This is a genomic window from Collinsella sp. AM10-26, assembly GCF_003472525.1.
Lineage (GTDB): Bacteria > Actinomycetota > Coriobacteriia > Coriobacteriales > Coriobacteriaceae > Collinsella.
This window is the reverse complement of sequence record NZ_QRMC01000011.1, coordinates 1-41,414: the sequence shown is the minus strand read 5'-3', so window position 1 is coordinate 41,414 and position 41,414 is coordinate 1. Positions and strand designations below refer to the sequence as shown.

Sequence of the window (41,414 nt, the reverse complement as noted above, 5' to 3'; positions counted from 1 at the left end):
CGCCCCCCCCCCCTTTTTTGCGTTAACGGGTTTTCGTCTCACATAGTAGCTGTGTTTTATAACCCTCGTTTGTCGCATCTTCTGTGAACGGGCTACAATAACTTAGTCTGTGCGATATGGAGGTGAACATGGCTGAAGCTGGTATCGGCGTTGATATCGTCGAGATTTCGCGCATGAAATCAATTCTTGAAAAGACGCCGTCGTTTGCTCGGCGTGTGTTTACCGAAGAAGAGCGTGCGTATTGCGATGCATCATCGCGTCCCGCTGCTCACTATGCGAGCCGCTTTGCTTCGCGCGAGGCGGTGCTTAAAGCTCTTGGCACGGGTTTTAGTCAAGGCGTGGGTCGCAAGGATGTTTCGGTGACGCGTGATAAACTTGGCAAACCGAAGGCGCTGCTTTCGGGCCGTGCACTCGAGATCGCTCAAGAGTTGGGTGTCGTTGAGGTCGCTCTTTCCATTACGCTTACAGGAGACTTAGCCGTTGCGAATGCCATCGCGATTACCGATGCCGCTCGACCTAAGCCAAAAGAGGAAAAGGTGAGCACCAAGAAACGCGTTGCGCAGACATTTAAAGCGGCTCGCTCTGTTTTAGATGAGCTTGAGCAGCTGCAGAATTCAGCATTGACGGAGCACCTGGGCGATGCTTCGCAAGATACGCTAGGAGCATAGATGAAACCGGTTTTGAGTACCGAAGAAGTCGTTCGTCTCGAGGATATCATCGAACGCGAGGGGACTTCGAAGGCCGAGCTTATGGAGCTAGCGGGTGAGTTTGCCGCCAACGAGGTCATGAAGCTCAATCCCGATCGGGTTCTCTTTCTGGTCGGTTTTGGTAATAATGGAGGCGACGGTTGGGTTGCCGCCGATATCCTGAACCATAAGGGTGTGGACGTAGATATCGTTTCTCCGGTTGAGCCGGATGAGATTCCTGCTGCTCTGGCACGTCATGTTGCTCGTCGTACTGCCGGCCGCGATGTGCACGTTTGCGTCGGCCCCTCGCGTGACGAACTCGAGGTTTTGATCGATAAGGCCGATGTTGTTGTCGATGCCATTTTTGGTACCGGTTTCCACGGGAATCTGCGTGCGCCGTTCTCCATTTGGATTCCTACGGTCAATGAATGCGCCGATTGTGTCGTATCCATTGATGTCCCCTCGGGCTTGAATGCCGAGACGGGCGTTGTTGATGACGACTGCATTCGTGCCGAGCGTACGGTGACGATGATTGCGCCCAAGATTGGTCTGTATAGCGCTGATGGCCCTGAGTATACTGGAGATTTGATCTGCGGCAATCTTTACGACCGTCTTGACGAGGTCATCGATGATGTCGACCACGCCGCCGAGATTGTCGAGCCCGGTGATTTAGTTGATTTCTTTGCTCCACTGCCTACGAATATCGATAAGTATTCCCGTGGCTCTGTGCTTATTGTCGCCGGATCTGCGCAATATCCTGGTGCTGCCATTATGGCGGCTAAGTCTGCAGCTCGCGCGGGTGCTGGTTACGTGGCAGTCGCGGCTCCTGACGCCTGCGCCAATCTTATTCGCATGGCACTTCCTTCGATTCCCGTCTTTGCTATTCCGTCTGATTCCCGCGGCTCCTTTGGCGCCGCTGCACGCATGACGGTGTGCGAGATCGCAAAGAAGTACAGCTGCGTGCTGTGCGGTCCCGGTATGACGACGTCTGCCGGCGCTATGCAGGTGGTTTCGGGCTTGCTTGAGCTTGATGTGCCGCTTATTTTGGACGCCGATGCACTCAACTGCCTTGCTAAGATTGCCATTGACGGTATTGATAGTAACCCCGAGATGTATCGTCGCGAGCAGCCGTTGGTTATGACACCGCACTATCGTGAGCTTTCGCGTCTGGTTGCCGGTGACGAGGTGAACGACCTTGGTACCGCGATTGCGGCCGCGCAGAAGGTTGTCTGGGCTGCAGGCTCCGACAATCTGGTGGTCATTGCCAAGGGGCCGACGACGGCTATCTGTGGCGTTGAGCGCGTGCTGCTGCCGCTCTCGGGTCCGGCTTCTCTGGCAACTGCCGGTTCGGGTGATGTTCTCGCGGGTATTTTGGCCGGCACGCTTGCCACCATGCGCGACGAGATGGATCGTTGGGAGTTGCTGTATTCTTACGCCGTCGCACTTCACAGCTACGCCGGTTTTGCCGCGGCGACGGAGTATGGTGAGAAGAGCGTTATCGCGACCGATCTTATCGACTTGATCGGTCCTGCCATGGAGCTGGCGGCAAAGGATGCGCTCGAAGATCTGGGAATCATGGACGAAGGGTCGGATGACTAATCATGAATAAAGCCGATTTGACGCGCTGGTCCTGGGTTGAGATTGACCGCGGGGCGCTTCGCCGCAACACGAGGGCTTACAAGAACCTGCTCGATCCACGTCAGCGACTGTGCTGCGTGGTCAAGGCCGATGCCTATGGCCATGGTGCCGTTGAGTGCGCCAAAATCATGTACTCGGCCGGAGCCGACATGTTTGCCGTGGCGACGGTCAGCGAGGGTGTTGAGCTACGTCGGGGCGGAATTACCAAGCCCATCCTGATCTTGAGCGAGCCGCCTATCGAGGCTATCCCCACCCTGCTTGAGTTTGACATTATGCCTTCGGTCTATACGTCCGATTTCGCCCTTGCCTATGGCGAGTGCGCTGTCGCGGCAGGCAAGGTGGGCAAGTACCATCTAGCCATTGAGACGGGCATGAACCGCATCGGTGTTCACTACACGCAGGTGCTCGACTTTGTTCGTGGTATTAGCTTCCATCGCGGTATCCAGTGTGATGGCGTCTTTACGCACTTCGCCACGGCCGATGAACCTTCGGGTTGGGACTACAAACTGCAGTGCCAACGCTTTACCGAGGCCGTTCAGGCCATTAAGGACGCGGGTTTTGAGTGCGGTATCGTGCACTGTGCCAACACGCCGTCCTCGATGCTCGATCCCTCGATGCATTTTGATATGATTCGCGCCGGCGTTGGCTTGTATGGCATGCAACCATGCGAGCTGAGTGGTCGCGTGATGCAGCTCGATCCTGTTATGAGCGTGCATGCGCGCGTGACACGCGTGGCGCATCCCGCGATGGGCGAGGGCGTGGGCTACGGCTTTACCTACCGCGTCCCGCGCACGCGCGTTCAGATCTGCACCCTTCCGATCGGTTATGCCGATGGCCTTTCGCGTACGCTTTCCAATCGTATGGACGTGCTGTATCGCGGCGAGCGTGTGCGTCAGGTGGGTAATATCTGCATGGACCAGTTTATGGTCGCCATTCAGTCCAACCCGGCGCATGAGATTCCCGAGGCCGAGTATGGCGACGAGATGATCATTGTCGGCCGCGATGGCGATGCCGAGATCACCATGGACGAGATGGCCCGACTGCGCGGCACGATTAACTACGAGGTCGCCTGCGGCTTTGGCATGCGTCTCGACAAGATCTACGTGTAGGAGCCGCCATGGGCGTCATGCACATCCCCGGACATAGTCACCAGGCGCCGCGCGAGGTTGCGCTCGAGGAGATTGAGGCTGTTTTAGGCGACTGCCATCTCTGCCAGCTCTATCAGTCGCGCCGTAACATCGTGTTTGGCGTGGGAAACCCCCACGCCCGCGTCATGTTTATCGGCGAGGCGCCGGGGCGTAACGAGGATCTGCAAGGCGAACCGTTTGTGGGGGCGGCGGGCGAAGATCTCAACGGCATCCTGTCGCTGGCTGGCCTCAAGCGCGAAGACGTCTACATTGCCAACGTGCTTAAGTGTCGCCCACCGGGAAATCGCAACCCTCGGCCCGAGGAAGTGCTGGCCTGCTCACCGTTTTTGCGTGAGCAGATTCGAAGCATTTGGCCTGATATCATCGTGACGCTCGGTAACCCCGCGACGCACTTTGTGCTTAAGACCGAGATCGGCATCACCAAGCTGCGCGGCAGGTTCCATCAGATGGGGCATTTTGTGGTGATGCCCACTTTCCATCCGGCAGCAGCGCTACGCAATCCGGCGTGGCAGGAGCTGCTGGAGGAAGACTTTAAGATGCTGGGCGACTATCTGGAGCGGCATCCCGCGCCAGAGGGTGCCTCGGAATAATAAGGAGCATATATGTCCCTGGAGCGCCTGGGGGTAGGTATTTATAAAACGGCTTGCTCTGCCGATACAGAGCATTTTGGCGAGCTGGTTGCGCCGTGCCTGGCAGATGGTGATGTGCTGATCTTGACCGGCGGCCTCGGGGTGGGCAAAACCCACTTTACCAAGGGCGTTTCGCGTGGTCTGGGCGACGGCCATATGGTCACGAGCCCCACGTTCGCACTCATGGCCGTTCATGATCAGGGGCGTATTCCGCTGTTCCACTTTGACCTGTACCGTCTGGAGCATGCTTACGAGCTCGAGGATACGGGCATTTTCGATGTATTGGGCTATGAGGGTGCCTGTCTGTTGGAGTGGGGCGAACAGTTCCAGGACGAACTGACAGACGAGTATCTTTCGGTAACGCTTAAGCGTGATGAGAACGATAGCGACGTGCGAACGATAGCGCTCGAGGCGCACGGCGGGCGCGCAGCGGAGCTTTCCGATTTGATTGATAAGGCTGTACAAGATGAGCTTGCATAACGATTACGCGCTGGTGGTGGCGCTCGATACTTCGACCGATATGCTTGCCTGCGCGGCAAGCTGGATTGATGGGCAGACGGGCGAGGCGAAGCTGGTGAATGGCGACCATATGTGCCGTCGCCATGCCAATGTGGAGCTCGTGAATACCGTCGACAGCGTGCTTGCTCGGGCTGGCATGGACCGTACTGACGTGGGCAGTTACGTCGTCGGTCGCGGTCCGGGTTCGTTTACCGGCGTGCGTATCGGCATTTCCACCGCCAAGGGCTTGGCGCGCGGTGCCAACGTGCCGCTGTTGGGCGTGTCGACGCTCGATGCCTGCGCATGGACCGCGTGGAAGGCTGGTGTGCGTGGCAAGCTCGGCATTCTGGCCGATGCCATGCGCGGCGAGGTGTATCCGGCTTTGTACGTACTGAGCGACGAGGGCCCCGAGCGTCAGTTTGAGCGCGAGCACGTGGTCAAGGCTGCCGTGGCGCTTGATGAGTGGCGCCAAGCCGCGGACTGGGACCAGGTTCAGCTGACTGGCGACGGTCTCGTGCGCTATGGCAAGCTGCTGGGCGAGGCTGAGGCCGCTCGCTGCGTAGAGCGCGGCTTGTGGTGGCCTTCGGGCGAGGGCCTCCTCCTTGCGCATGCCGCGGGTGACGGCGACCCGGCCCGCGTCCTACCGATCTATACGCGCCTTTCTGACGCCGAGGAAAACGAGCGCAAACGCCTCGGTCTTGCCGAGAGCGCACAGAGCGAAATTACGGGCGTTGCCGATGAGCTCGCCGGTCGCCATCTGCAATTCCGCCCTATGGGTGCGGCGGACGCCGAGGGCGCGAGCACGCTAGAGGCTGCCTGCTTTGAAGGTGCCGGACACGAGGCGTGGACGCCGGGCGTGTTCCTGTCCGAACTGGGCGAGGACGTCGCTGCGCCGCGTAGTTGGTGGGTGGCACACGACGACGGCAAGCTACTGGGCCTTGCCGGCGGTATGGTCGTGGACGGTGATGTGCAGATTCTGGATGTCGCCGTCGACCCGGCACATCGCCGTGAGGGCATTGCCCGCAAGCTGCTGTCGCATGTGAGCTATGATGCCCAGATGCTCGGCTGCACCACGGCTTCGCTCGAGGTCGAGGACGGCAACGAGGGCGCCATGGCGCTCTATGCCGCCCTGGGCTTTACCGAAGCGGGGCGTCGCCGTGGCTACTACGGCGCCGGCAAGGATGCCATCGTCATGACGGCGCCGTTGCCTCTGGTGCTTCCGGTCGACAACGCCTCGCCCGAGCCAACGGCTGCCGAGCAGCGCGTATGGCCGCTGGCCGCGCCCGATCGCACTGTTGAGGAACGTGCCGAAATCGAGCGCCGTCGCCTGGTGCTTGCCATCGAGAGCTCCTGCGACGAGACGGCCGTGGCGATTATCGATGCAGATGGCAATATGCTGGCCAACCAGGTGTCGACGCAGATTGATTTTCATGCCCGCTTTGGCGGCGTGGTGCCCGAGATCGCCTCGCGCAAGCACGTTGAGGTGATTGTGAGTGTCGTAGATGCGGCGCTCGAGGATGCCGCGGCATCGCTTGGCCTTGAGGGCGGAGCGATTGCGCCAAGTGAGCTTGCCGCCGTGGGCGTGACGCAGGGTCCAGGCCTGGTGGGCGCCCTGGTGGTGGGCGTCGCCTTTGCCAAGGGCTTTGCATATGCTGCCGGCAAGCCGCTCGTGTGCGTCAATCATCTGGAGGGTCACCTGTTTGCCAACCTGTTGGCGCAGCCCGACCTCAAGCCGCCGTTTATCTTTACGCTTGTCTCGGGCGGTCACACCATGCTCGTGCACGTAAAGGCATGGGGCGACTATGAGGTACTTGGCGAGACGCTGGACGACGCTGTGGGCGAAGCCTTCGACAAGGTGGCAAAGGCACTGGGCCTGGGCTATCCCGGTGGCCCCATCATCTCCAAGCTTGCCGAGACGGGCGACCCCAAGGCGATTGATTTTCCCCGCGCGCTTAACAGCAGGGGAGACTACCGCTTCTCGCTTTCGGGCCTCAAGACGGCGGTGACGCTCTACATCGAGCAGGAGACCAAGGCCGGGCGCACGATTCACCTGCCCGATCTGGCTGCTTCGTTTGAGGCAGCTGTCTTTGACGTGCAGTACAAGAAGGCCAAGAACGCCCTGCATGCCACCGGGTGCAAGGAATATTGCATTGGCGGCGGCGTCTCGGCCAATCCGCATCTGCGCGAGATGATGATCAAGAAGCTTGGACGTCAGGGCATTCGTGTAACGGTGCCGCCCTTGTCCGCCTGCACCGATAACGCCGCCATGATCGCGGAGGTCGCTCGCCGTAAATTCGACCGAGGTGAGATCTCGCCGTTCGACGTCGACGCCGATCCGAACATGACGCTGTAGTCGTGCTCGTGCGGTCCCCGGCGCTGCCCGGGCGCCAGCGGCCACATATGAACTTTCCTGCTCGGACAGTCTTGCTCACGACGGAGGCCACATTAAGTGGCATCCTGTTCGTGCGGAACTCGCGATAAAGTTCATATGTGGCCGCTGGCGCCCGGGCAGTGCCGGGGACCTTTCTGTCCCGATGCGGCGTAGGGGTTCGTTTGGCGTCGACAGCGTCCGGCGAGGGTGACCTGCCAGTGTCGAATTTCCGGCGTTCTTGAGCTGAAAGAAAAAGATGGCATGCGGAGCTTTGCTCCGCATTTGGGATGGGAGCCCCTGAGAGCCGCGGGAGCCGGGCGGCGCACATGAACTTTATCGCGAGTTCCGCACGCAAAGGAAAGCACTTAATGTGCTTTCCGTCTTGCGCAGGACTGTAGAGCAGGAAAGTTCATGTGCGCCGGCCGGCTCCCGCGGCTCTCAGGGGTATCTCTCATGCAAAAACTTTTGTCTGGTAAAGTACGAGGTCAGTGGCGTTTTATACCGAGAATTTTCAAAATAGTTGAAAATTCATTACAAAATTGCGTTGACTTTAGGTAACTAAAGTTTCATACTGCTTTTCATCCACTGGGGGATGTGAACACGCACGGAACGTTCACATCATGATCGAAGAGGATTTCTTAGACATGTTCACGCATCAGCTAAACATTATCAGCGTAGTAATTATCTGATGCGGGTTAGCACATACAGCTAGCCCGTACGATAACGGGCGGCTGATGAAGATGAGGGCCGTCGAGCGCAACCGACGGCCCTCATTTTTTATGTCTAGGAAGTTCTTTTTAGAGGAGGAAATGTAATGAACGGAGTTTTGCTCATGGTTGTGGCCGCGGCGGTGCTCGTCTGCGGCTATCTGGGCTACGGCCGCTGGCTGGCCAACAAGTGGGGCGTCGACAAGGACGCCCTCACGCCGGCCAAGCGCATGAAGGACGGCAAGAGCTTCTCGCCCGTTTCCGCCTTCACCGCGTTCTCGCACCAGTTCAGCTCGATCTGCGGTGCCGGCCCTGTCACGGGCACGATTGTCGCCATGGCCTTTGGCTGGCTGCCCGTCGTGCTTTGGGTTCTCGTCGGCGGCATCTTCTTTGGCGCCGTCCACGACTTTGGCGCCCTGTACGCCTCGATGAAGAACAACGGCAAGTCCCTGGCTCAGCTCATCGAGAAGTACATCGGCAAGACCGGTCGTCGCCTGTTCCTGCTGTTCTGCTGGCTGTTCTGCATCATCGTCATCGCCGCTTTCACCGACATGGTCTGCAAGACGTTCATGTTCACCCCGGCCGTTGACGCTTCTGGTGCTGCTACCGGTGCCATCGACTTCACCAAGTCCTATGCCGCCGGCTGCGCTGGTACCATCTCCATCCTGTTCACCTTCGTCGCGATCGCCTTTGGTTGGGCTCAGAAGAAGTTCAACCTCACCGGCGCTGCCGAGTTCGTCACCGGCGTGGTGCTCATGGTTCTCATGTTTGCCGTCGGTATGCAGTTCCCGGTCTACCTGGATAAGTTCCAGTGGTTCGCCATCGTCATGGTCTACCTGGTCTTTGCCGGCGCCATGCCCATCCAGATGCTCAAGACCCCGCGTGACTACCTCACCTCGATCATGATGATCGTCATGATCGCCTGCGCTGTCCTCGGCATCGTCGTCCTGGGCGTCAACGGCCAGGCCACTATCACCGCTCCGGCCTTTACCGGCTTCTCTAGCGCTTCTGGCATGATGTTCCCGGTCCTGTTTGTCTCCGTTGCCTGCGGCGCTCTCTCTGGTTTCCACAGCCTCGTTTCTTCCGGTACCTCCTCCAAGCAGGTCGAGAAGGAGCAGGACGCCGTCAAGGTCGGTTACGGCGCCATGATCGTCGAGTCCTTCGTCGGCATCCTTGCCATCATCGTCGCCGGCATCATGTTCTCCGACATGAACACCGCCGGTACCGGCGCCCTCAACGCCGGCGTCGCTTCCACCCCGTTCCAGATCTTCGCCGCTGGCATCTCCCGCGGTATGCAGGCCTTCGGCGTTAACGGCACGCTCGCAACCGTCTTCATGACCATGAACGTCTCCGCACTGGCCCTGACCTCGCTCGACGCCGTCGCCCGCATCGCCCGCACCTCGTTCTCCGAGTTCTTTGCCCAGACCAACGACGCCCTTGCCATCGAGTCCAAGGCCGGCTACATGAAGGTTCTCGGCAACCCCTGGTTCGCCACGGTCGTCACCCTGCTCCCCGGTCTCGCCCTTGCCTTTGGTGGCTATGCCAACATCTGGCCGCTCTTTGGTGCTTCCAACCAGCTGCTCGGCGGTATGACCATGATCACCCTCGCCGTGTTCTGCAAGTGCACCGGCCGCAAGGGCTGGATGCTCTACGTGCCCGTCGCCTTCCTGCTCAGCTGCACCTTCACCTCGCTGGTCCAGAGCGCCATGGGCTGCATGACCGCCGTCCAGGCCTACGGCTTCTTCGGCACCATCCCGGCTACCGCCACCACGGCCGCCGTCTCCGTCGCCGCCACCAAGGGCCTGCAGCTCGTCTTCGCCGTCCTGCTGATGGTCCTGGGCCTCATCGTCGCCGTCAACTGCCTCAAGGAGTTCTTCGGCAAGGAGGCTGGCTCCATGCCTGACGAGGAGCCCGAGTGGTCCGAGATGGGCAAGGCCGAGTACGGTCGCGCCGCTGCCGCTGAGGCTCCTGCCGACGCCGAAGCCGCCAAGGCCTAGTCGGTCGGACGGGTTGGATCTCCCATCTATTTGACTCGGAAAAACCGGGTCCGCGACTGCGCGGGCTCGGTCTTTTTTCATGCAAAATCGAGTGACGCCCGAGTGTTCTCGCAGATGTTTTGCGTGGACAAGGGCGCGCGTTGTACCATATAGACGTATATGTGTACATATGAAAGGGGCCCCGTGGCCAAGACGGTATATTCCGATAATCAAAACAATGTCGATGCTTTGGCTGAGCGCCTGAGCAGCCAGACGTCGCTTTCTGCCGAGCGCGCCAAGCTGGTTGCCTACGACCTGCTCTGCCGCAAGGCGCTCAAGATCAAGTCGAGCGCGCTGGCGCAGATTTTCCGTTCCGTCGATAAGGAATGCAACACCAAGGCGATGCGCGACGAACTCATCGCGGCAAAGATCGTTACCAAGATCGAGGGCAGCGGCATTAACGGGCGCCCGGCGTTCTATACCATCAATGCCGAGATCCGCGATGCCCAGGAGCAGCCTGCCGAGGCTGCCGAAGAGGTCGTCGAGGACGTTGTCGAGGTGCCTGCTGAGGCGGCAATAGCTCCGCGTGAGCATGTCGATACCGATGAGTTGCTCGATGAGAACGTCGTGCGTGCCTTTACGGCCAAGGCGGGACGCGGCGGTTTTGGCGGGGGTGGCAAGCGCGATGCGCAGCGCCGCGCCCAGCAGGAGCGCTTCCGCCGCGCCGTTGCTCAAAAGGGTGAGACGGATGCCGAGGCTGTCGAGGAAAAGCCCGTCAGGATGCAGGAGTCGACTCGCACTCAAGAGCATGCTGAGATCCAGGAGCCCAAGCGTCGCCGCGGTGCGCATTTTAGGGCCGAGCAGCAGGATGTTGCGCTCGAGGCCGAAGAGACTGCCGAGGTTGCGGACGATTCCGAGAAGCCGGCCAAGAAGGCCTCAGACTCGTGTCGTCCCGGTCGCGGCTTTGCAGGTCGCGCGTATCCCGTAAAGCGCCAGGAGAAGGTTAATCAGGTTCCGGAGGTGCGGGCCGAGAAGGCCGTGAAGCCTGCCGAGGCGGAAGTTCGTGAACAGAAGCCTGTTGATGAGCAGGTTGCGTCCGATACGGAGACCCAGGGCCAGCAGTCTACTGATGGGCAGACGGAGCAGGGCGCGTCGAGCAAGCCTCGCCGCCGTCGCCATCGTGGGGGCCGCAGTTCCCATGCCGAGACTGCAACCGAGAAGATCACGCCGCAGGACGAGGATGTGAAGGCCAAGGTTTCTGCGGGGCAGCCAAAGCGCCGGCCAGCGAAGGAGAGCAAGTCCGATCGTCCGCAGAAGCAGGCGTCTATGCCGAAGCGCGAGTGCAATTCCCAAGGCGATTCTAAGCGCAAGTCTCAGAAGAAGCCGGAGTCTGCCGCAGTAGATACTGCTGCCCAGCAGCCCGAGTCGGCCGCCCACGGCGAGGTCTCGGCGTTTGCCCTTGCCCGCGTTTTGGGCAGGCAGCTGCTCAAAGTTGTCCCTACGCCTATGGCGCTCTCTAAGATCAAGGAGCAGCAGACACAGATCGTTAAGGTCGAGGGCAAGGACGGCAAAATGGCTCCGCAGCGCGCTCAGCACAACGAGATGTCCAACCGCAAGATTGCCGAGGAGATTGCGATCATCCAGGCTTGGATCGAGCAGAACCGAGGTGCCGATACGCCGGTTGCCTCGCGCCGCCAGCGTGCCTACCAGATCTTTAACGACGAGAAGGCCTTTGACGGTAAGCACGGTGAGCGCCTGATTAAGCGCATGGCCGAAAAGGGCATCAGCATGCAAGTGATTAAGGTTGCCCCCAACCGCCCCGTGCATTTTATGGGTTTCTTTACGCTGGGCGCCGACAAGCCGTTCATTATGGTCGAGAACTTGGACACCTATGACGAGATCGTCAAGCTCCTGCGCGGCCGCAAGCACGCCAAGCTCTTTGGCATCAAGGTGGGCGGCGTGATTTTTGGCGGCGGGTGCAAGGCGAGTGTCTCTCACGCGCTGGATGATTATCTGGCCGAGATCGGCTACCGCTTTAACTACGTCTACTACGTAGGCGATATCGATCGCGAGGGCGCGCGCATCGTCGAGCAGACTCGCAATGCCAATGTGGTTGAGATTCGCCTGCATGCCGGCATGTACCGCGCCATGCTCGCCGAGCATAAGCGTCGCGTGAAGGCCGGTGGCGAGTGCGAGCCCGCGGCTGCCAACCAGGGCGTGCCGCAGAACCTGGCGGCCACGATCAAAGACCTGCCCATGGTTACGCGCGTGCAGTTCCGCAACGTGCTGCGCGAAGGCGGGCGCATTCCGCAGGAGATCCTGATGACCGCAGACTATCGGGATGGCGACTCGGGAAGCTTCGACCGCATGCTGAACAATTAGTTCCGCCGGCCCCGGGAGAGCGGGGACACCGACTTAGGTTTCCTGCTCTACAGTCCTGCTCACGACGGAGGCCACATTAAGCGGCCTCCTGTTCGTGCGGAACTCGCGATAAACCTAAGTCGGTGTCCCCGCTCTCCCGGGGCCGGCGGCTACTTGGTTGTCGCAGACGGCTCGCTTTTCGGAACTGGGCTGATATTTTCTAGATGTAAGGCGCTCTTGGTTCTAATGGGCTTGGGGCGCCTGTATTTTGAGGGTGGATTTTTGGGACATGCCTGAAAATCTACCTTTTGCAACTTCTCGTTCTGTAGGAGAAGCTGTGACCGGCACTTTGGGAGCGTCCCTAAGTGCCGGTTTGGCTGGAAAGTCGAGATGCGGGGAGCCCGTTGCTGGTATGGGACGGAGGGATTCCGCGTCCGCCTTTTCGGCGGCCGCGTCCCGCTGCGTCGCTTCGCTCCTTGCGTGCTGCGCTGGAAAACGCTTCGCGTTTCCTCAGCTCCGCACCCTTGCGGGTTCGAATCCCTCCGTTTGCTCACAAGAAAGCGCCCTGGGCTGATGAAAGCTCAGGGCGCTCAGTTACCTTGGCTGGGACGGAGGGATTCGAACCCCCAACAGCCGGCACCAAAAACCGGAGTTCTACCGTTGAACTACGTCCCAATGTGTGGTGTTGCCCAAAAGCAACTCGTCTAGTTTACCTAATCTGCGAGGGCATCGCAAACGCCATCGAGCAGGCGTACGGCGAGCGTCTGCGCGTCGCTGGCCGTGAAGGTGCCGTTGTAGCGCGTCATGCCCGTGAGCTCAATGCGAATGCGAGCCGGCTTCTGCTGCGCGGCGACATTGGCGGTGCGGATGCGCTGGGCCAGGTTGTGGCACTCGGCGAGGGCAATCGTGGCGCGCGGTGCGGCGTCGGCGGGCAGCTCGTCGCTTGCGATTTCGAGCACCAGGTCAACGTCGGTTGGGACCTCGGAGTCGCAGAGCATCATGCCGCTGTTGTCGGTCGTTGCCGTGGCGATATTCCACATGCGCGACGCAACGCTGCGTGCGATGGGGTCCTCGCCGATAACGGCAATCTGAAAGCGCTCAAGCACATTGGCGGCACGGGCAAAACCGATACGCGACTCGGCCTCGGTGACCGAGGGCTTACCCTCCCACACATGGTGCAGGCGGTTGATGTAGGCGTAGGTGTCCTGGAAGGCCATGCCGTCGGCAAACAGACCGACATTTTCCTGGAACTGCTGCAGGGCGGCCTCGGTATGCGGGCCAAAGTAGCCGTCGTCCTCGCCGCAGGCAAAGCCCAAAACGTTCAGAGCGCGCTGCAGGGCCTGCACATCGGCGCCATGGAAATTGGGCATGCGCAGATAGAGGGTGCGGTCGCCCAGCTTATACGAGGCGTCTACCAGGGCGCTCCAGCAGGGGATATCGACGGCGCTGCCGGCGGCGAGGCCGCTATCGAGCCTAAAGGTGCCAACAGCCTGCTCGGTGGTGGTGCCAAAGCGCTTGTCGGCGACCTCGGCGTCGTCGATTGTATAGCCGAGCTGCAGAAGGCGGGACTGGACGTCCTCGACGGCTGCTCCCTGCATGCCCGTAGTAATAGGTTCCATGAACGAACCCCTTTCGGCGTACCATTCGTACTATTTGAGCGTGTGTCGGATAGACAACGCAAAGGGATGCATAAACATGCACTCAACAGTGTAGCAAGTTGTACCCAAATACGCTGCTGACAGGTTTTATAACCCCCGCTAGTTAAGGCGCTCCACAAAGAAATCTGCCATGGAGAGGAATAGCTCGCGTGCATGCGGGTCGAGCTCGACGCCTTCGATGGCGGCCTTGGCCTTAGCGGTCAGGTCCAGCGCGTAGGTGTGGGCGTAATCGATGGAGCCGGTCTCCTGGAAGATCTCCACGGCGCGTGCGAGCTGCGCGGGATCATCGGTGCCCGAGGAAAGAATCGCCTCGACCTCGTTGTGGTGGCGCTCATCAGAGAGGGCGTGTACGGCGACGAGCGTACGCTTGCCCTCGGTGATGTCGGTACGGAAGTCCTTATTGGCGGTTTCCTTGGTGCCAACAAGGTTGAGCAGGTCGTCCTGGATTTGGAAGGCAAGACCGGTGTGCAGGCCAAAGGTGCGCAGCGCCTCGATTTGCTCATCGCTGCCGCCGCCAATAATGGCTCCGGCGGCAAGTGGCGTCGCTCCGCTGTAAAACGCGGTCTTGTGCGTCGCCATGTCCAGGTAGTCATCAACCGAGATATCAAAGCGCTCATCACGGACCCAACCCAGGTCGAGCGCTTGGCCCTCGATGGTGCGGACGATCATCTCGGTAAGCTCGTGGAGCACGCGCACCTTCACGTCGGACTCCAGCGTGGGGTCGTCGAGAACCGTCTTGGTGACCATGGTGAGCGCTAGGTCGCCACAATTGATGGCAAGGCCCGTGCCCTCGGTAAGGTGCATGCAGGGCTTGCCTCGACGAAGCTGTCCGTTGTCGGCGATGTCGTCGTGGATCAGCGCGCCCGACTGGAAATGCTCGATGGCTGCCGCGGCGCTGCGGGCGCTCTCAAAGCTACCGCCCACTGCGGTTGCGGCGAGCATGCAGATAAGCGGGCGGTGGCGCTTGCCGGCGTTTGCCGTAAATGTCGAGAGCGGGGTATACAGGTAGCGCTCGATATCGGCGGAAGTCGCCTGTCCGTCAAAGAACGTGGCCAGATAGTCGTTAATCTGGTCAAAGTGCTGGGCTAAAAAGCTGGTAAACGGACTAAACACGGGCTCTCGCATTCTTTCTGAGGTTGCATCGTTGCATTATGCAGACAACATATTGCCACATTGGGGCGTCGAGCGCGGCGGTTGAAGACGATTGGGCCATGTGGCCGCGCATGTGGTAGGGGCTCGGCTAGATAAGCCCAAAGTGTTCGAGCGCGGTGACGACGCCGTCGTGGTCGATGCTGTCGGTTACATAGTTGGCCTTTTCCTTGAGGAAGTCCGGCGCGTTGCCCATGGCGATGCCAACGTCGACCGTCTCCATAAGGGCGATGTCATTGCTCGCGTCGCCAATACCATACACGGTGCCGTGGTCTGGCCCCAAGGCGTCAAGCACGGCCTCGATTCCGGCTCGTTTGGTGCACTCGCGAGGCGAGATTTCTGTGACCTCAAGCTCGAGCTCATTAAAGCAGAGCAGGGGTCCAAGCTCTTTATCCTGAGCGATGCGGTTGGCGAGTGGTGTGGACATAAGGATCTTATAGGCGTTGTAGTGCTTAAGTTGCGTGACGGCATCGCCAGAGGTGCGTGCGTATCCGGGCGCCTCGGGCGCGTCCGCACTCATGCGCACGACTCGATTAAGGCCTTCAAAGCGAATCTCTTCACCCGATTGCTCGAGATAGGGGGCGAGGCGTTGTAGCAGACCGGGGCTTATGGCTGCATTGCGCACGATGCGCCCCTCGAGTTCGGCGTAACCGCCCGCGAGACAGACGACGCCCGCCCACGGCAGGTCGAGCAGCTTGGGATGGATGCAGCTGAGGGCGCGCCCCGTGCAGATAAAAGCCTTGTTGCCGTTGGCGACAAACGCGCGAATTGCCTGCGCAACCGTTTCATTAGGATAGGGGGAAAGGTCTCGCTCGCCCTCGGGAAGCTCTTGGACAAGTTTGGGATCTTGCCAGGCGAGCGTACCGTCGATGTCAAAGAAGCAGATATCTCCATGATTTTTGGCGGCGTCGACAGCATGAGAAGGCGAGATGGCGGGCGCAAAACCTGGTTCGAGCCCCATAACCTGATCAAAGTGCTCTTTGACACGGGGAACCGAGACGCCGATGATCACCTGGGCTGTCTTGCCGGTGACGATGAGGCCCTTGGCGCCCACTGCGACAAAGGCCGCGTTGTCCGCCACGACAGAAGGGTCTACGACTTCGACGCGCAGCCGCGTGGCGCAGTTGGTTGCGCCCACGATATTGCCAACGCCACCTAAAAGCTGAATTACCCGCTCAGCGAGGACGTGATCTTGATCGGATTGAATACTGACCTCGCCATTGGGAGATTGCTCTTTGACAAAGCCGCTTCCCGTTAAACGATCGATTGCCGCGCGATTGGAGGCATGATCCTCGCGGCCCGGCGTCTTAAGGTCATAGACCAAGATGAGTGCTCGAAAACTAACAAAAAAGATGAGGCTAAAGGCAAGACCGATACCGAGCGCCAAAAGGTAGGAGCTGGCATGCATTCGCATGAGTGGGATGAAGTTGAAGGCCGTCATTTCCATGAGACCGCCCGAGAAGATGCCGACGATGCCAAAGAAGTTCATGGTCATGGCAAGGCAGGAGGATAGGACGGCGTAGAGCAAAAAGAGTCCAGGATAGGTGAACATAAAGAGAAACTCGAGCGGCTCGGTGACACCGCAGACCACCGAGGCGACGATGGCGGGCAAAAGGATGACCTTAAGGCCGGCGCGGCGTTCGGGTTTGGCGGTGAAATAGAATGCTGCCGCGATGGCGGGAAGGCCAAAGAGCTTGCCCCAGCCGGTGGCGGTAAAACCTGCCCAGGGCGCAAGTTCATTTAAAGGGCGCGTGCTATGGGAGAGAATGGGGAGCAGGTTGGTCCACGTGGCGTAAATACCGTCGTGAATGACCAGATTGTCGTAATAGATGGGCATATAGAGCAGGTGGTGCAGCCCCATGGGCTCGAGTGCTCGCTCCAAAAACACAAAGATGCCCACGCCGAAGGGGCCGACGCCCGCAAGTGCGTGGCGCAGCGTTTCGGTTACAGCGTATGCGAAGGGCACGATGGCGGCCGAGATGGCGGCAAGGGCAAACACGGCAAAAAAGCTGATGAGGTAGACCAGCGAGGAACCCGAGAAGGTGCCGAGCCAATCGGGAACCTTGGCATCGTAGAAGCGGTCATGGATGGCGACGACGGTTGCCGATACCGCCAGCGGGCCGATAATGCCGGTGTCGAGCGTCTTGATGCCGTCGATGACGGTGATACCGCTGGCGGGGGTCAAAGATGATGGGTACTTAAGCCCAAGGTTGTCTCCGCTCAGCTTAATGATCTCGCTCAAAAAGAAGCAATAGGCAAAATAGGCCACAAGCGCCTCGAGGCAGCAGCGTGCCGGTTGCTTTTGGGCAAGACCGATAGGCAACGCTACGGCAAAAAGGAGCGGGAGACGTTTAAAGACCGTCCACGAGCCGCGCTGGATGATGGTCCAGAAAACGTACCAAGGGGTTCCGTATACGGCGAGGTCACCGACGATGTCTACGGTCGTGGCGAGGGCGGAGATGCCGACCATGAGGCCTGATATAGAAAACAGCATGGCGGGCGCGAACATGGCTCCGCCAAAACGTTGGATTTTCTGCAGCATAATATGCCTTCCGGATGCAACATGCTGTGCGAGCAAGAACGTTTAAACAATGAACTCATTGTAGAGGACTGGCTGCTTGCCGCATTGACGGTTTTGATTCGAATCGATTGGAGCATCACGGGCGCCGTTGACAGTTAATAATCGGTGCTTTGCCGATAGACGGTTTAAACAACCCAAAGAAATGCTATCGTGCCTAGCCATACATATTAATTAGAGGTGAAACAATGCCAAAAGCGATATACGAAGGAATCTACCGAGAAATACGCTCGCGCATCATTAATGGGACCTATGCGTTTCAGGAGATGCTGCCAACCGAAGCTGAGTTGACCGCGGAGTTCGGATGTACTCGCAATACTGTCCGTCGCGCCTTGGGTATGCTGGCCGACGGGATGTTTGTGCAGCCCATACACGGCAAGGGCGTGCGCGTTATTTGGCTTAAGGGCGAAACCGACATGTTGGGCGCACTCGAAGAGGTTGAGTCGTTTGGCGAGTTCGCAAAACGCAACAATGCCGTCGCATCGACCGAGGTCAAGTCTTTTGAACATTTGATTTGCACGGAGCAACTTTCTCGTCGCCTGGGCTTTAAGGTGGGCGAGGAGCTGATTCGTGTAGTGCGTGTCCGAAGCCTCAACGGCAGTGCTCGCCAGGTGGACCACGGCTACTTTTTGGAGTCGATCGCCAAGGGCCTGACGCCCGAGGTCGCCGAGAAGTCTATCTACGACTATCTGGAGCACAAGCGCGGCATCAAAGTGATGGCGAGCCGCCGTACGGTGAGTGTCGAGCTCGCCAACGATGAGGACTGCAGCTACTTGGACCTTGGCAAATACAACTGTGTCGCCGTCATGGAGAGCCAGTCGTACACCTCGGACGGCATCTTGTTCGAGGTCACGCATGCCCGCACGCATCCCGAGATCTTCCACTACCGCGTCAACTCCAAGCGATAGCCGGCTAGCTCGCAGCCTGACGAGACTCATGCCCTCAAAGCGAAAACGCCCGGTCAAACCGACAATGCATCGGCTTGACCGGGCGTTTTCGCTGCATTCGATAATAAATAATTGTTTATACAAAACTTGTCAAGTATCAAGTCGAAATTACCGTTCACCGAAGTTTTTCTACCGCTCTAGTAATACTTGTTCAAACAACTAGCCAAATAGCGTATTGTACAAATCAGCAAAAGGGGCAAAGTCCCCGAGCCAATCTCCGAAGGCGGCGGCAAAGGGTGCCGCCACGGTGTGAAAGGGTGGATTGTAATGAAGAACGAAATGAGCAGAAGGCAGTTCCTGGGCTTTGCTGGTTCCGCGGCTGCGGTTCTTGGTCTGGGCCTCGTGGGCTGCGGTGGTTCTGCCGGCTCTGGCTCCTCTGCTTCTGGTGACGCTGCCGAGGTCTACTTCCTCCAGTTCAAGCCCGAGGTCGACAAGGAGTGGAAGGAGATCGCCAAGGCGTACAAGAAGGAGAAGGGCGTCGAGGTCAAGATCGTGACCGCCGCCTCCAACACCTACGAGGAGAAGCTCAAGTCCGAGATGTCCAAGAGCTCCGCTCCGACGCTGTTCCAGGTCAACGGCCCCACCGGTCTTAAGAACTGGAAGGATTACTGCGCCGATCTGTCCGACACCAAGCTCCGCGGCGAGCTCATCGACGACTCCCTGGCTCTGCAGTCCGACGGCAAGGATCTGGGTATCGACTGGGTTCAGGAGAGCTACGGCATCATCTACAACAAGGAGCTCCTCGAGAAGGCTGGCTACAAGGCCGAGGACATCAACTCCTTCGACAAGCTGAAGGCTTGCGCCGATGACATCCAGGCCCGCAAGGACGAGCTCGGCGTTGACGGTGCCTTCACTTCCGCCGGCATGGATGACTCCTCCAGCTGGCGCTACACCACCCACCTCGCCAACCTCCCGCTCTACTACGAGTTCGAGAAGGAGCACAACCAGGAGGACGACGAGATCAAGGGCGAGTATCTCGACAACTTTAAGCAGATCTTCGACCTGTACATCACCGACTCCACCTGCGATCCTTCGCAGCTCGCCTCCAAGACCGGTGACGACGCCACTAACGAGTTCGCAACCGGCAAGGCCGTCTTCTACCAGAACGGCTCTTGGGCCTACGCCGACCTCACCAAGGCCGGTATGACCGACGACCAGCTCGGCATGCTGCCGATCTACATCGGCGTCGACGGCGAGGAGAACCAGGGCCTGTGCTCCGGCGGCGAGAACTACTGGTGCGTCAGCTCCCAGGCTTCCGAGGATGCCCAGAAGGCCACCGAGGACTTCATGTATTGGTGCGTCACTTCTGACACCGCCACCAGCATCATCGCTGACAAGATGGGTCTGACCGCCCCGTTCAAGAGCGCTAAGGAGACCACCAACGTCTTCTCGCAGCAGGCCGTTGCTATGGCCAAGGATGGCAAGAAGACCGTTGCTTGGGACTTCGTTTACATCCCCTCTGAGGAGTGGAAGAAGAACCTCAAGCAGGCTCTCATCGCTTATGCTGCCGACAACACCAAGTGGGACGGCGTCAAGAATGCCTTCGTCGATGGCTGGAAGACCGAGAAGGCTGCTTCCGAGTAAGCAGTTGCTGCCCAAGCTATCTGATTAGCGACAGGGGGCGGGCAGACGTAGGTTTGCCCGCCCCCTGCATATTGAAAGGACCCTTCTATGGGCAAAGCACTCAAGCGCTGGTGGCCGCTCTTTATGCTGCCCACGTGCCTGGCGTTTATGATCGGGTTCGTGATTCCCTTTATCCAGGGTTTCTATCTCTCGTTCTGCCAGTTTATTACCATCAATAACGCGCACTTTGTCGGTATCGAGAACTACGTGCGCGCACTGACCGACCCGCAGTTCTCCACGTCGTTCTTCTTTACCGTGGCGTTTGCCTTCCTGTCGACGGTGCTCATCAACGTGATCGCGCTGGCCATTGCGCAGGCGCTCACCCGCAAGGCGCTCAAGGGCACCAACATCTTCCGTACGATTTTCTTTATGCCTAACCTGATCGGCGGCATTGTGCTGGGTTACATTTGGCAGATTCTGATCAACTGCCTGCTCTCCAACGTGGGTGCCCAGCTTATCGCCCTCAACTCCGCCGCTGGCTTCTGGGGCCTTATCATCCTGACCCTGTGGCAACAGGTCGGCTACATGATGATCATCTACATCGCCGGTCTGCAGTCCATCCCGTCTGACTACATCGAGGCCGCCAAGGTCGATGGCGCTACGGCATGGCAGACGTTTTGGAAGGTTAAGATCCCCAACCTGATGCCGACCATCACCATCTGCCTGTTCCTGTCCATCACCAACGGCTTTAAGCTGTTCGACCAGAACCTCGCCCTTACCGGTGGCGCCCCGGCGCACTCCACCGAGATGCTCGCCCTGAACATCTACAACACGTTCTATTCGCGTGCTGGCATCGCATGGCAGGGCATCGGTCAGGCCAAGGCAGTTATCTTCTGCATCCTGGTTGTCGCTATTTCTATGATCCAGCTTAAGGCCACGAGGTCCAAGGAGGTGCAGCAGTAATGAAACGCGATAAGGCTATCAACCGCGCGCTCTCGATCTTCTTTACGATCCTGTCGCTCGCATGGATCTACCCCGTGTTCATGATTGCGCTCAATTCCTTTAAGAAAGCGACCGCAATCAGCACCACCACGGCGTTCGATCTGCTCACGCCCGAGACGTTTAACGGCCTTGCAAACTACGTGCACGCCCTGAACGAGCAGGGCTTTGCCTCGGCATTTATGTATTCGCTCATCATCACGGTCACGTCGGTCGTGCTGATCTTGGTGTGCTGCTCCATGTGCGCTTGGTACGTGGTGCGCGTCAACAGCAAGATCTCGAACTTCTTCTATTACCTGTTCGTCTTCTCGATGGTCGTGCCCTTCCAGATGCTCATGTTCACGCTGTCCAACCTCGCGGACCGCATCGGCTTTAACACGCCGTTTAACATCTGCTTCATCTATCTGGGCTTTGGTGCGGGCCTGGCGGTCTTTATGTTCGCCGGCTTTGTCAAGAACATCCCGCTCGAGATTGAGGAAGCGGCCATGATCGACGGCTGCAACCCGGTCCAGGTGTTCTTTAAGATCGTTCTTCCCATCATGAAGCCCACCTATCTTTCGGTCGGCATCCTCGAGACCATGTGGGTCTGGAACGACTACCTGCTGCCCTACCTTACGCTCGACTCCACCAAGTACAAGACCATTCCTATCTTGATCCAGTACTTCCGTGGCGGCTATGGCCATGTCGAGCTTGGCCCCATGATGGCCTGCATCATGATGGTCGTCGTCCCCATCGTCATCATGTACATCTTCTGCCAGAAGTACATCATCGACGGTGTGGTGGCAGGTGCCGTCAAGGGCTGATGCCGTAACTGTTTTGCAAGTTTTGGCGGCGCCCCTCATCGCGGCGCCGCGTATCGAAAGGTAAAGACATGGCCGAGATCGTTCTCAAACATGTTCAGAAGGTGTATCCCAACAACGAGTCAAAAAAGAAGGGCTTCTTTGGCAAAAAGAAGAAGACCGAGGGGAAGAAGCACAACCTCAAGGTTACCGAGGACGGTGTGCTCGCTGTAGAGGACTTTAACCTCACTGTTCACGACCAGGAGTTCATCGTCCTCGTTGGCCCCTCTGGCTGCGGTAAGTCCACGACGATGCGCATGGTCGCCGGCCTGGAGGACATCACCTCGGGTGACGTGCTCATCGACGGCAAGCGCGTCAACGACGTCGCTCCCAAGGACCGCGACATCGCCATGGTGTTCCAGAGCTACGCTCTGTACCCCAACATGACGGTGTACGAGAACATGGCGTTTACGCTTGAGCTCAAGAAAGTCCCCAAGGACGAGATCGACCGCAAGGTCCGCTCCGCTGCCGAGATCCTGGGTATTACCGAGTACCTCGACCGTAAGCCCAAGGCGCTTTCGGGCGGTCAGCGTCAGCGCGTCGCCATCGGCCGCGCCATCGTGCGTGACCCCAAGGTCTTCCTGATGGACGAGCCGCTGTCCAACCTGGACGCCAAGCTGCGTAACCAGATGCGTGCCGAGCTCATTAAGCTGCGCCACGAGATCAAGGGTACGTTCATCTACGTTACCCACGACCAGACCGAGGCCATGACCCTCGGCGACCGCATCGTGGTCATGAAGGACGGCGTCGTCCAGCAGACCGCCACGCCGCAAGAGGTCTTCAACCACCCCGCGAACATTTTCGTCGCCGGCTTCATCGGCGTGCCGCAGATGAACTTCTTCGATGCCCAGCTGGTGCGCTCGGGCAACGGCTTCACCGTCAAGACCGAGGATATGAACGTGGCGCTCGCCCCCGAGACCTGCGCTCAGCTTGCTCTCAACTGGGACGGCGGCGATGTGAAGGAGATTACGGCCGGCGTGCGTCCCGAGCAGATCCTGCTTGCCGACAAGGGCGAGGAGGGCGCGCTCCAGGGTACCGTCGAGGTGACCGAGCTCATGGGCTCGACCGAGCATGTCCACGTGACCGCTCCCGACGGCCAGTTTGTCCTGATTATCCCCGTCGTCGACCTCGAGGCCAAGGGCGCGCTCAAGGCGGGCGACCCCATCTGGTTCAAGTTCGAGAAGAACGCGACCCACCTCTTCGATAAGGTCTCTGGCAAGAACCTTATCTAGGCCCGGTGCATCCAGACCCTCCCTTTGGGCGACTGCGGTATTGCCATCCTTTTGCCGCGGTCACATATAAGGCTTCCCTCCCGTCCACTGGGCGAGAGGGGAGCCTTTCTTTGTGTTGGGGCTGTCTGGCCGGTCGTTTGTCTCGATCTGTAACAGGTGGGGCCGATTTCGGACGTTAGATGTTACAGATTGAGATATTGCTGCGGGACGATTCCGTTTGTCTCGATCTGTAACAGGAAGAAGCAATTTTAGGTGCCAGATGTTACAGATTGAGATGAACTCAGATGGACGGTTTTGATTGTCTCGTTCTGTAACGGGCGGTGCCAATTCTGCTGGCTAGTTGTTACAGATCGAGATTGTTTGGCAGAGTCGGGTCACAGGGTAACGTGCGGGCACAAAAAACGGAGCCGTGTTGCCACGACTCCGTTTCTCAAGAGGATGGGTAAGGGGAATGAGCTAGCTCAGGTGCCAGATCTCGTCGTTGTACTGGGAGATCGTACGGTCGGACGAGAAGGTGCCGGCGTTGGCGATATTGATGAGCGCCTTGCGCATCCAAGCGTCCTGGTCCTCGTAGTCGGCCAGCACGCGCTCCTTGGTCTGGATGTACTCCTCAATGTCGAGCAGGGCCATAAACCAGTCCTTGCCCTTGATGTCGTCGTGCAGACGCTGCAGGCGCTCCGCGTTGCCGGTCGCCATAAAGGCGGGGTTGGTGATGAAGTCCACCAGCAGTTTGGTGCCGGGCTTGCGGTAGAGCACGCCGGCATCGTAGGTGCCGTCGGCGTAGAGCTGCTCGACCTGCTTGGACGAGGCGCCAAAGGTGTAGATGTTCTCGTCGCCCACGAGCTCGGCAATCTCCACGTTGGCACCGTCGAGCGTGCACAGGGTTAGGGCGCCGTTGAGCATGAACTTCATGTTGGAGGTGCCGCTTGCCTCCTTGGAGGCCAGGCTGATCTGCTCGGAGATGTCAGCGGCGGGGATCACGCGCTCGGCGGCGGTGACGTTATAGTTCTCGATCATGACAACCTGCAGGTAGGGAGCCACGTCGGGGTCGTTTGCAATCCACTGCGACAGCGTCAGGATCAGGTGAATGATGTCCTGGGCGATGGTGTAGGCAGGTGCCGCCTTGCCGCCAAAGATGATGGTGACGGGGTGAGCGGGCTTGTTGCCGTTCTTGATGTCGAGATACTTCCAGATGATGTAGAGCGCGAGCATCTGCTGGCGCTTGTACTCGTGGATGCGCTTGACCTGAACATCGATGATGGCGTTGGGGGGAATGGTCACGCCCTGCTCGAGCGCCATGAACTGGCGCATGATGCTCTTGGCCTCGACTTTGGTGGCAGCCAGGCGCTCAAGAACGTCCTTGTCGTCGGCGAATTCGGCGAGCTTGCTCAGATCGCCGGTGCTGCGCCAATCGGTGCCGATCACATCGTCGAGCAGGCTGGCGAGCGCGGGGTTGGCACCATGGATCCAGCGGCGGAAGGTGATGCCGTTGGTCTTGTTGGAGAACTTCTCGGGATAGATCTCGTAGAACGGATGAAGCTCGGTGTCCTCAAGTATCTTGGTGTGGAGGGCGGCTACGCCGTTGATGGAGAAGCCAAAGTGGATGTCCATGTGGGCCATGTGAACGGTGTTGTATTCGTCGATGATGGCGACGCGCGGGTCATCGTGCTCGGCCTTCGCAATCTCATCGAGCTTGACGATAATGTCGGCGATGGCAGGGGAGACCTTCTGCAGGCTGGCGAGCGGCCACTTCTCGAGGGCCTCGGCAAGAATCGTGTGGTTAGTGTAGGCGACCATGGAGCGTACGATGGTCACGGCCTCGTCAAACTCGATGCCATGCTCGGTGGTGAGTAGGCGGATGAGCTCGGGAATGACCATGGTGGGATGCGTATCGTTGATCTGGACCACGGCGTAGTCGGCTAGATCGTGCAGGTTGCTGCCGCGCTCGACAGCCTCGTCGATCAGGAGCTGGGCGGCGTTGCTCACCATGAAGTATTCCTGGTAGATGCGAAGTAGGCGGCCCTGCTCGTCGGAATCGTCGGGGTAGAGGAACAGGGTGAGGTTCTTGGCGATCTCGGTCTTATCGAAGTCGATGGAGCTGCCGGGGACCAGGCCATCGTCGACACTTGCCAGGTCAAACAGGCGCAGGCGGTTCTTGGTGGGCTGGCCGTAACCAGGCACATCGATGTTGACGAGCTTGGAGGTAACGGCAAAATCGCCAAACTCAACGGTGTAGGAGCGGTCGTCATCGACCAGGATGTCCTGCTCGCCAAGCCACTCATCGGGGACGGCCTTCTGCTGCTTGTCGACAAAGCGCTGGCGGAACAGGCCGTAATGGTAGTTGAGGCCCACGCCGTCGCCGGTCAAGCCCAGCGTGGCGATGGAATCCAGGAAGCATGCGGCCAGACGGCCCAAGCCACCGTTGCCGAGCGACGGCTCAACCTCAAACTCTTCGATTTTGTTGAGGTCGTGGCCTGCGGCGGTGAGCTGGTCCTTAACCTCGTCGTAGATGCCGAGGTCGATCATGTTGTTGATGAGCAGCTTGCCAATCAAAAACTCGGCAGAGATGTAGTAGAGCTTTTTCTTGCCATTGTTGAGCGGGCAGGCGGAAGAGCGCTCCTGCACGAGCTTGACCAGCAGCTTGTAAATGCGACGGTCGTCGAGCTGCTCGAGCGAGGCGCCAAAAGACTGCTCGGCGAGTTCCATGAGGTTTATTTGGGGCATGTTTCCTCCTGTGATGGGTTGTTTCATGTCTGCAATTCATAAGAAGCCCGCGCGAGGGGATTGGGGTGGCCTCGCGCGGGAAAAGCAAGCGCGTCCGCACGGTGGGGAGGGGTCGGGCGCGGTAGCTCCTATTGAGGAAGCTCGATTTCAGCTTCCGACGGGATGCGGAAGTAGGTTTCGGTCCAGTCGGTGAGTTTGTGCTCGAGCTCGCGGGTGATGGCGCCGTCGAGCATGCGCCAAGTCCAGTTGCCGCCCAGCGTGGCAGGGGTGTTGATGCGCGCCTCATTGCCCAAGTTGAGCAGGTCCTGCATGGTGTAGATGCACGTGTCGCTTACGCTGGCGGCGATGGTGCGATTGAGTGCATCTGCCATGGGTTCGCCGGCCTGCTGATGGGCGTACAGGGCTGCCTGCTCGCGCTGACGCGGGGTGGCCGTTCCCTCAAACCAACCACGTGCCGTTTCGTTGTCGTGGGTGCCCACGTAGGCGACGGTGTTGGCAATGTAGTTGTGCGGCAGGTAGTACGAGTTGGTGCCCTCAAAGGCAAACTGCAGGATCTTCATGCCAGGGAAGCCCGAGTTGTCGCGCATGTCGATGACACCGGGAGTGAGGAAGCCCAAGTCCTCGGCGATGATGGGCAGCGTGCCGAGCTTTTCCTCGAGCGCTTTGAAGAGCTTGAGGCCGGGACCCTGCGTCCACGAACCGTGGGACGAATCGGGCGAGGAGAACGGCACCTCCCAATAGGCCTCGAAGCCGCGGAAGTGATCCAGGCGGATGACGTCGTACATGTCGAGGGCAGCGCGAATGCGGCCCTCCCACCAGGAGAAGCCGTCGGACTCCATGGCGTCCCAGTCGTAGATGGGGTTGCCCCAGTACTGGCCGGTGGCCGAGAACTGGTCGGGCGGCGTGCCGGCGACGCTCACGGGATTGCCGGCGGCGTCGATCTTAAAGAGCTCAGGTGTCGCCCACATCTCGACGGAGTCGCGCGAGACATAAATGGGCAGGTCGCCGATGATGAGAATGTCGCGCTCGTTGGCATAGGCCTTGAGGCGGCTCCACTGGCGATTGAAGAAGTACTGCGTCATCTGGTGGTAGAGCATGCGCGCCGGATGGTCGGCGCAGACCTTGGCGGAAGACTCGCCGCGGGTGCGGAGCTCCGCGGGCCACTCCCAAAACGCCTTGAGACCGCACTCCTCTTTGACGGTCATGAACTCACAGTAGGGGATGAGCCAGTCCTCGTTGGCCTGGATAAAGTCATCGAAATCTGCCGGCTTATCGGCGGCAAAGCGCTCGGCGGCGCGGTCGAGAATCTGACGGCGGCCGCCAAAGATAGCACCGTAGTCGACATTGCTGGGGTCGGATCCCAGATACACGCCATCGATATCGCGCTGCTCAAGATACCCTGCCTCGATAAGTTCGGCAAAGTCGATGAAGTTGGGGTTGCCCGCGCGGGCCGAGAACGACTGATAGGGCGAATCGCCATAGCTGGTCGTCGTAAGGGGCAGAATCTGCCAGTAATGTTGTTTGCACGAGGCGAGAAAATCGACGAAGTCGTAGGCATTCCAGCCAAAGCCGCCGATTCCGTATGGTCCGGGCAGAGATGAGACGGGCATGAGGACGCCGCTTGCACGCTCCATGAATGCGCTCACCAACCTTCTTGTTGTGGGGTCGGCCTGCCAATGGGTGTGCAGTCCGCCTCCGGTGTTCTGATTCGATATGCCTATTGTAAAACATGTTGTTTAAACATGTATAGGCAAGATAAAAAAGTTGGTCGATTTTCGGCGAATGGCTATATGCCATGAAAAAAGCCCCGACCTCACAACGTGAAATCGGGGCAAGAGCGGTATGTAGGTTTTTGCTACTCGGCGTCGGCGAAGCCGTTGGGGTTGTGGCTCTGCCAGTTCCAGCTGTCGCGGCACATATCCGCGATGTCGTATTGGGCCTTCCAACCCATCATGCGCTCGGCCTTGGAGGCATCGCACCAGTTGGCGGCGATGTCACCGGCACGGCGCTCGCGGATCACATAGGGCAGTTCCTTGCCGCAGGCCTTGGAGAAGGCGGCGACGACCTCGAGTACCGAGGTGCCGGTGCCGGTGCCCAGGTTAAAGATCTCGACGCCGGTCTTGCCGTTCATCCAGTTAAGGGCGGCAACGTGACCAGAGGCCAGATCGCACACGTGGATGTAGTCGCGCACGCCGGTGCCGTCGGGGGTGGGGTAGTCGTTGCCGAAGACCTGAACGGCCTCGAGCTTGCCCACGGCGACCTGGGCGACATAGGGCACCAGGTTGTTGGGGATGCCCTTGGGGTCCTCGCCGATCAGGCCCGACGGATGAGCGCCGATGGGGTTGAAGTAACGGAGCAGCACGACGTCCCACTCGGGGTCGGCGGTGTGGACGTCCATAAGGATCTGCTCGATCATCCACTTAGTCCAACCATAGGGGTTGGTCGCGGGCTTCTTAGGATCCTCCTCGGTGACGGGCGGGTTGTCCGGGTCGCCGTAGACGGTCGAGGAGCTCGAGAAGATGATGGACTTGCAGCCATGGTTGCGCATGACGTCGATGAGCACCAGGGTGTTCTCGATGTTGTTGTGGTAGTACTCAACGGGCTTGCTCACCGACTCGCCGACGGCCTTAAAGCCGGCAAAGTGGATGACGCGGTCAATCTGATGGGTATCGAAGATCTTGTTCATCGCATCGCGGTCGAGCACGTTGGCCTCGTAGAAGGTGAGGTTCTTGGCGGCCTCGTCGCCCACGATGGTCTTGACGCGGTCGACGGCGACGGCGCTGGAGTTGGAGAGATCATCGACGATGACGACCTGGTAGCCACCCTCGAGCAGCTGAACGACGGTGTGCGAGCCGATAAAGCCGGCGCCACCGGTAACGAGGACGCAGGTGTCTTTGGGGTCGAGTGCTTTGGACATGTAGTCTCCTATCGAATCAGGAACACTTCTTCAGGGGAGTATAGCGCAGACAGTTGTTCCAAAAACGTACGCGGCAGGAAAAGCAGAGGATTATGTTAACGTACTCATACAAGAGCTTGCGTACGCATAACCTGATCTTTGGCATTTGCTTACGAGCCGTCGACCTTGCAGTTTCCTGCCGTTCGTGGAAATCGTTGGGACGCGCCATATGTACGCTAATATGTATGAGTTGAGCGACATATAAATAAGCATGTAACGGAGTACATATGTCACCAAACAGCGATTCCATCCTTTCCCAGGAGCTCTCGCGCCGTACCGCCCTCAAGGCCCTGTTCGGCGCCGCTTCTGCGGCAGTTCTTTTTGGCTTGCCCACTCGCGCCCATGCGGCGGAGGCTTCCAAAGAAACCACCGATAAACTGAATGCCGCCCAGGCCCAGCTCGACGAGGTTCAGGCCCAGCTCGACAGCATCGCAAATGAATACGCGGCGCTGGCCAACAAGAACGCCCAGACCCTCAACGATATCGAGGGCGTACAGGGCCAGATTGACAGCACGCAGGCGCAGATTGACGAGAAGAAGGCCGAGCTCAAAAAGAAACGCGGCGATCTTTCCGATCGCGTGGCCGCCAGCTACAAGTCCGGCGGCACGAACATCCTGTCGCTGCTGCTGGCCTCAGGCTCGTTTGAGGAACTCGTCGCCAACGCGCATTACGTTGAGAAGATTAACAAGAGCGACCGCGATGCCATCGAGGATATCCAGACGATTCAGGCTGAGCTCGACGCACAGAAGACCGAGCTCGAAGCACAAAAGGCCGACTTGGAGAAGCTCAAGGACCAGCAGACGGCTCAGATGCAGGATATGCAGGCCAAGCAGCAAGAAGTCCAGACCGTGCTGAACGGTCTTTCCGACGACGTCAAGGAGCTCATGGCTCAGCGCGATTCCGAGATCCTCGCTGCCGCCCAGGCCGAGGAGGCTGCCAGGAAGGCCGCCGCCGCTGCCGCCGCCGCGAACAAGAACAATTCCTACTCGGGCGGTTCGAGCTCGGGTGGCGGATCGTATGCTCCCGGAACTCCGCAGCAGAATGCCGGATCGGGCAAGCAGCAGGCCGTCGTCAACGCGTGCTACTCCACGCCTTCCCCGGGTCAGAACTGGTGCGCAGCGTGGGTTACCAACGTCTTCCGCAACGCCGGCGTTGGCTACTTTGGCGGTAACGCGTGCGATATGTTTAACGCCTGGTGCTATAGCTCCGACCGCTCGGCGCTGCAGGTGGGCATGATCGTGGCCGACTCCTCGCATAGCGGTACCGGTGCACCGGGTCTGCTGTATGGCCACGTGGGCATCTATATCGGCGGTGGCATCGTTATGAGTAACGAGGGTCCCATTACGTCGAAGTCGCTCGATTCGTTTATTTCGTTCTATGGCACGGGCTCTGGCGTGCGCTGGGGCTGGCTTGGCGGCGTGGTGCTGTCGTAACGCAGGTTGGGCCGGCACAGTCCGAGAGGCATAAGGTTGCCTGCTCGGACAGTCTTGCTCGCACGGAGGGCACATTAAGTGCTCTCCGGCTCGTACGGAACTCGCGATCAACCTTATGCCTCTCGGACTGTGCCGGCCCTCTCGGGTTCAATGCGTTATGCACCGGATTGGTTATCTGAATTAAAGTAAGTAAAGGCCCCTTTCGGGGCCTTCTGTCGTATTTTCTCGCACCATTTAATGCGCGGTCGGCACTCCATCATATTTGGGGGGTTCCATTCCAATAAACTTCCCTCACGTAGCCCTCGGCCTTCTTCTTGCTCCAGCGGCCACTTGCAGCATTGAGGATCGGCACCGCTAAGAGGGCCCATCGCCGGACACCTTCCTCGAACATATATTTTTGAGCCAATTTTGGATCCGCCTTTATGAGCGGAGCTGGACAATAAAGTCGGTATTCCAGATTGGCGAAATTGACTCGAAAGAACCCGAGCACATCTTCCTCCATGTCATTTAATGTTGTCGTTAGGGAGACGAGCTCGGCGTATGCCTCGGGGGTTTCTATGATTGGCGTCATGGCGAAAGTAGTCGCGAAGACCCCTTGTTCCATAACGCGAACCTCCTCGATAAGCCTTACCCAGTCAGCTTTGATGTGGAGGGTGAAGTCGGCCGAACAGGTCGGCTCTTCTTCCAGACGATAGAAAGGGCTCTGTGCTTGTTGTCGTGCGAGCTCTAATGCGGCGTTCAACAGGGCGGTTATGTGGTCTCCTTTGGATGATTTCTTGCGTATGGGTAATGGCATGCTCTACTTGGATTGAGGCATTAGTAGCAGTGCGAGTAGTAGTCGAGGATTGGTACATGCTTTTCAATCAGATAGTTCCCAACGGCGTGCTCGATGTCATGCCGTGTATAGCCTTCGGGTATGTGCGGTAACGGAAAAACGATGACAAAGGGGAGCCAGCTCAGCCCTAACTTATGGACGATGATTCCTGCTGTGTTGTAGACCCACCCATTTGAGCCGCGTTTGCTATAATCGGCCGGATGGCTGGGAAGTTGCAAATTAATGTCGGCGGAAGTCGCGACCACGCCAACTGCATCGTTACTGGCGATCTTGATCCAAACGAGGTCGCGCGCGTCTTTGAGCTGGTACTTCGCCGCGATTGTTCTGTAATCGATATCTCTTATTCTGCTTGAAGGGATCTCCAACGGTTCGGTCTTGATGCCGACCCTTCCAAGAAACATAACGATCAAGTCGACTACCTTTTCGACGGGGGTCGGTTGCAACTGTGCTTGCTCTCTAGCCTTATCGAGCCTCGAATGGCTGCCGCCATGTACTGACTGTGCGTATTTTCGTCCATCTTTGTAGTAATACGCTCCTTCTAAATCGTAGAGATATCTCTGCAGCGTGTCAGGATTTATTATCTTCATTCCAATTCCTTTCTTTCGGAATAGATTCTTGATGTCCAGAACCAAAGTGATAATAACTCTAAATAGGTCTGATAACAAGAGTAAATTCTAAATGACGAAAATCGTCAGCCATTATAAAAGGGGAACGGGATGGATCCGTTCCCCTATGGTTGTTTTTGCGGCCTGTCAGTTCGTTATTTTTTTGATTGCCCGTCTAATCTCTCTTCCTCTTCGGTCGGAATGTATCCTCCAACGGTAAGGTAGCTTCCTCTCCTGAAAACTTGCTTCTTTGTCTTGCCGTATTTCTCCAGGAATGCATCGTCGCTCAGCGCGGTGCGTTCGTAGAGAAGCAGGGCAGGCTCCTCGCCCTTTTGCAGGCGCTTCATGTGGTCTATCAGATCTTTGCGGCTGTAATAGCTGGCGCGCCCCGTTAGCCTTGGCTCGCACTTCGCAAGAAACATCTGATTGTCTTTCACCTCACGCGAGAAAGCCCCCGTGGACATGCCCATAAGCGCCGTTGCCTCATTTCGCGTAAGCTCTTCGCGCGGATCGTTCTCAAGGCTCTCTATGGCCTTTTCGTAGTCGTTCCATGGCTGCAGCATTACTTGCTCTTTCCTGGTCAGTTTCGGTGAGTGCCCGTCGGATAAAGTATAGATGTCCTTCAATGAAAGACATTTTGTTTATTAAACTCGGTTTGATTAACATTGCTGATATTGAAACGTTGTTGGCGCATGTGCCGCAAACCTATAGTGCGCAAGTAGGACGTCAAGCGATTCAAAGTTGCTGTGTGCCCCTATTCGAGCCCTGGTCCGCTGTATTTGCCGGTTCTCTCGTTGTATCGCAATACCAGCACACGGCCGTTTTTCACCGCGCAGCCGTCGATATAGTAGTGGCTTGAGTCATCGTGGTAAATGCCCTGGTAGCCGGGGATGCCCGAAACGGATTCGGTGGTGATGTGTCCGGCAATAACATCCAAGTCGAAGTGCTGCCCTAAATAGTCGGGCATCATGGTGGTGAAGAATTCTTCCGGCGTACCTACTCGCCATAAATCACCCGCTTCTTCGTCGATACCGGCATGCACGAACACCTGCGTGGGCGTTTCGTAGTAGTAGGGAAGGGCGCGAATCCACGACAGCACGTCCGCATGTTCGGTTTTCATATGTGTAACGGTGAACCGATATGCGTCTTCGAAGTGCTTCAGTTTCAGCATGTGAAGAACCTTCTTGAAGGCATCGGCGTCAAGGAAGCTCTTTGCCGTCGCCAATTCGGTGTCGGCCAGAATCCACCCGCGAACGAAATCCGGGTCGGAAAGCATGTCGCAGTATTCCAGCAACATCTCCTCGTGGTTGCCGCGCAAGGCGACAACCTGCTCGGGATACGACTGCTGCAAAGCCATGATTTTTCGGAAAACGCCCAGGCTGTCGGGCCCTCGGTCGCAATAATCGCCCAGCAAGATGAGCTTGGAGTCCCCGTCGCTCAAATCCACCGTTTTCAATGCTTCGTTGAAAGCTTCCAGGCAACCGTGTATATCAGACATGGCGTAGATCATGATGGCCTCCGATGGTGCAGATATTGGGCTGGTTGTAGTGGACGATTTCCATTCATGGAAACATCGAGGACTGGTAATGCGAAATAGGACTGCTGTCCTCGCTCGTCTTTCAATATTGTAAATACGGACGTTTCTTTCGGCAATTGCATGGATTCGCTGCCTTCGCGTAGATCTAAAATAGCCGCAATATACAACTGTCGAGTGTAGCGTTGGGTTGGAACTGCTGCGGGCCCGATATGGATTGCGGTCTTGCGCCCCGATGCTCAAATAGGTTTCTCCCTTTAGCCGGAGGTTGCTCATGGACACCATATATGACGGAGAAGACTGGGTCGACCATTATACTTGGCGCCTAGTCGGCTCGGATGACAATGGGGACGTGGTGTTCGATGAGCTATGTCCAAAGCATCTCCATCCTTTTGTCTCTTCGTTAATTGAGAGTTCCGCGCGTGTTGCCCCTTACAGTTCGGCGTCGCTTAATGATGCGGACGTTTTGAAGACCATAAAGGAGTCAATTGACGAGGGCACGATGAGCGGCTCGCTGTTTTCTCGGCTTGTGGGGCTAGATGAGATTAGCTCGAAACGACTGCTTGCGGGCGAAAAGATGGAGCTCACGTATCGTTCGATGATTTCAATCTTGCGGATGGCCGATGCTCTTCGCAATTAAAAGATAACGGGACAAGTGAGCTAAATCACTTGTCCCGTTATTGATTAAGGTGGGTTATGACGAGCGGGCTATAAGAATTCGCCGACTCGGTGGACTTCGGGTTCTAGGTCTACTCCGAATTGGTCTTTGACTTTGGCTTGGATATCGCGGATGAGTTCGTCGACGTCGGCGGCGGTGGCGTGATCGGCGTTGACGATGAAGCCGCAGTGTTTTTCGCTCACCTGGGCGCCGCCGATAGCGTGGCCGCGCAGGCCGGCGTCCATGATGAGCTTGCCGGCAAAGTAGCCCTCGGGGCGCTTGAAGGTGGAGCCGGCGCTCGGCATGTCGAGCGGCTGCTTGTCCTCGCGACGTTGGCGGTAGTCGTCCATGTCGGCCTTGATCATCGCGGCGTTGCCCGGGGCGAGATTGAAAGTGGCTGAAAGCACGATGAAGCCGTCGTCGGCAATGCGGCTCTTGCGATAGCCCAGATTAAGCTCGTCGACATCGAACTCGATGATGTTGCCGCTGCCGCGGGTGCCGTCGTCGAGCATGCGGGCGGGCTTGTAGACGCGCACAGACTCCAGCACATCGGCCATGCAGGCGCCATAGGCGCCGGCGTTCATATAACAGGCGCCGCCGACCGATCCGGGGATGCCCGAGATGGGCTCCATGCCGGTGAGGCCGGCCTCGGCTGCCGTCGCGGCGACATCGGAAAGCAAGGCGCCGGCTGCTGCCGTGACGTGCGTGCCGTTGACCGTAATGTCGGAGAGGCCCTCGCCCAACGCCACGACGACGCCGCGGATGCCCTTGTCGCCGACGAGTAGGTCGGAGCCGTTGCCCACGATGGTGAGGGGCAGGTCGCAGCGATAACAGGTATCAAGCGTGGCGACGAGGCCCTGCTCGGTGTCGGGCGTGACAAAGACGTCGGCCGGGCCGCCGATCTTAAACGTGGTGTGGTCGCGCATGGGCTCGCTCATCAACACGTTGTCCTCGCCGGCAACGCCAGCGAGCGCGCACAGCAGGTCCTCGTTAAAAAAGTCGTTCTCGTGCATACGAATATCCGCCTTTTGGTGGTCGTTCTCATCAATCGATTGCAATATACCCCACCCAGATGTATTTGGTGCGCTGGCGGCGATAAAACTGCCGTCCACCGGATTGATAAAGTGTTTATCATCGAGGTAGAGGGGCAGTCGCTATACTTTCAAGAGATTGCGCGTAAACCCGGAAGGAGCGAGATGGCCAACAAAGTCACCCTCAAGCAGATTGCCCAAGAGGTGGGGCTTTCCCCTTCGTCGGTCTCGCTTGTTCTCAATAATCGGCCCTGTCGCATCTCGGAAGAAAACCGCAGACTCATCAAGGAGGTTGCGGCGCGCAATCACTATGTTCCCAACCAGATCGCGCGCAGCCTGGTCATGCGCGAGTCGCGCACCCTGGGCCTTATCGTCCCCAACATCGAGAGCCGCTTTTTCGCCTCGCTCGCCGGCAGCTTGGAAAAGCGCTGCCGCGAGGACGGCTACGCGCTTTTTATTACCAGCTCGGGCGGAAGCGCCGATGACGATCTGGAGCTGCTGCGCCAGCTGGTGACGCGCGGCGTTGATGGCGTCTTCCTGGTGGTAGGTGACGAGTTCTCCGACGACCGCGCCCTGCGCGAAGAAGTCAGCCACCTGCCCATCCCGGCCGTAATGGTCGACCGTGCCATTGAGGGGCTCGAGTGCGACAAGGTGATGTTCGACCACGAGATGGGCGGCTATATGGCCACCCGCTATCTGATCGAGCAAGGCCATCGCCGTATTGCCTGCTTGGTTAACGCGCGTCGCTCCAATACGGGTCGCAAACGACTTGCCGGCTATGAACGCGCGCTGCGCGAGGTTGGCCTGCCCATCGACGCGCGCTTGGAGTTCGAGAGCGAGTACTACATTCCGAGTGCCTACGAGGCCTCGGAGGCGGTGCTCGCAACCGATGCCACCGCCGTGTTCGCAAGTTCGGACAACATCGCCCTCGGTTTGCTCAAGCGCTTGCACGAGATGGGGAAGAGCATCCCGGGCGATATCTCGGTGGTGAGCTATGACAACTCGGCTGCCGACGTTCTCTTTGAGCCGGCGCTGACCGCGATCGAGCAGGATCCGGGCGTGCTTGCCGAGCATGCCTTTGGTTGCATGTCCAAACGTCTTGCCGGCAAGGGCGGCAGGCGTGCCGAAGAAGTGGTTCTGGAGCCTGCTCTCATTGTGAAGGGCAGCGTTCTAGAACTTACTAAATACAACTAAACATGTTTATCAATTCGAGAAGATCGAATGTGGAGCATCTGTGACAGGCAATGCCGCAGGTGAATGTTGCGTTTTGCCAATTGGTGTGTTTGATAGAGATGATAAAACGTTTTTTCACCATGATAAAACGTTTTAGCAAATATACTAGTCCCAACGAATGGTTGCCGTATCGGAGGGTGACCGCGCAGCGAAGGGACATAAACAATGGCTAAAACACTGGGGACGCCGTGGCAAAAGCTGGGGCACGAGGTGCCGGCTTCCGAGCTCGAGGGTGTCGATCTGTATTGGCGCGCTTCGAACTACCTGTCCGTCGGTCAGATCTACCTTCGCTCCAACCCGCTGATGCGCGCTGACTTTGTCGACGATAAGACTGGCGAGGCGCGCGACTTCGGTCGTCCGGACGTCAAGCATCGCCTGGTTGGTCACTGGGGCACCACGCCTGGCATCAACTTCCTGTTCGGCCACGTCAACCGCCTTATTGCCGATCACAACCAGAACGCCATTTTCTTGATGGGCCCGGGTCACGGTGGCCCCGCCGGCACCGCCCAGTCGCTGCTCGACGGTACTTACCGCGAGATCCGCCCCGACATCACCAATGACGAGGCCGGCCTGCAGAAGTTCTTCCGCCAGTTCTCCTATCCCGGCGGCATCCCGAGCCACTTTGCGCCCGAGACGCCCGGCTCCATCCACGAGGGCGGCGAGCTCGGCTACACGCTCAGCCACGCTTACGGTGCCGTCATGGACAACCCGAGCCTGCTAGCCGTGGCCGTGGTGGGCGACGGCGAGTCCGAGACCGGCCCGCTCGCGACTTCTTGGCAGTCCAACAAGCTCGTGAACCCGGCAACCGACGGTATCGTCCTGCCGATCCTGCACCTCAACGGCTACAAGATCGCCAACCCCACCATCCTCGCCCGCGTGTCCGACGAAGAGCTCACCAAGTTCTTTGAGGGTATGGGCTATAAGCCGCACTTCTTTATCGCCGGCTTTGACGACGAGAGCCACGCAAGCATCCATGAGCGCTTTGCCGCCCTGTTTGAGCAGGTCTTTGACGAGATTTGTGACATCAAGGCCACCGCGCAGGCCCAGGCTGCCGCGGGCGAGACCGTGGTCCGCCCGGCCTACCCCATGATTGTGTTCCGTACGCCCAAGGGCTGGACCTGCCCCAAGCAGATCGACGGCAAGAAGACCGAGGACTCCTGGCGCGCCCATCAGGTGCCGCTGGCAAGCGCCAAGGACACTCACGAGCACTTCCGCGTGCTGCGCGAGTGGCTGCGCTCCTACAAGCCCGAGGAGCTCTTTACGCCCGGGGGCCAGGTGCGCCCCGAGGTAACGGCCTTTATGCCGACCGGCGAGCTGCGTATTGGCGCCAACCCCAACGCGAACGGCGGCAAGGTGCGTCGCGAGCTCGAGCTGCCCGATATCCACGCCCACGAGATTCCCGTCGCCGAGAAGGGCCATGGTTGGGGCTCCACCGAGGCTGCCCGCGTCTTTGGTGAGTACACTGCCGACGTTCTGGCCAAGAACATGGACGACTTCCGCATCTTCGGTCCCGACGAGACCGCGTCCAACCGCCTGCAGGCCGCTTATAAGGTGACCAAGAAGCAGTGGGATGCCGGCTTCTACGAGGACGAGGCCAACGACGAGCTGCTCGCTGGCTCCGGCAAGGTTGTCGAGCAGCTGTCCGAGCACCAGTGCGAGGGCTTCCTCGAGGCCTATGTGCTCACCGGCCGCTCCGGCGTGTGGAGCTCCTACGAGAGCTTTGTCCATGTGGTCGACTCCATGGTCAACCAGCACTGCAAGTGGCTCGAGGCTACCAAGCGCGAGATTCCGTGGCGTGCCCCCATCAGCGGCCTCAACATTTTGCTGTCGAGCCATGTTTGGCGTCAGGACCACAACGGCTTCTCGCACCAGGATCCCGGCTTTATCGACCTGCTGCTCAACAAGGCCAACGACACGCATATCGTGAACGCTTACTATCCGGCCGACGCTAACATGGCTCTCGCCGTGGCCGAGCGCGTCTACCAGTCCACCGACTGCGTCAACGCCATCTTCTGCGGCAAGCAGCCCGCCCCGACCTTCCAGACGGTCGACGAGGCAAAGGCCGAGCTCGCCGAGGGCGTCGCAAATTGGGAGTGGGCATCGACCGCCGACTCGCTCGGCGAGGCCGACGTCGTGGTCGCCACGTGTGGCGACGTGCCGACGCTCGAGGCTCTGGCTGCAACCGATATGCTGCGCGAGCTGGGCATTAAGGTATGGTTCGTCAACGTGGTCGATCTGCTCAAGATTCAGAACGTCTGCGAGAACGACCAAGCCATCAGCGACGAGCGCTGGGCTGAGCTGTTTGGCTGCGGCGAGAAGCCCGTGCTCTTCGCGTTCCACGCCTATGCCGGAACGATTCGCCGCCTGATCTGGAACCGCCCCGGACACGACGCGTTCCGCGTCCACGGCTACGAGGAGAAGGGATCCACGACCACGCCGTTCGACATGCTGCGCCTGAACAACATGGACCGTTGGGCTTTGGCCGCCGACGTGCTGCGCATGGTCGACGCCGACAAGTTTGCAGAGCAGATTGATGAGTGGGAGGCCTTCCGCACCGAGGCCTTTGGGTTCGCGTGCGACGAGGGCTTCGATCACCCGGCCTTTACCGACTGGGTCTGGCCCGACGCCGCTGCCGCAACCGCAGCCGACGGCGCGCTTTCCGCAACGCAGCTAACTGCCGGCGACAACGAATAGCATCCGGGACGGCCTCGCGCTGGGGCCGCCTCCGGGCGGGCGCCTTCCTCTGAGAAGTGGGCTTCGCGAACTTCTCAGAGGAAGGCGCCCGCCCGGAGGCGGCCCTCTCGACCGTTTCGATCTGCGGGGACTGATATTTTTTAATGTAATGGGGACTTGGCTGTTGCTGCCTTGGAGACCGCGCACCTAACTATGGTCAGCCAAAATTACATTGCCGGGGCCGGGGCGGGGTGCTTGGTTTTGGAAGTTCGCGAAGCCCACTTCTCAAAACCAAGCACCCCGCCCCAGGTCTCGTCTGTGTATTTCCCGCTGAGCGGGCTATAGATGCCATGCACCGATGCGCTAAAGCGGCGACTTGAAATTGGTGCTATATTTAGCTCGAGTTGTTAAGTGTTAGTACGGGAGTCTGATATGGGGCTGTTCAAGAAGAAAAACCCGCAGGATGCCTTTGATCCCGATGTGTTTACCATCACGGACACGATTTTGGACCCGCCGCGCTTTACGTTTTTGCCGGCTATCTACCAGGATGCCACGCGTCGCAAGTGGGCCGTGCATCAGCGCGGCGCGACCCCGAGGATTTTTGACTACGCGGATGTGCTGCAGTGCGAGATTGTCGAGACCGGAAATCCCGAGGATGTGCCGCAGCTCAGCAATCGAGAGCTCGCTCAGCAGATTTTGATTAACCCAGCTCAGGCTACCAAAAACAATGCCGCCAAGCGTAACATGTGCCTTGGTATGGGTGTCGTCGTTGCCGTGCAAACCGGCGAGGATGAGATTTCGAAGCTTGAGATTCCTGTGACTGCGGGCGAAGTCAAGCGAGACTGCGGCCTATATCGGTCGTATCGGAACGTTGCGGAACAGATCAAAGAAGCCTTCGACGCCATGGGGCGTTCGGAGCAATGATGCCCGCAGCATCAAGCGGTCGAGGAGCCTTACCCATGTCGAGTGAACCATATGCGATTCCGCCCAAAGATCGCGCCTTTGAGGGCATTCTTTGGTATATCAAACATTATGACCTGCAGGGTGGCGACCGGCTGCCCGCCGAGCGCGTGCTCTGTGAAGAGCTGGGCGTGTCCCGCACGGCGTTGCGCGCTGCGATCACGCGTCTCATTTCGTGCGGAACCTTGGAAAGCCGCCGCGGTTCGGGCACCTATGTGCGCCCGCCCAAGCCGCTGAACATCTTTCAGGAAACGTGGAACTATACGCAGGCGGTGGAGAGGGTCGGCTCAAAGTCAACCGCACGCCTGGTATGCTCCAAGGTCGTGTACGCCGATATCGACCTGGCCCAAAAGGCCCAAATCGAGCTGGGCATGCCGCTCTTCTGCATTCGGCGCGTGCGCGTGGTCAATGGTTCCCCGGCGTCGATCGAGACGGCATACGTCAATCTGTCTTTGTGTCCCTCGCTTCCCGATCACGATTTCGAGCAGGAGAGCCTCTACGACGTTTTGCTCAAAGAGGGGAATGTCCGCGTGTCGCACGGCAAGGAGCATATTTCCATCAGCCGTCTGAACGCCGACGAGGCCAAGTTGCTGGATGCCCAGGAGGGCGCCCCGGTGTTTTATAAGGCTTCGCACGAGCGCGATGAGAACGATGGCTTTGTCGAGTATTGCAAGTCCGTGACCCTGCCGACCAAGTATCGATTTGCCGATAACGGTGAGGCAGACGGCGTTGCGACGAAGGTGGGTGTCGAATGGCTGAGGCAGTAGAAGACTTGCCGGTTTACAAGCAAATTCGCCGCTGCATTGCGGAGCGAATCGAGCGCGGTGACTATCCGACGGGCTCGATGATTCCGTCCGAAAATGAGCTGGCCGAGGAGTTTGGCACGACGCGCCTGACCATCCGCAGCGCCATGGATGAGCTGGTCAAAAGTGGCCAGATTCGTCGCGTGCAGGGCAAGGGCGCCTTTGTGGGGCACAAGTGGTTTGACGAGCACGCTCGCAAGGGCGGCTTCCGTCAGTCGGTTTTAGCTTCGGGCGCGACGCCGTCGGTGCGCATCCTGGCGCGCTCCAAACGCTATGCCGGCCCGTATTATGCCGACTTGTTTGGTATCGGCGAGGACGATCTGCTCTACTCGGTGCGCCGTCTTAACTGCATTGATGGTGAACCCGTGTCGATCGAGATGACGCTGATCCCGTGTCTGCTGTTCCCTGGCATCGAAGACGTGGACATATCGGTTTTCAGCCTGTATGAGACCTATGACATGTTGGGCCGAAAGCCAGATAAATCGATTGAGAAGCTCGATATTGAGGCGCTGGGCGCACGCGATGCGAGTTTGCTCGATCTTGAGCCGGGCGACCTGGCCCTCGTGCTGGAATGCCTGACCTATGACTCGAGTGGACAGGTTATCGAGTGTGCCAAGTCTTTTACCCGCGGCGATGCCGGCGGATATACCTACAACTATTAGTGTTCAGAGCGTCCTTGTGTACGGCAGGGCGCTCGTCTTTTATGGCCATATGTCGCTTGACCGATGGGCGGCAAAAACTGACCGTCTACCGAGAGAGGAGGATGAAATCGAAAAATCGGTATTAAAAACGGCTAACCTGTAATCGTTCACTGGTATTAAGAACCTTTGAATTGTTGAGCTTGGGGCCAAGATGACCACAAGGTTAGGCGGTGCGGCGGGACGGCAAGCCCGTCCGAGCCGTGTGACAATTCAAACTGCTCGTGAAAGGAGCGGGAATGAAGGAGACCGAGAAGATCGAGATCATGCACTTCGACCAGGAGGGCTACCT

The 41,414-nt window shown here is 58.6% G+C and carries 31 protein-coding genes and 1 tRNA gene; 20 read left to right on the top strand and 12 right to left on the bottom strand.

Features of this window, described 5'->3' with window-relative positions; genetic code table 11:
* Positions 1–128 precede the first annotated feature (128 nt).
* The 8 genes from acpS (at position 129) to DW123_RS09100 (ending at position 12,035) form a co-directional block, all read left to right on the top strand.
* On the top strand, positions 129–668 hold the full coding sequence (acpS, locus tag DW123_RS09135; protein WP_118273747.1) for a holo-ACP synthase: 540 nt from the start codon (positions 129–131) through the stop codon (positions 666–668).
* On the top strand, positions 669–2,285 hold the full coding sequence (locus DW123_RS09130) for an NAD(P)H-hydrate dehydratase (protein ID WP_118273746.1): 1,617 nt from the start codon (positions 669–671) through the stop codon (positions 2,283–2,285).
* Positions 2,286–2,287: 2 nt separating this feature from the next.
* Positions 2,288–3,433, top strand: a complete 1,146-nt coding sequence (gene alr / locus DW123_RS09125; RefSeq protein WP_118273745.1) for an alanine racemase — start codon at positions 2,288–2,290, stop codon at positions 3,431–3,433.
* Between the two features lie 8 nt (positions 3,434–3,441).
* Entirely contained in the window at positions 3,442–4,062 is a 621-nt protein-coding gene (locus DW123_RS09120) for a uracil-DNA glycosylase (protein WP_118273744.1), read from the top strand.
* A gap of 12 nt (positions 4,063–4,074) precedes the next feature.
* On the top strand, positions 4,075–4,581 hold the full coding sequence (gene tsaE, locus DW123_RS09115; RefSeq protein ID WP_118273743.1) for a tRNA (adenosine(37)-N6)-threonylcarbamoyltransferase complex ATPase subunit type 1 TsaE: 507 nt from the start codon (positions 4,075–4,077) through the stop codon (positions 4,579–4,581).
* On the top strand, positions 4,568–6,952 hold the full coding sequence (gene tsaD / locus DW123_RS09110; protein WP_118273742.1) for a tRNA (adenosine(37)-N6)-threonylcarbamoyltransferase complex transferase subunit TsaD: 2,385 nt from the start codon (positions 4,568–4,570) through the stop codon (positions 6,950–6,952). Before tsaE ends, tsaD begins: the two co-directional genes overlap by 14 nt.
* Before the next feature lie 832 nt (positions 6,953–7,784).
* Entirely contained in the window at positions 7,785–9,674 is a 1,890-nt protein-coding gene (locus DW123_RS09105) for a carbon starvation protein A (protein WP_118273716.1), read from the top strand.
* 183 nt (positions 9,675–9,857) lie between these two features.
* Entirely contained in the window at positions 9,858–12,035 is a 2,178-nt protein-coding gene (locus DW123_RS09100) for a hypothetical protein (protein ID WP_118273715.1), read from the top strand.
* A 579-nt stretch (positions 12,036–12,614) separates the two neighbouring features.
* On the opposite strand, the gene DW123_RS09095 is transcribed toward DW123_RS09100, so the two are convergent.
* The 4 genes from DW123_RS09095 to DW123_RS09615 form a co-directional block, all read right to left on the bottom strand.
* Positions 12,615–12,689: transfer RNA gene (locus tag DW123_RS09095), tRNA-Gln, on the bottom strand.
* A gap of 38 nt (positions 12,690–12,727) precedes the next feature.
* A complete protein-coding gene (locus DW123_RS09090; RefSeq protein WP_199406666.1) occupies positions 12,728–13,633 on the bottom strand; it encodes a peptidoglycan-binding protein in 906 nt (301 codons plus the stop codon).
* Positions 13,634–13,771: 138 nt separating this feature from the next.
* Entirely contained in the window at positions 13,772–14,785 is a 1,014-nt protein-coding gene (locus tag DW123_RS09085; RefSeq protein ID WP_118273714.1) for a polyprenyl synthetase family protein, read from the bottom strand.
* 127 nt (positions 14,786–14,912) lie between these two features.
* Positions 14,913–17,363: a PTS transporter subunit EIIC gene (locus tag DW123_RS09615; protein ID WP_118291518.1), complete on the bottom strand. Its 2,451-nt coding sequence runs from the start codon at positions 17,361–17,363 to the stop codon at positions 14,913–14,915.
* 224 nt (positions 17,364–17,587) lie between these two features.
* Between DW123_RS09615 and DW123_RS09075 the strand changes: the two genes are divergently transcribed.
* The 5 genes from DW123_RS09075 to DW123_RS09055 all read left to right on the top strand — a co-directional run bounded on the left by DW123_RS09075 (position 17,588) and on the right by DW123_RS09055 (position 22,979).
* Positions 17,588–18,307: a GntR family transcriptional regulator gene (locus DW123_RS09075; protein WP_117743782.1), complete on the top strand. Its 720-nt coding sequence runs from the start codon at positions 17,588–17,590 to the stop codon at positions 18,305–18,307.
* 306 nt (positions 18,308–18,613) lie between these two features.
* Positions 18,614–19,930 carry an ABC transporter substrate-binding protein gene (locus tag DW123_RS09070; protein ID WP_055252173.1) on the top strand — a complete coding sequence of 439 codons (1,317 nt, stop codon included), beginning with the start codon at positions 18,614–18,616 and terminating at the stop codon, positions 19,928–19,930.
* An 87-nt stretch (positions 19,931–20,017) separates the two neighbouring features.
* On the top strand, positions 20,018–20,872 hold the full coding sequence (locus tag DW123_RS09065; protein ID WP_099432301.1) for a carbohydrate ABC transporter permease: 855 nt from the start codon (positions 20,018–20,020) through the stop codon (positions 20,870–20,872).
* Positions 20,872–21,711, top strand: coding sequence for a carbohydrate ABC transporter permease (locus tag DW123_RS09060; RefSeq protein ID WP_055252175.1), 840 nt, complete (start codon positions 20,872–20,874; stop codon positions 21,709–21,711). The genes DW123_RS09065 and DW123_RS09060 overlap by 1 nt, the downstream gene beginning before the upstream one ends.
* 68 nt (positions 21,712–21,779) lie before the next feature.
* On the top strand, positions 21,780–22,979 hold the full coding sequence (locus DW123_RS09055; protein ID WP_118273713.1) for an ABC transporter ATP-binding protein: 1,200 nt from the start codon (positions 21,780–21,782) through the stop codon (positions 22,977–22,979).
* A 456-nt stretch (positions 22,980–23,435) separates the two neighbouring features.
* On the opposite strand, the gene glgP is transcribed toward DW123_RS09055, so the two are convergent.
* From glgP to galE, 3 genes are all read right to left on the bottom strand, one after another.
* On the bottom strand, positions 23,436–25,703 hold the full coding sequence (gene glgP, locus DW123_RS09050; RefSeq protein ID WP_233540183.1) for a glycogen/starch/alpha-glucan family phosphorylase: 2,268 nt from the start codon (positions 25,701–25,703) through the stop codon (positions 23,436–23,438).
* Between the two features lie 128 nt (positions 25,704–25,831).
* Positions 25,832–27,349: a 4-alpha-glucanotransferase gene (malQ, locus tag DW123_RS09045; protein ID WP_233540184.1), complete on the bottom strand. Its 1,518-nt coding sequence runs from the start codon at positions 27,347–27,349 to the stop codon at positions 25,832–25,834.
* 209 nt (positions 27,350–27,558) lie between these two features.
* Positions 27,559–28,620, bottom strand: a complete 1,062-nt coding sequence (gene galE / locus DW123_RS09040) for a UDP-glucose 4-epimerase GalE (protein ID WP_006235870.1) — start codon at positions 28,618–28,620, stop codon at positions 27,559–27,561.
* Between the two features lie 266 nt (positions 28,621–28,886).
* On the opposite strand from galE, the gene DW123_RS09035 reads away from it, so the two are divergent.
* Positions 28,887–30,092, top strand: a complete 1,206-nt coding sequence (locus DW123_RS09035) for a hypothetical protein (RefSeq protein ID WP_118273710.1) — start codon at positions 28,887–28,889, stop codon at positions 30,090–30,092.
* 256 nt (positions 30,093–30,348) lie between these two features.
* Here DW123_RS09035 and DW123_RS09030 read toward each other — a convergent pair whose 3' ends face one another.
* The 4 genes from DW123_RS09030 to DW123_RS09015 form a co-directional block, all read right to left on the bottom strand.
* Entirely contained in the window at positions 30,349–30,888 is a 540-nt protein-coding gene (locus DW123_RS09030; RefSeq protein ID WP_147351611.1) for a hypothetical protein, read from the bottom strand.
* A gap of 20 nt (positions 30,889–30,908) precedes the next feature.
* Positions 30,909–31,514, bottom strand: coding sequence for a hypothetical protein (locus DW123_RS09025; RefSeq protein WP_118273708.1), 606 nt, complete (start codon positions 31,512–31,514; stop codon positions 30,909–30,911).
* 173 nt (positions 31,515–31,687) lie between these two features.
* Positions 31,688–32,095, bottom strand: coding sequence for a hypothetical protein (locus DW123_RS09020; protein ID WP_118273707.1), 408 nt, complete (start codon positions 32,093–32,095; stop codon positions 31,688–31,690).
* A gap of 191 nt (positions 32,096–32,286) precedes the next feature.
* Positions 32,287–33,042, bottom strand: coding sequence for a metallophosphoesterase family protein (locus DW123_RS09015; protein ID WP_158570751.1), 756 nt, complete (start codon positions 33,040–33,042; stop codon positions 32,287–32,289).
* Positions 33,043–33,340: 298 nt separating this feature from the next.
* On the opposite strand from DW123_RS09015, the gene DW123_RS09010 reads away from it, so the two are divergent.
* On the top strand, positions 33,341–33,706 hold the full coding sequence (locus DW123_RS09010; RefSeq protein ID WP_147351612.1) for a hypothetical protein: 366 nt from the start codon (positions 33,341–33,343) through the stop codon (positions 33,704–33,706).
* 68 nt (positions 33,707–33,774) lie between these two features.
* Here the strand turns inward: DW123_RS09010 and murB are convergent, their stop codons facing one another.
* Complete coding sequence (gene murB / locus DW123_RS09005) at positions 33,775–34,737, bottom strand: UDP-N-acetylmuramate dehydrogenase (protein WP_118273704.1); 963 nt, start codon at positions 34,735–34,737, stop codon at positions 33,775–33,777.
* Positions 34,738–34,920: 183 nt separating this feature from the next.
* Between murB and DW123_RS09000 the strand changes: the two genes are divergently transcribed.
* The 5 genes from DW123_RS09000 to DW123_RS08980 all read left to right on the top strand — a co-directional run bounded on the left by DW123_RS09000 (position 34,921) and on the right by DW123_RS08980 (position 41,086).
* Positions 34,921–35,949, top strand: coding sequence for a LacI family DNA-binding transcriptional regulator (locus DW123_RS09000; protein WP_118273703.1), 1,029 nt, complete (start codon positions 34,921–34,923; stop codon positions 35,947–35,949).
* A 204-nt stretch (positions 35,950–36,153) separates the two neighbouring features.
* Positions 36,154–38,682 (top strand): phosphoketolase, encoded by a 2,529-nt coding sequence (locus DW123_RS08995; protein ID WP_118273702.1) that lies wholly within the window; start codon positions 36,154–36,156, stop codon positions 38,680–38,682.
* Between the two features lie 411 nt (positions 38,683–39,093).
* Positions 39,094–39,585 carry a hypothetical protein gene (locus tag DW123_RS08990; RefSeq protein ID WP_117636071.1) on the top strand — a complete coding sequence of 164 codons (492 nt, stop codon included), beginning with the start codon at positions 39,094–39,096 and terminating at the stop codon, positions 39,583–39,585.
* 35 nt (positions 39,586–39,620) lie between these two features.
* The gene (locus DW123_RS08985) at positions 39,621–40,388 is read left to right on the top strand and encodes a GntR family transcriptional regulator (protein ID WP_118273753.1); all 768 of its coding nucleotides are present in this window, start codon (positions 39,621–39,623) and stop codon (positions 40,386–40,388) included.
* A complete protein-coding gene (locus DW123_RS08980; protein WP_055252186.1) occupies positions 40,373–41,086 on the top strand; it encodes a GntR family transcriptional regulator in 714 nt (237 codons plus the stop codon). The genes DW123_RS08985 and DW123_RS08980 overlap by 16 nt, the downstream gene beginning before the upstream one ends.
* The last annotated feature ends 328 nt before the right edge of the window (positions 41,087–41,414 follow it).

Coding starts and splice junctions, on each gene's coding strand:
- acpS (WP_118273747.1), top strand. CDS start 129: ATGGCTGAAGCTGGTATCGGCGTTGATATCGTCGAGATTTCGCGCATG.
- DW123_RS09130 (WP_118273746.1), top strand. CDS start 669: ATGAAACCGGTTTTGAGTACCGAAGAAGTCGTTCGTCTCGAGGATATC.
- alr (WP_118273745.1), top strand. CDS start 2,288: ATGAATAAAGCCGATTTGACGCGCTGGTCCTGGGTTGAGATTGACCGC.
- DW123_RS09120 (WP_118273744.1), top strand. CDS start 3,442: ATGGGCGTCATGCACATCCCCGGACATAGTCACCAGGCGCCGCGCGAG.
- tsaE (WP_118273743.1), top strand. CDS start 4,075: ATGTCCCTGGAGCGCCTGGGGGTAGGTATTTATAAAACGGCTTGCTCT.
- tsaD (WP_118273742.1), top strand. CDS start 4,568: ATGAGCTTGCATAACGATTACGCGCTGGTGGTGGCGCTCGATACTTCG.
- DW123_RS09105 (WP_118273716.1), top strand. CDS start 7,785: ATGAACGGAGTTTTGCTCATGGTTGTGGCCGCGGCGGTGCTCGTCTGC.
- DW123_RS09090 (WP_199406666.1), bottom strand. CDS start 13,633: ATGGAACCTATTACTACGGGCATGCAGGGAGCAGCCGTCGAGGACGTC.
- DW123_RS09615 (WP_118291518.1), bottom strand. CDS start 17,363: ATGCTGCAGAAAATCCAACGTTTTGGCGGAGCCATGTTCGCGCCCGCC.
- DW123_RS09075 (WP_117743782.1), top strand. CDS start 17,588: ATGCCAAAAGCGATATACGAAGGAATCTACCGAGAAATACGCTCGCGC.
- DW123_RS09070 (WP_055252173.1), top strand. CDS start 18,614: ATGAAGAACGAAATGAGCAGAAGGCAGTTCCTGGGCTTTGCTGGTTCC.
- DW123_RS09065 (WP_099432301.1), top strand. CDS start 20,018: ATGGGCAAAGCACTCAAGCGCTGGTGGCCGCTCTTTATGCTGCCCACG.
- DW123_RS09060 (WP_055252175.1), top strand. CDS start 20,872: ATGAAACGCGATAAGGCTATCAACCGCGCGCTCTCGATCTTCTTTACG.
- DW123_RS09055 (WP_118273713.1), top strand. CDS start 21,780: ATGGCCGAGATCGTTCTCAAACATGTTCAGAAGGTGTATCCCAACAAC.
- glgP (WP_233540183.1), bottom strand. CDS start 25,703: ATGCCCCAAATAAACCTCATGGAACTCGCCGAGCAGTCTTTTGGCGCC.
- galE (WP_006235870.1), bottom strand. CDS start 28,620: ATGTCCAAAGCACTCGACCCCAAAGACACCTGCGTCCTCGTTACCGGT.
- DW123_RS09035 (WP_118273710.1), top strand. CDS start 28,887: ATGTCACCAAACAGCGATTCCATCCTTTCCCAGGAGCTCTCGCGCCGT.
- DW123_RS09030 (WP_147351611.1), bottom strand. CDS start 30,888: ATGCCATTACCCATACGCAAGAAATCATCCAAAGGAGACCACATAACC.
- DW123_RS09025 (WP_118273708.1), bottom strand. CDS start 31,514: ATGAAGATAATAAATCCTGACACGCTGCAGAGATATCTCTACGATTTA.
- DW123_RS09020 (WP_118273707.1), bottom strand. CDS start 32,095: ATGCTGCAGCCATGGAACGACTACGAAAAGGCCATAGAGAGCCTTGAG.
- DW123_RS09015 (WP_158570751.1), bottom strand. CDS start 33,042: ATGATCTACGCCATGTCTGATATACACGGTTGCCTGGAAGCTTTCAAC.
- DW123_RS09010 (WP_147351612.1), top strand. CDS start 33,341: ATGGACACCATATATGACGGAGAAGACTGGGTCGACCATTATACTTGG.
- murB (WP_118273704.1), bottom strand. CDS start 34,737: ATGCACGAGAACGACTTTTTTAACGAGGACCTGCTGTGCGCGCTCGCT.
- DW123_RS09000 (WP_118273703.1), top strand. CDS start 34,921: ATGGCCAACAAAGTCACCCTCAAGCAGATTGCCCAAGAGGTGGGGCTT.
- DW123_RS08995 (WP_118273702.1), top strand. CDS start 36,154: ATGGCTAAAACACTGGGGACGCCGTGGCAAAAGCTGGGGCACGAGGTG.
- DW123_RS08990 (WP_117636071.1), top strand. CDS start 39,094: ATGGGGCTGTTCAAGAAGAAAAACCCGCAGGATGCCTTTGATCCCGAT.
- DW123_RS08985 (WP_118273753.1), top strand. CDS start 39,621: ATGTCGAGTGAACCATATGCGATTCCGCCCAAAGATCGCGCCTTTGAG.
- DW123_RS08980 (WP_055252186.1), top strand. CDS start 40,373: ATGGCTGAGGCAGTAGAAGACTTGCCGGTTTACAAGCAAATTCGCCGC.